Annotated in this window: 52 protein-coding genes and 1 riboswitch (1 of these 53 only partly in view); of the genes, 20 read left to right on the forward strand and 32 right to left on the reverse strand. The window is 69.8% G+C overall.

Annotated elements, in window-relative coordinates; translation table 11 throughout:
- Positions 1–4 precede the first annotated feature (4 nt).
- Complete coding sequence (locus ON27_RS12195) at positions 5–886, reverse strand: helix-turn-helix domain-containing protein (protein WP_043724676.1); 882 nt, start codon at positions 884–886, stop codon at positions 5–7.
- Between the two features lie 97 nt (positions 887–983).
- Between ON27_RS12195 and ON27_RS12200 the strand changes: the two genes are divergently transcribed.
- A complete protein-coding gene (locus ON27_RS12200; protein WP_043724680.1) occupies positions 984–1,775 on the forward strand; it encodes an SDR family oxidoreductase in 792 nt (263 codons plus the stop codon).
- Position 1,776: 1 nt separating this feature from the next.
- Positions 1,777–2,850 carry an NAD(P)H-dependent amine dehydrogenase family protein gene (locus ON27_RS12205; RefSeq protein ID WP_043724683.1) on the forward strand — a complete coding sequence of 358 codons (1,074 nt, stop codon included), beginning with the start codon at positions 1,777–1,779 and terminating at the stop codon, positions 2,848–2,850.
- A gap of 155 nt (positions 2,851–3,005) precedes the next feature.
- Here the strand turns inward: ON27_RS12205 and ON27_RS12210 are convergent, their stop codons facing one another.
- Together ON27_RS12210 and ON27_RS12215 are read right to left on the reverse strand one after the other, a co-directional pair.
- Positions 3,006–4,058, reverse strand: coding sequence for an aminotransferase class V-fold PLP-dependent enzyme (locus ON27_RS12210; RefSeq protein WP_043724844.1), 1,053 nt, complete (start codon positions 4,056–4,058; stop codon positions 3,006–3,008).
- A gap of 76 nt (positions 4,059–4,134) precedes the next feature.
- Positions 4,135–4,611: a nuclear transport factor 2 family protein gene (locus tag ON27_RS12215; RefSeq protein WP_043724686.1), complete on the reverse strand. Its 477-nt coding sequence runs from the start codon at positions 4,609–4,611 to the stop codon at positions 4,135–4,137.
- A gap of 160 nt (positions 4,612–4,771) precedes the next feature.
- Here ON27_RS12215 and ON27_RS12220 point away from each other — a divergent pair, with 160 nt between their 5' ends.
- The 3 genes from ON27_RS12220 to ON27_RS12230 all read left to right on the forward strand — a co-directional run bounded on the left by ON27_RS12220 (position 4,772) and on the right by ON27_RS12230 (position 7,119).
- Positions 4,772–5,032 carry a three-helix bundle dimerization domain-containing protein gene (locus ON27_RS12220; protein WP_051046469.1) on the forward strand — a complete coding sequence of 87 codons (261 nt, stop codon included), beginning with the start codon at positions 4,772–4,774 and terminating at the stop codon, positions 5,030–5,032.
- A 164-nt stretch (positions 5,033–5,196) separates the two neighbouring features.
- A complete protein-coding gene (locus tag ON27_RS12225) occupies positions 5,197–6,036 on the forward strand; it encodes an IclR family transcriptional regulator (RefSeq protein ID WP_043724689.1) in 840 nt (279 codons plus the stop codon).
- 213 nt (positions 6,037–6,249) lie between these two features.
- Positions 6,250–7,119, forward strand: coding sequence for an expansin EXLX1 family cellulose-binding protein (locus ON27_RS12230; protein ID WP_051046470.1), 870 nt, complete (start codon positions 6,250–6,252; stop codon positions 7,117–7,119).
- A gap of 3 nt (positions 7,120–7,122) precedes the next feature.
- Here the strand turns inward: ON27_RS12230 and ON27_RS12235 are convergent, their stop codons facing one another.
- Together ON27_RS12235 and ON27_RS12240 are read right to left on the reverse strand one after the other, a co-directional pair.
- A complete protein-coding gene (locus tag ON27_RS12235) occupies positions 7,123–8,814 on the reverse strand; it encodes an FAD-binding dehydrogenase (RefSeq protein WP_051046471.1) in 1,692 nt (563 codons plus the stop codon).
- On the reverse strand, positions 8,811–9,449 hold the full coding sequence (locus tag ON27_RS12240) for a TetR/AcrR family transcriptional regulator (protein ID WP_043724693.1): 639 nt from the start codon (positions 9,447–9,449) through the stop codon (positions 8,811–8,813). Before ON27_RS12240 ends, ON27_RS12235 begins: the two co-directional genes overlap by 4 nt.
- 211 nt (positions 9,450–9,660) lie before the next feature.
- Between ON27_RS12240 and ON27_RS12245 the strand changes: the two genes are divergently transcribed.
- Together ON27_RS12245 and ON27_RS12250 are read left to right on the forward strand one after the other, a co-directional pair.
- The gene (locus ON27_RS12245) at positions 9,661–10,665 is read left to right on the forward strand and encodes a zinc-binding alcohol dehydrogenase family protein (RefSeq protein ID WP_043724863.1); all 1,005 of its coding nucleotides are present in this window, start codon (positions 9,661–9,663) and stop codon (positions 10,663–10,665) included.
- Positions 10,666–10,822: 157 nt separating this feature from the next.
- A complete protein-coding gene (locus ON27_RS12250; protein ID WP_051046472.1) occupies positions 10,823–11,479 on the forward strand; it encodes a cutinase family protein in 657 nt (218 codons plus the stop codon).
- A gap of 58 nt (positions 11,480–11,537) precedes the next feature.
- On the opposite strand, the gene ON27_RS12255 is transcribed toward ON27_RS12250, so the two are convergent.
- The 4 genes from ON27_RS12255 to ON27_RS12270 form a co-directional block, all read right to left on the reverse strand.
- Entirely contained in the window at positions 11,538–13,565 is a 2,028-nt protein-coding gene (locus tag ON27_RS12255; protein WP_043724695.1) for an SDR family oxidoreductase, read from the reverse strand.
- Positions 13,566–13,860: 295 nt separating this feature from the next.
- The gene (locus ON27_RS12260; RefSeq protein ID WP_043724696.1) at positions 13,861–15,552 is read right to left on the reverse strand and encodes a bifunctional metallophosphatase/5'-nucleotidase; all 1,692 of its coding nucleotides are present in this window, start codon (positions 15,550–15,552) and stop codon (positions 13,861–13,863) included.
- Between the two features lie 85 nt (positions 15,553–15,637).
- Positions 15,638–16,294 carry a biliverdin-producing heme oxygenase gene (locus ON27_RS12265; RefSeq protein ID WP_043724698.1) on the reverse strand — a complete coding sequence of 219 codons (657 nt, stop codon included), beginning with the start codon at positions 16,292–16,294 and terminating at the stop codon, positions 15,638–15,640.
- Positions 16,295–16,400: 106 nt separating this feature from the next.
- The gene (locus ON27_RS12270; protein ID WP_083887526.1) at positions 16,401–17,921 is read right to left on the reverse strand and encodes a threonine/serine exporter family protein; all 1,521 of its coding nucleotides are present in this window, start codon (positions 17,919–17,921) and stop codon (positions 16,401–16,403) included.
- A 138-nt stretch (positions 17,922–18,059) separates the two neighbouring features.
- Between ON27_RS12270 and ON27_RS12275 the strand changes: the two genes are divergently transcribed.
- Entirely contained in the window at positions 18,060–18,914 is an 855-nt protein-coding gene (locus tag ON27_RS12275) for an LLM class F420-dependent oxidoreductase (RefSeq protein WP_043724873.1), read from the forward strand.
- A 46-nt stretch (positions 18,915–18,960) separates the two neighbouring features.
- On the opposite strand, the gene ON27_RS12280 is transcribed toward ON27_RS12275, so the two are convergent.
- From ON27_RS12280 to ON27_RS12295, 4 genes are all read right to left on the reverse strand, one after another.
- On the reverse strand, positions 18,961–20,850 hold the full coding sequence (locus ON27_RS12280) for a vWA domain-containing protein (protein ID WP_043724702.1): 1,890 nt from the start codon (positions 20,848–20,850) through the stop codon (positions 18,961–18,963).
- Positions 20,851–21,003: 153 nt separating this feature from the next.
- Positions 21,004–22,638 (reverse strand): ABC transporter permease, encoded by a 1,635-nt coding sequence (locus ON27_RS12285; protein WP_043724706.1) that lies wholly within the window; start codon positions 22,636–22,638, stop codon positions 21,004–21,006.
- Complete coding sequence (locus ON27_RS12290) at positions 22,635–23,567, reverse strand: ABC transporter ATP-binding protein (RefSeq protein WP_043724876.1); 933 nt, start codon at positions 23,565–23,567, stop codon at positions 22,635–22,637. Before ON27_RS12290 ends, ON27_RS12285 begins: the two co-directional genes overlap by 4 nt.
- Positions 23,567–24,220 (reverse strand): TetR/AcrR family transcriptional regulator, encoded by a 654-nt coding sequence (locus ON27_RS12295; protein ID WP_043724710.1) that lies wholly within the window; start codon positions 24,218–24,220, stop codon positions 23,567–23,569. Before ON27_RS12295 ends, ON27_RS12290 begins: the two co-directional genes overlap by 1 nt.
- A gap of 103 nt (positions 24,221–24,323) precedes the next feature.
- Between ON27_RS12295 and ON27_RS12300 the strand changes: the two genes are divergently transcribed.
- Positions 24,324–26,276: an acyl-CoA dehydrogenase family protein gene (locus tag ON27_RS12300; RefSeq protein WP_043724712.1), complete on the forward strand. Its 1,953-nt coding sequence runs from the start codon at positions 24,324–24,326 to the stop codon at positions 26,274–26,276.
- 19 nt (positions 26,277–26,295) lie between these two features.
- Here ON27_RS12300 and ON27_RS12305 read toward each other — a convergent pair whose 3' ends face one another.
- From ON27_RS12305 to ON27_RS12315, 3 genes are all read right to left on the reverse strand, one after another.
- On the reverse strand, positions 26,296–27,192 hold the full coding sequence (locus tag ON27_RS12305) for a nuclease-related domain-containing protein (protein ID WP_043724713.1): 897 nt from the start codon (positions 27,190–27,192) through the stop codon (positions 26,296–26,298).
- A gap of 113 nt (positions 27,193–27,305) precedes the next feature.
- The gene (locus tag ON27_RS12310) at positions 27,306–28,703 is read right to left on the reverse strand and encodes a DUF2252 domain-containing protein (protein ID WP_043724717.1); all 1,398 of its coding nucleotides are present in this window, start codon (positions 28,701–28,703) and stop codon (positions 27,306–27,308) included.
- Between the two features lie 32 nt (positions 28,704–28,735).
- Entirely contained in the window at positions 28,736–30,430 is a 1,695-nt protein-coding gene (locus tag ON27_RS12315) for a GMC family oxidoreductase (RefSeq protein ID WP_043724880.1), read from the reverse strand.
- A 164-nt stretch (positions 30,431–30,594) separates the two neighbouring features.
- On the opposite strand from ON27_RS12315, the gene ON27_RS12320 reads away from it, so the two are divergent.
- The 8 genes from ON27_RS12320 (at position 30,595) to gcvP (ending at position 39,272) form a co-directional block, all read left to right on the forward strand.
- On the forward strand, positions 30,595–31,242 hold the full coding sequence (locus ON27_RS12320; protein ID WP_043724883.1) for a CDP-alcohol phosphatidyltransferase family protein: 648 nt from the start codon (positions 30,595–30,597) through the stop codon (positions 31,240–31,242).
- 42 nt (positions 31,243–31,284) lie between these two features.
- Positions 31,285–31,683, forward strand: coding sequence for a glycine cleavage system protein GcvH (gene gcvH / locus ON27_RS12325; protein WP_043724720.1), 399 nt, complete (start codon positions 31,285–31,287; stop codon positions 31,681–31,683).
- Between the two features lie 168 nt (positions 31,684–31,851).
- Positions 31,852–32,337: an oxoglutarate dehydrogenase inhibitor Odhl gene (gene odhI, locus ON27_RS12330; protein ID WP_043690204.1), complete on the forward strand. Its 486-nt coding sequence runs from the start codon at positions 31,852–31,854 to the stop codon at positions 32,335–32,337.
- A gap of 94 nt (positions 32,338–32,431) precedes the next feature.
- Positions 32,432–33,235 (forward strand): transcriptional regulator FtsR, encoded by an 804-nt coding sequence (gene ftsR, locus ON27_RS12335; protein WP_051046473.1) that lies wholly within the window; start codon positions 32,432–32,434, stop codon positions 33,233–33,235.
- Positions 33,236–33,393: 158 nt separating this feature from the next.
- A complete protein-coding gene (locus ON27_RS12340) occupies positions 33,394–33,867 on the forward strand; it encodes a bifunctional nuclease family protein (protein WP_040866482.1) in 474 nt (157 codons plus the stop codon).
- A gap of 187 nt (positions 33,868–34,054) precedes the next feature.
- The gene (locus ON27_RS12345; protein ID WP_039797830.1) at positions 34,055–34,612 is read left to right on the forward strand and encodes a MerR family transcriptional regulator; all 558 of its coding nucleotides are present in this window, start codon (positions 34,055–34,057) and stop codon (positions 34,610–34,612) included.
- A 137-nt stretch (positions 34,613–34,749) separates the two neighbouring features.
- The gene (locus ON27_RS12350) at positions 34,750–36,102 is read left to right on the forward strand and encodes a M14 family zinc carboxypeptidase (protein ID WP_051046474.1); all 1,353 of its coding nucleotides are present in this window, start codon (positions 34,750–34,752) and stop codon (positions 36,100–36,102) included.
- Between the two features lie 101 nt (positions 36,103–36,203).
- A riboswitch (glycine riboswitch) is annotated at positions 36,204–36,304 on the forward strand.
- A 157-nt stretch (positions 36,305–36,461) separates the two neighbouring features.
- Positions 36,462–39,272: an aminomethyl-transferring glycine dehydrogenase gene (gene gcvP, locus ON27_RS12355; protein WP_051046475.1), complete on the forward strand. Its 2,811-nt coding sequence runs from the start codon at positions 36,462–36,464 to the stop codon at positions 39,270–39,272.
- A gap of 27 nt (positions 39,273–39,299) precedes the next feature.
- Here gcvP and ON27_RS12360 read toward each other — a convergent pair whose 3' ends face one another.
- The 6 genes from ON27_RS12360 to ON27_RS12385 all read right to left on the reverse strand — a co-directional run bounded on the left by ON27_RS12360 (position 39,300) and on the right by ON27_RS12385 (position 44,019).
- Positions 39,300–40,964 carry a VWA domain-containing protein gene (locus ON27_RS12360; RefSeq protein WP_043724733.1) on the reverse strand — a complete coding sequence of 555 codons (1,665 nt, stop codon included), beginning with the start codon at positions 40,962–40,964 and terminating at the stop codon, positions 39,300–39,302.
- Between the two features lie 103 nt (positions 40,965–41,067).
- Positions 41,068–41,340, reverse strand: a complete 273-nt coding sequence (locus ON27_RS12365) for a WhiB family transcriptional regulator (RefSeq protein WP_043724735.1) — start codon at positions 41,338–41,340, stop codon at positions 41,068–41,070.
- Between the two features lie 28 nt (positions 41,341–41,368).
- Complete coding sequence (locus ON27_RS12370) at positions 41,369–41,914, reverse strand: HNH endonuclease (RefSeq protein WP_043724739.1); 546 nt, start codon at positions 41,912–41,914, stop codon at positions 41,369–41,371.
- Positions 41,915–41,968: 54 nt separating this feature from the next.
- Entirely contained in the window at positions 41,969–42,163 is a 195-nt protein-coding gene (locus tag ON27_RS12375) for a hypothetical protein (RefSeq protein WP_043724742.1), read from the reverse strand.
- A gap of 64 nt (positions 42,164–42,227) precedes the next feature.
- The gene (locus tag ON27_RS12380; RefSeq protein ID WP_043724745.1) at positions 42,228–42,764 is read right to left on the reverse strand and encodes a DM13 domain-containing protein; all 537 of its coding nucleotides are present in this window, start codon (positions 42,762–42,764) and stop codon (positions 42,228–42,230) included.
- A 115-nt stretch (positions 42,765–42,879) separates the two neighbouring features.
- Positions 42,880–44,019: an acyl-CoA dehydrogenase family protein gene (locus ON27_RS12385; RefSeq protein WP_043724753.1), complete on the reverse strand. Its 1,140-nt coding sequence runs from the start codon at positions 44,017–44,019 to the stop codon at positions 42,880–42,882.
- Between the two features lie 89 nt (positions 44,020–44,108).
- Between ON27_RS12385 and ON27_RS12390 the strand changes: the two genes are divergently transcribed.
- On the forward strand, positions 44,109–44,807 hold the full coding sequence (locus ON27_RS12390; protein WP_051046477.1) for a winged helix-turn-helix transcriptional regulator: 699 nt from the start codon (positions 44,109–44,111) through the stop codon (positions 44,805–44,807).
- 31 nt (positions 44,808–44,838) lie between these two features.
- On the opposite strand, the gene ON27_RS12395 is transcribed toward ON27_RS12390, so the two are convergent.
- From ON27_RS12395 to ON27_RS12410, 4 genes are read right to left on the reverse strand one after another with little or no spacing between them, the layout of a single operon-like run.
- The gene (locus ON27_RS12395; protein WP_043724755.1) at positions 44,839–46,128 is read right to left on the reverse strand and encodes an acyl-CoA dehydrogenase family protein; all 1,290 of its coding nucleotides are present in this window, start codon (positions 46,126–46,128) and stop codon (positions 44,839–44,841) included.
- A 2-nt stretch (positions 46,129–46,130) separates the two neighbouring features.
- Entirely contained in the window at positions 46,131–46,769 is a 639-nt protein-coding gene (locus ON27_RS12400; RefSeq protein WP_043724761.1) for a TetR/AcrR family transcriptional regulator, read from the reverse strand.
- On the reverse strand, positions 46,766–47,815 hold the full coding sequence (locus ON27_RS12405) for an alcohol dehydrogenase catalytic domain-containing protein (protein ID WP_043724762.1): 1,050 nt from the start codon (positions 47,813–47,815) through the stop codon (positions 46,766–46,768). Before ON27_RS12405 ends, ON27_RS12400 begins: the two co-directional genes overlap by 4 nt.
- Positions 47,812–48,552: an SDR family NAD(P)-dependent oxidoreductase gene (locus ON27_RS12410; protein WP_043724763.1), complete on the reverse strand. Its 741-nt coding sequence runs from the start codon at positions 48,550–48,552 to the stop codon at positions 47,812–47,814. The genes ON27_RS12405 and ON27_RS12410 overlap by 4 nt, the downstream gene beginning before the upstream one ends.
- 243 nt (positions 48,553–48,795) lie before the next feature.
- Here ON27_RS12410 and ON27_RS12415 point away from each other — a divergent pair, with 243 nt between their 5' ends.
- On the forward strand, positions 48,796–50,976 hold the full coding sequence (locus ON27_RS12415) for a malate synthase G (RefSeq protein WP_043724766.1): 2,181 nt from the start codon (positions 48,796–48,798) through the stop codon (positions 50,974–50,976).
- Between the two features lie 634 nt (positions 50,977–51,610).
- Positions 51,611–52,126, forward strand: coding sequence for a hypothetical protein (locus ON27_RS12420; RefSeq protein WP_043724768.1), 516 nt, complete (start codon positions 51,611–51,613; stop codon positions 52,124–52,126).
- On the opposite strand, the gene ON27_RS12425 is transcribed toward ON27_RS12420, so the two are convergent.
- The 6 genes from ON27_RS12425 to ON27_RS12450 form a co-directional block, all read right to left on the reverse strand.
- Entirely contained in the window at positions 52,120–52,446 is a 327-nt protein-coding gene (locus ON27_RS12425) for a hypothetical protein (protein ID WP_051046478.1), read from the reverse strand. The two genes, ON27_RS12420 and ON27_RS12425, sit on opposite strands and share 7 nt — an antisense overlap.
- Before the next feature lie 22 nt (positions 52,447–52,468).
- Positions 52,469–53,203: a PaaI family thioesterase gene (locus ON27_RS12430; protein WP_043724771.1), complete on the reverse strand. Its 735-nt coding sequence runs from the start codon at positions 53,201–53,203 to the stop codon at positions 52,469–52,471.
- Positions 53,204–53,609: 406 nt separating this feature from the next.
- On the reverse strand, positions 53,610–54,248 hold the full coding sequence (locus ON27_RS12435; RefSeq protein WP_043724775.1) for a DUF305 domain-containing protein: 639 nt from the start codon (positions 54,246–54,248) through the stop codon (positions 53,610–53,612).
- Between the two features lie 2 nt (positions 54,249–54,250).
- Complete coding sequence (locus tag ON27_RS12440; protein WP_043724779.1) at positions 54,251–55,825, reverse strand: LVIVD repeat-containing protein; 1,575 nt, start codon at positions 55,823–55,825, stop codon at positions 54,251–54,253.
- 156 nt (positions 55,826–55,981) lie between these two features.
- Entirely contained in the window at positions 55,982–56,896 is a 915-nt protein-coding gene (locus tag ON27_RS12445; RefSeq protein WP_043724898.1) for a hypothetical protein, read from the reverse strand.
- A gap of 46 nt (positions 56,897–56,942) precedes the next feature.
- On the reverse strand, positions 56,943–57,120 hold the end of the coding sequence (locus tag ON27_RS12450; RefSeq protein WP_043724781.1) for a hemolysin family protein. 887 nt of this gene lie beyond the right edge of the window; the window shows 178 of its 1,065 coding nt (coding positions 888–1,065); its start codon lies beyond the right edge, outside the window — the gene reads right to left on this strand; it ends in the stop codon at positions 56,943–56,945.

Consider the following 57,120-nt stretch of genomic DNA (forward strand, 5'->3'; position numbering starts at 1 on the left):
TGTATCAATAGTTCTGCCCACCGGCGGCGAGCGCGCTCGTCAGTTCAGTCGCCGCATCGCGCGTCGCATCCACGAAATCCGCGCGTTCCGCACGGGTTGTCGCGGAGCGCAACGGTCCCAGCTGCACTTCGTAGGCCGCGGTGCCGCGAGCGTCGAAAACCGGCGCCGCGAGATAACTCAGCGGCAATACCTCCTCCGAATCCAGCTCCGCCCGGGTGAAGGGTCGCGAGGTGAGCGCGGCGAGCTGGCGAAGTGCCCGAGTGCGCAGATGTGGTCGCAGCAGTTCGGATCCCACCGCGCCGAGCAGATCGGCGAGCAGATCGACCATTCCCGCGTCGTCGGCGCGCGGCCGGAAGACGGCCACCCCACGGTCGCGTACCAGCGCCAGCAGCGCACCGGCCATCCGTTGGTCCGCTTCGGTGGCGGTGCGCAGCCAGGTGTTCTGTTCGTTCGCGGGCCGCCACGGCATCACGCTGGCCCCTGCCGGGAACTGGAGCGGAATGCGATGTCCCACCGGAATTCCGGGAACGACACGGTCGAGGCCGTGCCGCACGTCGAGCACGGTGAGCCGGTCGGGTTCGATCCGGCTGAACGTGGCCCCGTACCCGGTTCGTGCGGCGAGACCGGCGAGCAGATCGCCGATGCCGTGCGGGAGGGCGGCTCCGTGCAACCCGGCCAGCGCGGGCCCGATGCCGTAGCCGCGTGCCGGGTCGCGGACGACCCACCCGGCCGCGTCCAGTTCGGCCAGGATCGCGGTCGCTGTCGCGCGGGCGATGCCGAGACGCTCGGCGATGCCCGCGACGCTGATCGCCTCCGCGGAGGTGGCCAGTAGCGACACGATGTCGACGACGCGACGCGTCGGCGGAGAGGCGGATCGGTCCGGCATGACGGCAACCCCTTGTCCCGGCTCGGGCGGACGACTTACGATGACGAATATTGAATCACATACTGTCGAATATTCGTCACAGGCGTTGGGAGCGTGAATGATTCTGGATCGGTTCCGGATCGATGATCAGGTCGCCGTGGTCACCGGCGCGGGCCGTGGTCTGGGTGCGGCGATCGCGGTCGCGTTCGCGGAGGCGGGCGCGGACGTGGTGATCGCCGCGCGGACCGAAAGCCAGCTGCACGAGGTGGCCGACCGGGTCGCCGCCGCGGGACGGCAGGCCCACGTGGTGCCCGCGGACCTGAGCGACATCGATGCGACGGCGGCCCTCGCCGCCTCGGCTGTCGAACGCTTCGGGCGGTTGGACATCGTGGTCAACAACGTGGGCGGCGCGCTGCCGTGCCCGTTGCTGGACACGACGCCGGAGGCGTTGGCGCAGGCGTTCGACTTCAACGTCGTCAATGCGCATGCCCTGGTCAGGGCAGCGGTGCCGCGCATACTCGAAACCGCAGGGGGTGGTTCGATTCTGAATATCACCTCCACGATGGGGCGGCTGCCCGGGCGAGCGTTCGCGGCGTACGGCACCGCGAAGGCCGCCCTCGCTCACTACACCAAGCTCGCTGCCCTCGACCTCAACCCCCGCATCCGGGTGAACGCGATCGCGCCCGGCTCCATCCTGACCTCCGCGCTGGAGATCGTGGCGAGCAACGACGCCATGCGCACCGAGTTGGAGACCAAGACGCCGCTGCACCGCATCGGCGAACCCGAAGACATCGCCGCGGCCGCGCTCTACCTGGTCTCGCCCGCGGGGCAGTACCTCACGGGAAAGATCTTGGAGCCCGACGGCGGCTTGATCATCCCGAACCTCGACCTCCCGATCCCGGATCTGTGACATGACATATCGCGTAGTGCAATGGGGCACCGGCAATGTGGGCAGGCATGCCCTGGCCGGCGTCATCGCCCATCCCGAACTGGAACTGACCGGCGTGTGGGTGTCCGGCGCCAAGAGCGGCACGGACGCGGGAACGCTCGCCGGGCTCGACCACCCGGTCGGCGTCACCGCGACCACCGACGCCGAGGCCTTGCTCGCCTCGCGCCCGGACTGCGTGGTCTACTGCTCGATGACCGACAACCGGCTGATGGAGGCGGTGCAGGACCTGCAACGCATCCTGGCCGCCGGAATCAATGTCGTCGCTTGCGCACCGGTGTTCTTCCAATACCCCTACGGCGTGCTGCCCGATGAGCTGCTGAAGCCGGTGCAGGAGGCCGCCGCGCACGGCAACGCGTCACTGTGGGTGAACGGCATCGACCCCGGTTTCGCCAACGACCTGCTCCCGCTCGCGCTCGCGGGGACTTGTCTGCGCGTCGACCAGGTGCGCTGCCTGGAGATCGTGGACTACGCCAGCTACGACAACCGGGCGGTGATGTTCGACATCATGGGCTTCGGCAAGCCCCTCGACGAGATTCCCATGCTGTTGCAGCCCGGCGTGCTGTCGCTCGCGTGGGGCGGTACGGTCCGGCAGCTCGCGGCTGGGATCGGCGTCACCCTCGATGCCGTCACGCAGTCCTACGAACGTATTCCGGCGCCGGAGTCGTTCGACATCGCGACCGGGCACATCGCCGAAGGAACCGCGGCGGCGTTGCGTTTCGAAGTGCGGGGCATGGTCGGGGACGAGCCGGTCACGGTGCTCGAGCACGTTACTCGGCTGCGCCCCGACCTGTGCCCGGACTGGCCGCAGCCGGCCCATCCGGAAGGCTCCTACCGGGTCGAGATCACGGGCGAGCCCAATTACGCGATGGACCTGGTGACCTCGAGCGACAACGGAGACCACAACTACGCGACCGTCCTGGCGACGGGCCTGCGCATCGTCAACGCCGTTCCGGCCGTGGTCGCCGCCCCCGCAGGCATACGCACCGCACTCGATCTACCGCTGATCACGGCTCCGGCGCACCGCCCTGGTCGGTGATCGACCGAGCAGCTTCGGGGCGCGGGGATTTCGCTCGGTGCACGGGGCTGATTTTTGGGCTCCGGTTCGGGGCCTGATCGGTCGCGCGGCTTCGTGGCGCGTGGTCAGGGCCCGGACCTTGACTGATGTTCGGCCCATGCCCTCTGCGCGGGGATCTAACCGGCCCGCAGCGCGGACAGGGCCCGTTCCACGTCGTCGGCGCTGTTGTAGAGGTGGAAGGCGAACCGCAGGCCGCTCCCACGCGCCGAGGCGATCACCTCCGCCTGCGCGAGCCGGGGCGCCAGTTCCGCCGCGCCCGGGACGGAGACGATCGGTGAGCGCGCCGCCACGGGCTCGTAGCCGAGTTCCCGCAGGCCGGCGCGGAAGCTGTCGGCGAGTTCGAGGTCGTGCGCTCCGATCTTGTCGACGGTGAGCTCCTCGATCAGCGACAATCCGGCCAGCGCCGCCTCGACGCCGAGCCAATCGGGAGTGGTGTCGAACCGCCGTGCTGTCGCCGGCAGCGCGATCGGGCGGTAGAGCTCGGCCCAGCGGTCCTCGGCGGCGTACCAGCTGGAGCCGACCGGACGCAGCTGTGGGACCAGCTCGGGCGGGGTGGCGAGGAACGCGACGCTGCGCGCGCCGATCAGCCATTTGAAGGTGGCGCAGACCCAGTAGTCCGCGTCGGCGAAGCGCAGTGGCAGCCATCCCGCGGCCTGGGTGGCGTCCACGAGCAGGCGCGCGCCGTTGGCTCGGGTGACCGCGCGCAGCTCGGCCAGATCGGTGACGCGGCCGTCGGCGGACTGGACCACGCTCACGGCCACCAGCGCGGTCTCCGGCCGCACTTGCGCGGCCAGTTCCGGCAGGGGGACGAAGCGCACCACGAGGTCGTCCCGGTACACGAAAGGCATGGAGACGGACGCGAACTCGCCTTCCGGAAGCAGGACCTCCGCGCCGGACGGCAGTGCGGTGGCCACGGGCCCGATGAGGCCCGCGACCCCACTGCCGAGCGCGATGTCGTCGGCGGTCGCGCCCGCGAGCAGCCGGGCGAACCCGGCACGCAGGTCCGGCGCCAATCGATCCACCTCGGATGTCGGCGCACCGCGGCCGGACGCCCAGCTCGCGCTCGCGTCACGCACGGCGGCGAGCGCGCGAGCGGACGGCAGGCCGAAGGAGGCGGTGTTCAGATAGGTGGTAGAGGGAGCGAATTCGTCAGGCGCTAGCGAGGGCATGGTCGCAGCATCCGCCGCCCGGTCGGGGCCGTCCAGCGCCACCGAAGCGATAGTGGACCGATTTCGCGCCCGGCGGTCACTTCTCCGGCGCCCACATATTGGACAGCAACTGGAAGCTGGGCGTGTCCGCCAGCGATTGCATGGATTCGTAGATGCGGCGGTAGCTGGTGGAGGTGATGCGCCATTTGCCGTCGGCGTCGCGGCGGTAGGTGTCGGTGTAGTAACCGGCCCCCCGGATCAGCACGCCGTATTCGGTGGCGATCACAGTGTCCTCGAATGCCCAGGAACCCGTAGCCGTTTCACCTTCGATGCCGATCTCGGGGTGGTTGGCGATGTGGACCGAGACGACCGAGGGGCCGAGGTTCTCCCGCATGAACGCGGTGATGGCGTCGCGGCCGTCCAAGTGCAGCGGCTCGCCCATGGCGTGGGTGCCGTAGCGTCCTGTCGCCGTCACGGCGAGGGTGTCGGCGAACTCGTCCCAATCTTTGAGATCGAGGCTGCGGAAGTAGCGGTATTTCAGCTGGCGGACGGCTTCGATGGCGTCGAGATCCATCCGTCGAGCCTGTCACGCGCGGGCTCCCCGGACAAGAACGTGTTCTATTGCAGGCGCGGGGTGTCGAATCGCCGCGACCGGGTATCCGCAGAACAGGCGTTGTCGTGCGCTACGACAGCGCCATGGGTACCGATCTCGTCACGACCAGGGGAACCTTGCGATGACCGACCGTTCTGCCACGCACGACCCGAATCAGCAAATCCCCCTCGATCAGGAACTCGCCCTCGAAGCGGCCGCGCAGCGCTTGGAGGACGAATTCGACGGCGTCGCCAGTGCGGCCGCGATCGAGGATCACCTGCACACGTCGTACGACCGTTTCGCCGACCACGCCACCGTCGTGAACTACCTGCCGCTGCTGGCCGAGCGGTACACCCGCGAGTGGCTGTTCGCCCTCGCCGGTTCCGCGCCGGGCTCCGCCTGACGGCCGGACCGAGGCCGCCACCTGCGAACACGTCACTGCCGACGCGCGGGCCACGCACCGTCCCAGCGCGTACGGCGGTGGCGGCGCGTCTTGATGATCAGTGAACTACCCCTGTACGCGGAGATTGCTTCTAAGCTCTACGCGAGCATGCGTGGAGGTTGGCAATGACGGTCGAGGTGACGACCGATCCCGAGTCCGGGGAGTTGTGGACCGGTTCCGGATCGGCAGCACGGCCGGGCCAGCCGCCGGTGTCGATGATCGAGCGGATGACGCTGATCCTGGACGCCTTCGACGGCGTGACCCCGACGCTGACCCTCGTCGAACTCGCCGAGCGCACCGGGTTGCCACGGTCCACCGTGCACCGCATCCTCGACCAGCTGATCCGGCTGCGCTGGCTCGCGCACGCTCCGGGCGGATATCGGCTCGGTCTGCGCACGCTCGAGCTGGGCGGGCTCGCCGCCGAGCACAACGAGCTCCGGGACGCGGTGAGCCCGCTGCTGCACGACCTGTGCCAGCAGACCGGCATGGTCGGTCACCTCGGCGTGCTGGACGGGCGCGACGTGCTGTACCTGGACAAGATCGGCGGCCGGTGCGCGGCGACGGTGCCCACCCGGCTCGGCGGCCGGATGCCCGCCCACAGCACGGCACTCGGCAAGGCGCTGCTGGCCACGCTGGAACCGAGCGTCGTGGAGGCATCCTTCCGGGATCGGCTGCCGCAGTTGACTGCGCGGACTCTCGCCGACCGCGCCGAATTGCATCGTGAACTCGGTCGCATCCGCAATCGCCAGGGTGTCGCGGTCGACAACGAGGAGTCGGTGGTGGGCATCGCCTGTGTGGCCGTGCCGATCCGCGGTCGCGGCGCCGCGGTGGCCGCCGTGTCGCTGTCGAGCCGGCTCGGCGCGGATCGAGCGGTGCTGGACACGGCTCGACTGGCTCGCGCGCTGGCCGAGGTGGCGCAGGAGGCGGGCCGGAACCTTTTCCCTCGGCACGCGCGCAGGCATTGACGACGCCGGTCCGGCGGCAGGGCCGCGCCGAATCATTTCCGATCCGCGGGCGCCCGCGCGAGGCGGATCCGCCGAAAGTAGCCGGATGCTTGCTGAATTGCGGTTTTCACAGTGAAGAATTTTCGTTCGCGGTGCACACGAGCCGCGGGGCTGCTTTCCTGGTCGAGTCAGGATGGACAGTCCGCGAGCAGGCGAGCCGGAGTCGGGGAAGCGATGCACCGGGTACCGATCCAAGAGCGGCCATCTCGTTCCGAATGGCTGTGGTTCGCGGCGGGCGTGCTGGCCACCGTCGCGGTGGGCGTCTGGCTGGTGCGGCCGTCGGCGCCGAACTGCGGCGCCGCGACCGCGCTGAACGAGGCGTCCGCGCCGTCGCGATACCCGGTCAGCGCCAGAACTTTCGCGCCGCTCGGGCCGGAAAGATCCGCCGAGGCGCGCTACTACCGGTTCGGCCGGCAGGTGTCGTGTTCCTTCCGCGAGCTGCCGCCGGATGGCCACTATGCCGGGCTTTCCACGTCTGACTACGGTCGTGCCGACCTCTGCGGAGCGTATCTGGACATCCAGGGGCCACGGGGGTCGGTCCGGGCGCTGGTGGTCGACCACTGCCCGGCATGCGCCGGGGAAGAACTGAATCTGAGCGCGGCCGCGTTCGAGCTGATCGCCGATCCGGACGACGGGGTGGCGCCGGTGCGCTACCGCTTGGTCCGCGATCCGCAACCGGTGCGGGAGCTGACCTACGAGGTGAAGCCGGACTCGTCCACGTCCTGGTTCGGCATCCTGTTCGGCGACACCGGAAATCCGCTGCGGGAGGCGGCTGTCCGCCCCGCGGCGGGCGGGCCGTGGCAGCAGCTCACCCGGCGGGCCGACAACTATTGGACCGTGTCCGGCGCGGGGCCTGGCCCGTTCACGGCGCGGGTGACGGACGTCTTCGGCAACGAGGCCGAGATCGCCGAGGTGCTGGTGGAGCCGGGGCGGTACCCGGCGGATACCCGGCTCTACTCCGGCGCACCCTCTTTCGCCTCGTTGGCGCCGTCCCTGGCCACCTCGACGGAGCCCGGCACGGCCGCGTCGAGGTGCGAGCCATGACGCTCAGGCCGGTTTCGCGGCGAGCGCTCGCCCGGCGGCCCGGCCCGAGAAGATGCACCCGCCGAGGAAAGTGCCCTCCAGCGCGTTGTACCCGTGCACGCCACCGCCGCCGAATCCGGCCACCTCGCCCGCCGCGTACAGGCCGGGGAACGCCGTGCCGTCCGGCCGGATCACCTGGGAGTTCAGGTCGGTCTGCAACCCGCCCAGGGTCTTTCGGGTGAGGATGTTGAGCCGTACGGCGATCAGCGGACCGGCGGCCGGGTCGAGGATGCGGTGTGGTTTGGCGACCCGGCCGGCCTTGTCGCCGATGTACCGGCGCGCGTTGTCGATCGCCATCAGCTGGCTGTCCTTGCTGTATTTGTTCGCCAGTTCCCGGTCCCGGGCGACGATCTGGCGTTCCAGATCGTCGTAGTCCAGCTGGGGCCCGCGAGCGATCTTGTTCATGCCCTCGACCAGTTCACGCAGCGTCTCCGCGACGACGAAGTCGACACCGTGCTGTTTGAACGCCTCGACCGGGCCGGGAGCGCCCTTGGCGACGCGGCTTTTCAAAGTGAGCTTGAGATCCTTGCCGGTGATGTCCGGGTTCTGCTCCGAGCCCGACAGCGCGAATTCCTTCTCGATGATCGACTGGGTGAGCACGAACCAGGAGTAGTCGTAGCCGGTCTTCAGGATCGCCTTCATCGTCGTGTTGGTGTCGAATCCGGGGAAGCACGGCGCGGGCAGCCGTTTTCCGTTCGCGTCGAACCACAGCGAGGACGGGCCCGGGATGATCCGGATGGCGTGGTCGGGCCAGATCGGATCCCAGTTGACGATGCCCTCGGTGTAGTGCCACATGCGGTCCCGGTTGACGATCGCGCCGCCCGCGGTCTCGGTGATGCCGAGCATCCGGCCGTCGACGTGTGCAGGGACGCCGGAGATCAGCGTCTCCGGGCACGGGCCGAGCCGTTCGGTGGGCCAGTTGCGCCGGATCATCTCGTGGTTGTGGCCGATGCCGCCGGAGGCCACGATCACGGCCTCGGCGCGGAATTCGAACTCGCCGACGGCGGTACGGGATGAGGCGCGGCCGCGGTCGAGGTCGGTGTCCTCGAGCACGGTGCCGCGCACGCCGACCACCGCGTCGTCCTCCACGATCAATTCGTCCACCTGATGGCGGAAACCGAAGCGAACCAGTCCGCGCCGCTCGCCCTCCAGGACCGGCTCGGCGAAGACCCGGACCACCTCGGGGCCGGTGCCCCAGGTGAGGTGGAAACGCGGCACCGAATTGCCGTGCCCGTCGGCCCGGTCGCCGCCGCGTTCGGCCCACCCGACCAGCGGGGTCACCCGCAGGCCGAGCGCGCGCAGGTAGTCCCGCTTCTCGGTGGCCGCGAAGCGCACGTACGCCTGCGCCCACTGCCTGGCCCACTTGTCCTCGTCGTCGCGGTCGAATCCGGCCGAGCCGAGCCAGTCCTGCAGGGCGAGTTCGTAGGAGTCCTCGATACCGAGGCGCCGCTGCTCCGGGCTGTCGACGAAGAACAACCCGCCCAGCGACCAGAACGCCTGGCCGCCGAGGTTGTTGCGGTTCTCCTGGTCCAGCACGTGCACCGTGCGACCGGCCTTGACCAGCTCATGGGTGGCGACCAAGCCGGCCAGCCCGGCGCCGATGACGATGACGTCCGCCTCCGGCGAAACCTCGGGGCTGCTGTGGGACATGTTCATCCTTCGGTTGCGGTGCTGTAGGCCAGCACGACGTGGTGGAAGAGTTCGGTGCGCCGCTCGCGCACGGCGCGGCTGTCCGGCTCCATCAGGACCTGCACGCTGGTGCCGTCGTGCACGGCGATGAGCGCTTGGCCGAACGCCTCCGGGTCCGGCACGGCGCGGCCGCCGCGGGCGAGCGCGGCGACGATGGTGGGCATGAGCGCCGCCACGATGGCCTCTTCGCGGGCGGCCATCACCCGGCGCAGCGCGGGGGTGCGCAGGGCGTGCGCGGTGAATTCGGCGGTGATCCGGTACCAGCCCTCGTCGACCGGGACCGCGCGTTCCAGTCGCTCGACGGCCGTGCGCACGTCATCGGTGCCCTCGGCCGCGATCTCGTCGAGGATCGCGCTCGCCTGGGTGAGCATCGCCGTCGAGCGTTGCTCCCACATGGCCAGGAACAGCTCGTCGAGCGAGCTGAAATTCGAGTAGAACGCCCCGCGGGTGAAGCCGGCGCGTTCACACACCCGCTCCACGGTGGCGCGCCCGAAGCCCTCCTCGGCGAACGCCTCGTAGGCGGCCGTCAACAGCCGGTTCCTGGTTTCGGCGCGGCGGCGCGTGACCCGGGCGGGTGCGGCCTGCACGGCGTCGGACGCCATCGGGCACCTCCTCGGCTCGGCCTCGACCGGTCATCGGATACAGAAATGTACTGAATACAGAAACGTATCAGACGTCGTTCCCCGGCGCGGCCGAATGCGCCGAGTAGGGTGAATCGGGCACACTCGGCCGGGCCGGGCTGCCCGATCCATGTCGGTCCGATCGATGCGAGGTGATCCGGCGATGAGTGAGATCCCCGGCGGTGCGACTTCGATGCGGTGCTGGCGGGTACGCGCGCCGGGCCCGATCGAATCCGGCCCATTGCGCGCGGAGCGCGCGCCGCTGCCGGAACTCGGTCCCGGGGATCTGATGGTGCGTGTCCTCGCCTGCGGCGTGTGCCGGACCGACTTGCATGTGGCCGAGGGCGATCTTCCCGTCCATCGCGCCGGAGTGGTGCCCGGCCACGAGGTGGTCGGCGAGGTCGTCGCGTTCGGCCGTGACGCGGAGCGGGAGGGTTTCGCGGTCGGGGACCGGGTCGGCATCGCCTGGCTGCGGCACACCTGCGGGGAGTGCAAATTCTGTCTGCGGGGCGCGGAGAATCTCTGTCCGCGTTCGGCCTATACGGGCTGGGACGCCGATGGCGGATACGCCGAATTCGCCTGTGTGCCCGCGGCTTACGCGCTGCGCCTGCCCGCCGGTTACACCGATGCCGACACCGCTCCGCTGCTGTGCGCGGGCATCATCGGATACCGGGCGCTGCGGCGGGCCGCCGTGCCGCCGGGCGGGCGGCTCGGAATCTACGGCTTCGGCGGCAGCGCCCACATCGCCGCTCAGGTAGCCGCCGCACAGGGCGCGCAGGTCCATGTGATGACTCGGGACCCGGCCGCGCGGGAACTCGCGTCCGCGCTCGGGGCCGCGTCGGTGCAGGGTGCGGCGGACCCGCCTCCGGTGCCGCTGGATTCGGCGATCCTGTTCGCACCGGTCGGTGAACTGGTGCCGCCTGCCATGGCGGCGCTCGATCGAGGCGGCGTCCTCGCCGTCGCGGGCATCCATCTCAGCGACATTCCCGCGCTGAATTATCAGCGGCATCTGTTCCAGGAGCGGGAGATTCGCTCGGTGACCGCGAACACCCGCGCGGACGCGCGGGAATTCCTGGCTTTCGCGAGCGAACACCGGATACATCTGACCACGCACGGGTATTCCCTGGACATGGCAGATCGGGCGCTGGCCGATCTCGCACACGGACGATTCACCGGCGCAGCGGTTCTCGTGCCATAGGAACTCCGAGAACACGTTTCGGCGCTGACTCGGTATCGGTCGGATGGAGTTCCTTGACGGCCCCCGAAGCCGTCCTTACCTTCGCGGATATAGCCGAGCAATTGTCACTGACAAGTGTCGATCGGCTGTCTCACAACGGCGTGAGTAGGTGAGTACGATGGCCAACCGGAAGGTAATTCATTTCGAGAAGTGGCGTGTGGTAAGGGCGTTCGCCGTGCTACTGCTCGTCGCGGGATTCGGGGCGGCGACGGGATTGCAGGCATGGGCGACGTCCTGTGCGGCGGTCGACGTCGTCGTCGCGAGAGGCACCCACGAACCCGGGTATCTGGGTTCGGTGGTGGGCGACCCGCTCTATGACCAGCTGTGGCAAGCGCTTCCGATCGATTCGCAGGCTTACCGGGTGGACTACCCGGCCGATCTGCTCGATCCGTCCTCGATCAGCCGCGGCACCCACGACATGACCGCCCATCTGACGTGGCAAGCGGCACGGTGCCCGAACCAGCGGTTCATTCTGGTCGGCTTCTCCCAAGGGGCGATCGTCACCCACGGGGTGCTCGGCACGGGCATCGTGACCGCGTTCGGCGGCATTCGTTCGCTGCCCGCGAATCTGGAATCCCGGGTGGCCGCGGTGCTGCTGTTCGGCGATCCGATCCGGTTGATCGGCTGGACGGTGCCGGACCGATACGCCTGGCGAACCGGGAACTACTGTGCGAGCGGCGATCCGGTGTGCGAGGGCGGCATCCGTCCGGCCGCGCACACCGATTACCGGTGGGCCATGTGGCCGGCCGTCGAGTTCGCGATGTATCGGGTCTGACCTCGCGGAACGGCGCGGTGGGGCCGCCCTCGGGCCGGCCCCACCGTTTCGATGCCGGTTACCAGTGCAGGCCCGGAACGACGCGGGCGACGCGCGCCGCGGGAGCGGGCAGCGCCATGAGCGGCATGACGACCGGGGCCAGCGCGGACAGTGCGCTGCGGCGGGGTGCGGGCTCGGCGGCCGGCTCCCCGGCGGGACGGCGGTCGGAGTCGCCGCGCGCCGCGCGGGATTCCCCGAACAGGCGGAAGCCCTGGTGCATGATCTGGCGCTTGACCGAGGGCATCAGCAACTCGACCGCCTGGGCGAAGGTGCCGACCGGCGTGTCGATGCGGTCCGGGCGGTCCTCCAGCGCGCGGACCACGATGGCGGCGGCCTGCTCCGGATCCGGGACGGGAAGGGCGCGGTACAGATCGGTCGGCGCGATCATCGGGGTACGCACCAGCGGCATCCGCACCGAGGTGAACGTGATTCCGGCATCCCGGTTCTCCACCGCCGCGATCTCGCTGAAGTTGTCCAGCGCCGACTTGCTCGCCACATAGGCGGCGAATCGGGGCACCTTGGTCTGCACCGCGATCGAGGAGATGTTGACCACGTGCCCGAACCGGCGCGCTCGCATCGACGGCAGCAGTCCGAGGATGAGCCGGACCGCGCCGAAGTAATTCACCGCCATGGTGCGCTCGAAATCGTGCATGCGATCGGTGGAGTTGAGCACGGAGCGGCGGATCGAGCGGCCCGCGTTGTTCACCAGGTAGTCGACATGGCCATGGTCGTCCAGGACGCACTGCACGAGTTTCTCGACGGCTTCGGAGTCGGTGATGTCGCACGGATAGGTGTGCGCCACACCGCCTTCGGCGCGCACGGCTTCGGCCGCGGCCGCCAAGTCGTCGTGCCCGCGGGCCACCATCAGCACCGTGGCGCCGCGCCGCGCGACGGCGTGCGCGGTGGCCAGGCCGATCCCGGAGGAGGCGCCCGTGATCAGCACGACCCGGCCGGCCAGCGGGTCACCGGTGACCGTCACGCGTCCGCGCTGCGGGTCCAGGTGGTCGCGCCAGTACTGCCACAGCTTCTCGGCGTAGCTGTCGAACGACGGCACGGTCAGACCGCTGCTGCGCAGTTGTGCGCGGGTGGAGTCGCTGATGAACTCCGCGGAGAACGAGGTGTGCGGAGCGACTTCGGCCGGGATGCCCAGCTGTTCGAGCAGGAAATCACGCACGGTGGCGACGCCGGGGAGATGCGCGAGGCCGCTGAGCGCCAGCCCGCTGCCCGGCAGCGTACCCACGCCGGTCGGCGCGCCGGCCGCCGCGGCGAGCGCGCCGTACACCTCGCCGAACGGCTGCGGCTCGGGGTTGACCAGGTGGAAGGTGCGTCCGTCCAAGCCTGGGCGGCGGATCAGTTCCGCCATGGCGGCCGAGACGTAGTCGACCGGAACGATATTCGTCGCGCCGAGATCCGGCAGCGGCAACGGCAGATCCGACGGCAGTGTGCCGAGCTTGGCGATCGCGCTGAAGAAGTAGTAGGGGCCGTCGATCTTGTCCATCTCGCCGGTGCGGGAATCGCCCACGATGATCGCAGGCCGATAGACCCGCCAGCGCACGCCGCGCGATTCGCGAACGAGCTTCTCGGCGGCGAACTTGGTGCGGTGATACGGCGAGGTCAGCTGCTGTCCGAGGTCGAAATCCTCCTCGAAGAACTTGCCTTTGTGGTCGCCGGCTACCGCCACCGAGGAGACGTGGTGCAACACCGCGCCCAGCTCGCGAGCCAAGGCCAGCACCGAGCGCGTGCCGGTGACGTTCGCCGCGTGCGCGGTGTCCTCGTCGGCGGTCATGTCGTAGACGGCGCCGAGGTGGACGACGTGGTCGGCCCGCGGAGCCTCGCAGGCCAGTCCGAGGCCCTCGGCGGTGAGATCGCCGATCAGCGCGAAGACCCGTTCGGCGCCGCGCCAGCCCGCCGCGATCTCGGTGAACTTCGCCAGCGACGTCTCGCGCACCAGCACGTGGACAATTGCCTCGGCGTCGCGATCCAGGAGGTCCTGCACGACCCGCCTGCCCAAGAACCCGGTTCCGCCCGTCACGATGTAAGTGGCCATCGCACTCTCCTGCTGTTCACTCGAACCATGTTGTCGCACAAGTCATCCGGCATGCGGCGATGGATGCGGACAGCGTGATTCGGCCCCCAGCGACATACGTCGGGCCGAAAGTAGGAACTCCTTCGTCCTGACTTATTACTGAACAGTAATCGAGGGCTCGCGGTCCCGGCAAGCGATCATGGTCCGTTCGGCCTGTGGGGCTGGTCACCCATCTGCGCAGGTCAAACGGTATGTGTTACAAACATTTCCAGTTACCCGAATTCTGGTCGAGTGTCCAGCAACTTGGCAGCTTCCGCTATTTCTTCTCGACGCGGGCGGGTGGCGCCTGCAACGGCGGCTTGTCGCGCAGGAACGTTTCGAACGCGTCCAGATCCATCGGGCCCGCCGCGGTCTCGGTGCCCTCGGTGAAGACGGTGAAGCCGTCGCCCCCGGACGCGAGGAAGCTGTTGGTCGTGACCCGATAGGTCGCGACGGGATTGAGCGGTGCGCCCGCGACACGGACGCTGTCGGCGATCACTTTCGCGCCGGTGGGGGCGGTTTCGGAGTACGCATAGGTGATGCCGGCCGGGGACAGTATCGTCGCTTTGCCGGGGGTGCCCCACTGCTGTTCCAGCAGACGCAGGATCTGGCTGCCGGTGAGCGTGAGCGTGACGACCTGGTTGCCGAACGGCTGGACGGTGAAGAGGTCGCCGTAGGTGATCGGCCCCTGCTTCAGGTCCGCGCGCACACCGCCGGGATTCATGAAGGCGGCTACGGCGGCGGACGGGCCCGCGGTGACCGAAAGCATGGAATCGGCGATCACGTCGCCCAGCGGCGAGGTGCCCGCCGGGCCCGGATTGTGCGGCAGGACGTTCGCCGTCGCGCCGACCACGCGGCCCGCGCGGGGGCGGGCCTGCTCGGCGAAGAAATCGATCAGCGCGGTCGTCGGCGCATCGGGGGTCACCTCGCGGGTGACGACTCGGTTGACCGCCGATGCCTGCACGCCGTCGCCGCCGAAACGCAGCGTGACGTCGGTGATGAGCCGCCCGTACGAGGCTGCCTGGGTGATCACCTTGCCGCCGACGGTGCACACGTAGGGCTGGTGACTGTGCGCGGTGAACACCGCCCGGACAGCGGGATCGAGCCGCTCGGCCAGCCCCGTCACGTTCGGGGTGACGTTCGCGCATCCGTTGTAGTCCAGCGGCGCGTCCCGCTCGGGCCGCTGGGCGCCCCCGTCGTGCACCAGCGCCACGATCGCCTCCGCGCCCGCCGCCTTCATCTCCGGCGCGTAACGGTTGACGGCGGCGGCTTGGTCGCCGAAGTGATAGCCCCGGATACCCTCGGGCAGCACGATATTCGCGGTGTCCGGCGTGACCGTGCCGATCACGCCGATCCGGTGCCCGCCCACCTCCAACAGGGTCCACGGGCGCAGCGCGGGCGGAAGGTTGCCCTGCGCGTCGGCGACGTTCGCGGCCAGATACGGGAATTTCGCGCCGGTGAACGGGGCGCCGGGAGAACATCCGTCGTAAGCGCATCCGCCTTGCTGCAGGCGCGTCAATTCGCGGACACCCTGGTCGAATTCGTGGTTGCCGACCGCCGACGCGGTGACCGCGACGTTGTTCAGGAAGGTGATCGTCGGCTCGTCGTGGAACAATCCGGAGATCAAGGGGCTGGCCCCGATGTTGTCGCCGGCGGCGACAACGGCGCTGGCCGGATACGCGGCCTTCAAGCGGGCCAGATGGGTGGCGAGGTAGGCGGCGCCGCCCGCGTCGTGTCCGGCGATCTTCCCGGTGGACCCGCTCGGCGGCTGCAGATTCCCGTGCAAGTCGTTGAAGCCGAACAGGTGCACCTCGTCGGACTGGGCCGGACGGAGGTCGTTCGTCGAGATCAACGGGACGATCTGGGCCGCCGTGGACGAGCCGGGATCGGACGTGGTGCCACAACCCCCGACAAGACCGACAGCGGACAGACCGGCAAGAACCACGGCGATGCGACGGCGCGCTCTCATGCCATGACTGTCCCATGTCCCCGGCGATCGCGCACGACAGCCGAAATGCCGCGCGCGCCAACCCGATGCGCGGTGCGTGCCGCGGTTACTGAGCGGCCGGGAATTCCTCGGCGAGTTCTTCGAAGACCGCGGTGTTCATCGCGAACGCGCGCCGGCCCTCGTCGAGCACGCGGCGGCGCTGGAGATCGTCGAGCGGCAGCCGATCGAGCAGGCTGCGGTACTCGCGCTTGAACGCCGCGGGATTGCCGACGCCGTCGAAGACGTAGAAGCGGACGCCGTCGCCGCGATGCGGTAGGTTCCACAGCTTTTCCGCGGTGCCGCGGATGACCTGGCCGCCGGAGAGGTCGCCGAGGTAGCGGGTGTAGTGGTGGGCGATGTACCCGGCGGGCCAGTCGCGCGCGCACTCATCGATGCGTTCGGCGTAGGCCGCGGTCGCGGGCAGCGGTTCCAGACCGGTCCGCCAGTCGGAGCCGATGAGGTGCGCGAGATCGCGTTCCAGCTCCGCGGTCCGGGCGAGTTCGGGGCGGATGAACGGCCCGGCGACCGGGTCGTCGGCCAGTGTCTCCCAGCGGCCCTCCAGCGCGCGGTAGATGAACCAGAGCTGACCGGTGTAGCGGTGGTAGGAATCCACGCCGAGCGAGCCGCCGAGCATATCGCTCATGAAGCGGGAGTTCTCCGCCTCCGCATGCTGGTGCGCGGTGGCGGTACGGATCTGCGTCGAGAACGGTATTGCCTCCGACATGTCCGAACCACCTCACCTCAACCGGGGCCGCCGCCGAATCGGGCCGCCCTGACCAGTTCGATAAGAGGGTACCGGTCGGGCGATCGGCGCGCATTCACCTCGTGGTTCAGGCGGCGGGCGCCGAGCGGCGCCGCCGCCGCACGATCGGGCGGCGCAGCGAGCCGAACCGGCGCAGGATCCGCGGCCTGCGCACGGTGCGGTCGCACCACTCGCCGAGGGTGACGCCGGCCGCCAGCGCGCAGCCGATGCCGACGGCCGACAGCAGCTGGTTGCTCCCGATCAGCAGTTCGTCGTTGAGCAGGGCATAGAGGCCCCGATAGACCTTGAGGCCGGGGAGCAGCGGTGTGATGCCCGCTACGGCGACGACCAGCGGGGGTGTCAGCGCGCGACGGGCCATGAGGCCACCGGCCAGGCCGACCAGCGTCGCGGCGACGCCGGAGGAGATCACCGGGCCGAACCCGGCCTGCTGGATGAGCAGGAAGCAGATGGTGCCCGCGGCGCCGCTGCCCGCGGCCGCGGCGAGGGCTCGGCGTTCGGCGTAGCAGGCCAGCGCGAACGCCAGGGCGGCGACCGCGCCGGCGAGGATCTTCACCGGCAGGTCGGTGATGTCGCGGGCGGAGGTCAGATAGACCGGCGGCACGGTGGCGTCGAGGAGATCGGCGATGCGCAGCGTGAGCGCGATGCCCGCGATGATGCCGCCGGTCATCATCATCACCTCGAGCATGCGGGCCGTGGCGGTGATGGGCGCGCCGGTTATCGCGTCCTGCACCGCACCGACCAGCTGTAATCCGCTGAGCAGCACGGTGATTCCGGCCGCGATGATCAGGGTCGGGTCGACGTCGATCCGCAGCCGCGCGGCCAGGCTCGCCAGCACGATGGCCGGCATCGCCGCGATGGCCCCGCCCACCATGTGCTGGAAGAAGAACGGCAGCCCGTAGCGGTTGAGGACGCGATTGGTGCGGTCGATCGCCGCGGTGGTCGCGAAACTGACCGCGGCGACCAGGGCGCCCGCGCCGAGCAGCGCGGCGATCGCCGCCGCCATCAGCGACCACGCGGCGGTGGCGGTCCACCGGTGGTACGGATGCGGCGCCGAGGTGATCGCGTCGAGTGCGGCGCGGGCCTGTCCCGGGGGGACCACCTCGTTGCGGATCCGGCGGGTCAGCCGGTCCACCGCGGCCAGCCGGGTGAAGTCGAGCGCGCGGTAGTGCACGATCCGCATGGTGCTGGCCGGCGGCAGTGCGGGCCCGCGGTCGGCCCAGATGCGGATGGCGTCGTAGGTGACGTCGATGCTGCAGCGCGAGAGCCCGTAGGTCGCGGCGATGAACCGCACCGTCGTGGTGGTGTCGACCACGCCGGTGCCGGAGGCCAGCACCACCTCGCCGACCCGGACCGCGAGATCGAGGACTTCGGCGACCCGGGCGTCGTCGGTGAGATCGATCGGCTGCAACGGCGTCGGCGCGGTGACGATGGTGTCCGCGGTCGCCTGCCGGTCCGCGACCAGCAGGCCGACGGCCTGGCTGACCACGGGAATCGGCCGGGCGCGGCGCAGGCGAAGCCCGCGACGCCAGCCGAGGTGATCCACCCGTGCGGTGGTGACATCGCCTACCGAGGTTGCGTCAGGACTCATGGACGCGAACCTAGTCATCCGATGTCTTCTCGGCATCCGCGCCGGTCGCCGCGGGCCCGCCGGTCGGGCTCCGCCCCTTGGTCGGACCGGCGAACCGTGGTAGAACTTGTTCTAATTTCGGCGATGGGAGCGGGTACGGTGCGGTACGGAATCGTGTTGTTCACCAGCGATCGGGGCATCACCCCCTCGGATGCGGCGGTGGCCGCCGAACGTGCCGGTTTCGACACGTTCTACGTGCCCGAGCACACCCACATCCCGGTGGTCCGCGCGGCGGCGCACCCGCGTACCGGGGACGCCAGCCTGCCCGACGACCGCTACCTGCGCACCCTCGATCCCTGGGTCGCGCTCGCCACCGCGGCGTCGGTGACCGAGCGCATCGGATTGTCCACCGCGGTGGCGCTGCCCGCCGAACACCATCCCATCACGCTGGCCAAGACCATCGCCTCGCTGGACCATCTTTCCGGCGGCCGGGTCAGCCTCGGCGTCGGATTCGGCTGGAACACCGACGAGTTGGCGCATCACGGCGTGCCCGCGGGCAAGCGCAGGACCGTGCTGCGCGAGCATCTCGAGGCCATGCGCGTGCTCTGGACCGAGGAGGAGGCCGGCTTCGACGGCGAGTTCGTCCGATTCGGCGCGAGCTGGTCGTGGCCGAAGCCGGTGCAGAAGCGCATTCCGGTCCTGCTAGGGGCGGCGGGCACGGAGAAGAACTTCACCTGGCTGGCGAAGTACGCCGACGGATGGATCACCACGCCGACCGAAGACGGCTTGGACCAGAAGATCGACCTGCTGCGCCGGGTGTGGCGCGAGCACGAGCGCGCGGACGCCCCCGAGGTCGTCGCGCTCGCCGGTCGGCACGACGCCGAGCAGCTGGCCCGCTGGGCCGAAGCAGGCGTGACCGAAGCGGTTTTCGGGCTTCCGGACCGCCCGGCGCAGGACGTGCGGGCCTACCTCACCCGGTTGGCCGGGAAGCTCGGTATCGAGCACACCGGGTGACGCGCTGAACGCGTCACCCGGAGCGATCTGCCGGGCTCACCGGTCGTCAGCCGCGCCCGCGCAGCACCAGAGCGCCCGCGATGACGCCGACCACGACGACGGCGACCGCGCCGAGACCGGCGAAAAGCAGCCATCGGTTCCGTGACTCGGTCGCCGCGCCCGCGGCGGTCACCGCGTCCGTGCGCTGCGTGACCCGTGGCGCGTCGGCCTTCTCCCCGAAGACGCCGTCGGCGGCGCCGGAGGAGTACGTCGGCCCCGCTTCCCGATCGCCGGTGAGAGTCAGCTCCAGCCGGATCGGCACCGGCGCGGCGTCGCCCTGCTCGAAGGTCGAGCCGACTTTCACCGCGATGTAATACCAGCCCGGCACCGATTGCCCACGGGTCCGCACCTCGTCGGCGGTTCTATTGGCGTAGCGGATCGGGACCGTCGCCATCGCGTCCTTCGACGGCAGCACCGTGTCGGTGCCGGTGTAGGCGGCGAAGTCGGAGGCGATCTCCTGGCGGATCGGGCCGTAGAGCGTGGTGCGGATGTTGGACAGATTGTCCAGGCCGCGACCGCCGTTGCCGCCGAAGTGCACGCGGTAGGCCAGGCCCTGTCCCCAGTCCAGCCGGACCCGGTAGAACACGAATTCGCCTTGGCGCAAGGTATCGGTGTAGTGGCCGCCGCCGGGCAGCGGGGCGGCCACGTTGAACGATCCGCCGCCGGTCACCGGTGTGCCGGGACCGGCTGGCGCGGTGAAGGCCGTCGGGGTAGTCGCGGCCCCCGGTCCCGGATCGGTCACCGCGGGCTCGATGCCGACCAGCAGCTCGACCGGCAGCCGTTCCGGGACGCCCGCCGAGACTTTGTCCCAGGTCAACGCGAACGAGTAGCGGCCGCCGCCGCGGCAGGTGTCACCGTCGGCGGTGCGCTCCTCGGCCGCGCCGTCCCAACTCTTGGCGACGGTGAGCGCCGCACCGTCGCTGGACTTGGTGCTCAGCTCGGATTCGAAGACGTGGCAGTCCTGACCGTCCGCGCCGTACACGCGCAGTTGCAGCGCATTGAGGTCGTCGGTCACGGAGACGTCCCGGACGCGTGGAAACGCCACGGTAGCGCTGAAATACGCGGTCGCGCCCGCGGGCACGTCGACAGACCAATACCGCTTCTCCTGCCGGCCGATGGTGTCGAGATACTGGCCGGGCGCGGCGACCGGCGCGGTGTCGTGGCTGCCGGTACCGGTGATCGGCATTCCCGCGGCCCGGTAGTTGCGCAGGGCCGCTGCGCTCACCCGTGGCAGCACCCGTTCCAGCGCGCGACCGTCGGCGGCGTCGGTGTAGGTGCCGCCGGTGGCCTGCGCCATGCAGGTCAGCTGGGCGCGGGCGGCGGCGTCCACCGCGAAGCCGATGGCGTGCATCACCAGCTCGATGCCGCGCTGCTTCACCTCCCGCGCGATCTCGCACGCGTCAGGGGGAGCGCAGGTGTCCTCGCCGTCGGAGATCAGCACGATCGAGCGGGGACCCGAGCCGGGCAGGCTGTCGGCGGCTTGACGCAGCGCGGGACCCATGGGCGTCCAGCCGCGCGCCTGGATGCCGTCGACGGCGGCGGTCAGCGCGGCCTGGTCGAGCGGGTCGGCGCGCCGCAGCAGGTGCACGTCCCGGCATCCGGCGGACTTGTCCGCCTCGGTGTTTCCGGTCTCGGTGCCGTATGCCATCAGCCCGACCTTCGATTCGGCGGGGGCGGCCGCGACGAACGCGCGAACCGCGTTCTTCGCCGCGTCCATCATGGTGCCCGCCGAGTCCGGTCGCCGCATCGATCCGGAGGCGTCCAGGATCAGCATGGTCGGTGCGTAGCGCGGTGGCTGCTCGGTGTGATCGGGCGGTGCGGCCGCCCCGGGCGCGGCCGGTGCCGCACCGATCAGGCAGGCGGTGAGCACGGCGATGAGCTGGGTGATTCTGGGCATGATCCTCGTCGATGGTTCGCCTGCGATGTCGCATCGCGGGGCAATTCGGTCCGAGTGACCGTATTGGCCGATCGCTTCGCGGCGCGACTCGAACTGCCCCAGGACGGGAAGCGGCCCGCGCGAGCGGTTTCGCGCGGGCCGGCCGGGCCATCGTCAGCGTAGGTCGCGCCTGCGGAACGCGGCTGTGCCCACACCGAGCAGCAGTGCCGCGCTCGCCAGTAGCCACAGCACCGGCTCCGCCTGGAATTCGGCGCCGGGCAGCTTCGGCGGATGGACGAACGGCACCAGATCCACCATCCACTGCGGCAGGCCGTCCAGCGAACCGACGAAGAAGATCACCACCATGGCGCTGAGCACACCCCAGGCGACCGGGGCGAACCGCGGTGCGACCCCGTAGAGCGCCACCGCGATCCCGGTGACGACCCAGACCGCCGGGACCTGCACGGCGGCCGCGCCGATCGATTGCGTGAGCTTCGCACCGAGGTCGCCGTCCGAGGCGCCGTAGACGATGCCGATCGCCACACCGGCGACCAGCAGTGCGGCCGCCGGGCCGAGCAGCGCGAAGCCGATGTGGCTGAGCGCGTAGCGGACCCGGCCGACGGCGCCGGAGAGGGTGGCCTCGACCCGCGCGCTGGATTCCTCGTCGTGCAGCCGCAGCGCGGCCGAGATCGAGTAGGCGGACGCGGCCGCGGCGAGCATGGTGATCGCGTAGGTGAGGAAGGACTCCTGCAGTTGTTGGGAGCCGCCCATCCGGGTGACCATGTCCCGGACGGACGCGCTGCCGTCGAGCATGTCCCCGACGCTGTTGATCGCGCCGCCGATCAGCAGCCCGTAGAGGCCGAAACCCACCGTCCACGCCAGCAGGGTGCCGCGCTGCAACCGCCAGGCCAGGCCGAGCGGGCCGGACAAGGCCGGGGCCGCGGCGCGCGGTCCGGGGCGCTCGGCGATCAGCCCCGAACCGACGTCGCGGTTGCCCAGCAGCGCGTACGCGACAGCGGTGCCCAGCACCGCGACGGCGGCGAACGCGAGCAGCACCCACCAGCGTTCGCCGGCGTACGGGCGGATCTGCAAGGACCATCCGATCGGCGAGAACCAGGACAGCACGCCGTTTCCGGCGTCGCCGACCGCGCGCAGGGCGAACGCCGCGCCGAGGGCGCTGAACGCGACGCCGCGCGCCACCCGAGCACCGGCGCTCACCTGGGCGGCGACCGCCGCCACGGCCGCCCAGACGATGCCGGAGGCCGCCAGGGCGGCGCCGAAGGCCACCGATCCCGCGCCGGGCAGGTCGGCGGCGCGCAGCGACAGCGCGCAGACGATCCCGGCCAGCAGCGCCCCCGAGTAGGTCATGACCAGGGTGGCGGTGAGACCTGCGTAGCGTCCGATGCTGGTGGCGCCCACCAGTTCCGCGCGGCCGGTCTCCTCCTCGACCCTGGTGTGCCGGATCACCGTGAGCACGGTGGCGATGGCGATCATGGTGTACATCGCGCCGGCTTTCCAGGTGCCGATGGACCCGAGCGCGGAGCTGAACACCGGACCGTACATGGCGATCAGCGCGGGGCTGTCGGCGGTGGTGCGCGCGAAGCTGTCCAGGGACGCCTGGTTGTCGTACAGATCTCGCACGCTGACGACCTGGAACGCGGGCATCACGCCGATGAGCAGCGTCCACAGCGGCAGCACGATCCGGTCGCGCCGCAGGTACAGCCGCAGCAGTTGCCCGGTGCCCGCGAAGTCGCCGGACGCGCCGAATGCCGGTGCCGCGGCGGCGCGGCCGGCGGTGGCGGTGGTCATGCTCGCACCTTCTCCCCGGTGGCCGCGGCGGACTCGGCGCCGTCGCCGTCGACGTGGTAGTGCCGCAGGAACAGCTCCTCGAGCGTCGGCGGCGTGCTGGTCAGGCTGCGCACGCCGGCGTCGCCGAGCACCCGGATGAGTTCGCCCAGGTGCTCGTTGTCGACCTGGCAGCGCAGCGTGTGGTTGTCGAGTTCGATGTCGTCCACGCCCGGGATGCGGCTCAGATCGCCCGCGTCCCCGATCAGTTCGGCGGTGATCGAGGTCCGTGACAGGTGCCGCAGGTCCGCCAGCGAGCCGCTCTCCACCGTGCGTCCCGCTCGGATGATGGTCACCCGCTCACACAACACCTCCACCTCGGACAGGATGTGACTCGACAGCAGCACCGTGGCGCCGCGCTGCTGCGCCTCGTGCACGCTTTCGCGGAACACCTGCTCCATCAGCGGGTCCAGTCCCGAGGTCGGCTCGTCCAGCAGCAGCAGCCGCGCGTCCGAGGCGAGCGCGGCGACCAGCGCGACCTTCTGGCGGTTGCCCTTGGAGTAGGTGCGCGCCTTCTTGCGCGGGTCCAGGTCGAAGCGTTCGATCAGCTCGTCCCGCCGTCGCTCGTCGATGCCGCCGCGCATCCGGCCGAGCAGGTCGATGGTCTCGCCGCCGGACAGCGACGGCCAGAGCGTGACATCGCCCGGAACATAGGCCAAGTCGCGATGCAGGGCGACCGCGTCGGCCCACGGGTCGCGGCCGAACAGTCGCGCCTGTCCTGCCGTGGCGCGCAGGATGCCGAGCAGCACCCTGATGGTGGTGGACTTGCCCGCGCCGTTGGGGCCGAGGAAGCCGTGGATCTCGCCCTCGGCGACCGTGAGGTCGAGGCCGTCCAGCGCGGTGACGTGACCGAAAGTCTTGCGGAGGCCGCGGACTTCGATGATGTCGGACATCACTTCTCCTTGGTGAATGTGTCCAAGATCGTGGAATCGGTGAGAAGTCCCTGGGTGTAGAACTCCAGGGCCGGTGGGGTGAGTTCTTCGGTGAGCTCGCGAATCGCCTTGCGGTAGTCGATCTTCTCGTCGCGGTGCTGGCGCATCTGCATGTACAGCATGGTGGCGCCGACGTTCAGCATCATCAGATATCGGGCGCGTGCCGCCGGGTCGCGACTGGGCTTGATCGTGCCCGCCTCGACCGCCTTCTCCAGATACCCTTCGGCATCGGCGGCCATGTGCTCGAACAGCGACTCCGCCATCGGTCCGCCCGCTTGCAGGCTGCGCACCATGTAGGCGACCAGTGGCGCGTAGGACTCGATCTCGGCGAGGGCGTCGAGCATGCCCGCTTTCACCGACGACGCGGTGATCGCTTTGACCTTCTCGTCGCGGATCAACTGCAGCACCCGGTCGTCGCAGGCGGCGCGTAGGCCGTCCTTGGAACCGAAGTGATGGTTGACCAACCCGGGGGAGACGCCGGCGGCGGCGGCGATCTTGCGGACCCCCACCTGGAATCCGTGCTCGCCGAACACCTCGATCGCGGTATCGCGAATGCGCGCCGCGGTGGTCAGATCCTCGGGGGATCCTTGCGGAACGGGCTGTCGGTTAAACACATGTTCAGTATATTAAACAGTCGTTCAACGGTCTAGCAAGACCCCGGCGCGGACTTGTCGTGCGTCACGGTTTGCCGCCGGTGTACCGGGCTATCGTCGAGACATGACTAGCGGCACGGCAACGACGGCGGACCACCTACGCGCGGCACTCGACGGGCCCTGGGCGGCCGTCCGGGAGGAAGCCCGGACGCTGCTGGCGGGCGCGGAGTTCACCGCCGATCCCCACCTGGACTACAAGGCAGCGCGGGCTCGGGTGCTCGAACAGATGAAGGCAATCGCCACCATGGGGTTCGCCGAGCGCGGCTTCCGCAGGGAGAACGGCGGCACCAGCGAGCCAGGGGCGGCGGTCGTGAGCCTGGAGATGCTGGCGTACGCGGATCTGTCGCTGTGGGTGAAATCGGGCGTGCAGTGGGGACTGTTCGGCGGTGCGGTGGAGAACCTCGGCACCGAGCGCCACCGGGAGTACATCGAGCGGTTGATCTCCCTGGATCTGCTCGGCTGCTTCGCCATGACCGAGTCCGGCCACGGCAGCGACGTCGCGAACCTCGAGACCACCGCGACCTACGATCCGCGGACTCGGGAATTCGTCGTGCACTCGCCGACGCCCTCGGCGCGCAAGGACTACATCGGCGGCGCGGCCGAGCACGCGCGGATGGCCGCGGTTTTCGCCCAGCTGATCACCGGCGGCGAGAACCGGGGCGTGCACTGCCTGCTGGTGCCGATCCGCGACGAGAACGGCGCCGACCTGCCCGGCGTGACCACCTATGACGACGGTCTCAAAGGCGGCCTGCCCGGCGTGGACAACGGGCGCATCGTCTTCGACCACGTGCGCGTGCCCCGGGAGAACCTGCTCAACCGCTACGCCGACGTCGCCCCGGACGGCACCTACAGCTCCGAGATCGAGAATCCCAGCCGCCGGTTCTTCACCACGCTCGGCACTTTGGTGCGCGGCCGGGTCAGCGTCGGCGGCGCCGCTGCGGCCGGTGCGCGGGTGGCGTTGAGCATCGCGGTTCGTTACGCGCTGAAGCGCCGCCAGTTCTCCGACCCGGACACCGGCGTGGAGACCGTCCTACTGGACTACCGCAGCCATCAGCGCCGGTTGCTGCCGCTGGTCGCGAAGTCCTACGCGCTCGCTTTCGCGCAGAACGACCTGGTGCGCCGGATGCATCTGGTGCAGACCGGCCAGAACCTGGAGGCGGGCGCGCAGCGCGCGCTGGAGAAGCGGGCCGCGGGACTGAAGGTAGCGCAGACCAGGCACGCCACCCGCGCCATCCAGGAATGCCGCGAAGCATGCGGCGGCGCGGGCTATCTCACCGAGAACCGGCTGGTCACATTGAAGGCCGACACCGACGTGTTCACCACCTTCGAGGGCGACAACGTCGTGCTCACCCAGCTGGTGGCCAAGGAACTGCTCACCGCCTACGCCGACGAGGTGCGCGATCTGGACGCGCTGGGCTGGGTGCGCTTCGCCGCGACCATGGCCGGTGACGTGGTGCGCAAGCGGTCCGGGGTGCGTCAGCTGATCCAGAACCTGAAGGACCGGGGGGACGACCCCATCGAGGAGGGCGACCTCTCGCGCCGAGCCGTGCAGCTGCAGTTGTTCGCCGATCGGGAGGACTACCTGGTCCGCACCGCGGCGCACCGGTTGCGCGCGCGGGCCGAGGACACCGGGCCGTTCGAGGCGTTCAACAACGCCCAGGACCACATCCTGGCCGCCGGGTCGGCGCATATCGACCGCCTCGTGCTCGAGGCGTTCATCGAGGGCATCGCCGACATCGAGGATCCGGAGGCGCGGGAACTGGCCGACTGGATGTGCGACCTGTTCGTCTACACCACCATCGAGGAGAACCAGGCCTGGTACATCATGCACCGGTTCATGTCGGTGGAGCGGGCCAAGGCCATCCGCCGCGGTGTGAACGAGCTGGTCGACCGCCTGCGCCCGCACGCGCTGACCCTCGTCGAGGCCATGGGCGTACCGGAGTCGATGCTGCGCGCGGCCATGCTCGACGACGCGAGCGTCTTCGACCGGGCCCAGCCGATCTCGGTGCCGTCCTAGCGGCGCTCGCTCGCCCCGGTCAGCTCGGCCCGTACGTCGTGAGCGCGGTGACCAGGAACCACACCACCCACACGAAGGCGATGACCATCCCGATCGCCAGGACGGTGCGCATCACCGCGCGGCCGAAATCGAGGTCGCCGCGCTCGCGCGGATACAGCTTCCACGGGCTGTACCAGGGCGCGCGGATGGCGAAGGCGTTGGCCTGTGCGTCCCGCTCGGCCTGCGCCAGCTCCTCCGCGTAGGCCTCGGCCTGCGCCTGGTTCGGGCCGCCGTGCCACAGCGTGATGTCGATCGGGCCCAGGAAGCCCTCGTTGAGCAGGTCCTGCGGCGCGGGAAGATAGGGCAGGATGCCCAGACCGCGGAACGCGATGGCGACGTCGTTGGCCGTCCAGAGGAACTTCTCCTGCGCGGCGAGCGCGTCGAAGTAGTGCTGGAGCCGGCCGGGTCCCTCGCCGATGATCACGTCGAAACTCGGATCGGCCCAGCGCTGTTCGAGCTGGAGCTGGGCGCCCGGCAGCGCGACGAGCAGTGCGACGCCGTGCACGACGCGCTGCCCGAGACCACGAGCCGCCAGCCATTCCTGCAATGCGAAGGTGTGCTCACGCGACTTGTCCACCGGAGTGCGGCGGTCACGGCTCTCGGTCGCGACCGGTTCGCCGTTGATCGTCCACTCGCCGTTCAGCGGGACCTCCAGCACGCCGTCCTGACGGGCGACGAGCGCGTCGGCCTCGATCACCACGCAGCTGGTCGGCGTCCAGATCACGGCGTCGAACTGGTGCAGCCGATCCTTGTGGAACAGGCTGCAGGTGATCGTCGCCACACCATGGGGACTGTCGGGGTCCTTCCAGGTGCGCAGCCAATCGATCAGCGTGCGCTCGGCATTCGTGCCTGCGGCGTTCTGGACTCGCACGAGCATTGGCGACCACCCTTCACGTCGACAATCGACAGGGGACAGGATACGAGGTGCCGCAACGGATTCGCCGCGCCCGCGCCGACCGGCGGCGTGTCGGTGCCACGGCGCCGCGGCCGCTACTCCGGTTCCGCGGCCTCGATCCGCCCCGCCCGCACGGCCGCCGCCAGCTCGGCGTGGTCGGCCTCGGTCCGGTCGGCGTAACGCACCGCGAAAGCGGCCACCGCCTCCTCGAAGCGCTCGTCGCCGTCCAGATATCCGGACAGCAGACGCGGATCGAGGGAACGGGAATGGGCGCGGGCCAGCAACGCGCCCGCCAGCCGCCCGTAGTCGTCGAGATCGCTCGCGGGCAGCTCGGCGGGATCGATGCTGCCCTTCAGATTGCGGAATTGCCTGACGACGAACGGCAATTCGGCGCCGTCGCCGACCGGATCGAGGGAGGTCCAGCCGAGCAGGATGTCCGATTCGGCCTGGACGAGCCTGGCTCCCTCGACGATTCGCTCACCCTCGTGCGGCACGGAGCGCGTCGGCAGGAACGGCGCCAGCGCCGCGGATGCGGCCTGCTTCACCTGCAGGACCAGTGCCTCGCCGTCGTTGCCGTGCAGCAATGCCAAGTAGCTGTGCAGGCCGACGCTACCGGTCCCGACGATCCGGAACGCGACGTCGGACACCGCGAATCGGGCCAGCAGGTTGCACCGCGACGCGTGCAGGGTGTCGGCGTAGCGCTCCAGCCCGCCGATCACCGCCGCCGCGACGTGTTCGTCCACGGCGGTGAGAATCGGGGGATCGCTGACGAATCGGTGCCTGCGGATGCCGGTCTGGTGGTCTTCGAGGTGTTCGGTCCATTTGGCCACTACCTTGGCGCTGGTGTTCTTGCGCGCCTTCTTGGCCGCTTTCGCGAAGTCGTCGAGCAGGGCGTCGGCCTTGGCCTGGGTGATCACCGACTCGTCCGGCAGCGCGCTCCAGGACGCCATGAACGGCATCGCCGCCAGCGCGCCGACGGCCGAGCGGTAGGAGCGGGCGGCGTCCCGCGCCGCGGTGCGGCACTCGTCCTCGGTGGCGCCCGCCTCGCGTCCCGCTAAGACGAGGCCGGCCGCGAGGCGCTCCAGATCCCACTCCCACGGGCCTGCCACGGTCTCGTCGAAATCGTTGATGTCCATGATGATCTCGCCGCGCGCGGTGCCGTACAGACCGAAGTTCGCCGGGTGCGCGTCACCGCACAGCTGGGCGGTGAGCCCACTGTCCGGGCCACCTGCCAGGTCGGCCGCCATCAAGCCCGCCGCGCCCCGGTAGAACGTGAACGGCGAGGCGATCATCCGGCCGATCCGCAGCGGTATCAGACGCGGTAGCCGGCCCGTGTTGCTCGCGGCGACGTAGTCGAGCACGCCCGGACGCCGCACGCTGGTCGCCTCCCGGTCCCTCGCGATGACGGGAGTCCGCTGACGCAGCGCGCGGCCCGCTGCTCGGACCTGCTCCGCGGGCACGTAGGAACGCAGGTCGATACCACTGTCTGACACAACGGCTCACGCTAGCCGGTGTGGCGCGGAGTTCACTCCACCGGGACGCGGGGCGGCGCCGGTTCGATCGGCAGGCGCAGCGCGCCGGGCGCCGCCGCGGGCACCACCGGATGCGCCGGGGCGACCGGGGCGATGCGCCGGTAGGCCGACCCCGGCTCCGGCCGGGTGTCCGGATCGTCGCGGTTGGGCCAGAACGCCATCGCGCGCTCGGCCTGGGCGGTGATGGTCAGCGACGGGTTCACGCCGAGGTTGGCGCTCACCGCCGAGCCGTCCGCCACGTGCAGGCCGGGATGCCCGTAGACCCGCTGGTAGGGGTCGACCACGCCGCTGTGCGGGCTGTCGCCGATCACGCATCCGCCGATGTAGTGGGCCGTGGCCGGAATGTCGAACACGTCCATGATCAACCCGTGGGTGTCGCCGTCGACCTTGGCGCCGAACCGCCGGCCGATCTCGTGCGCCAGCGGGATCCAGGTCGGGTTCGGCTCGCCGGTGCCCTGCCGGGTGCGCAGGCGGCCGCGGCGGCGGAAGGAGGTCAGCGAGTTGTCCAGCGACTGCATGATCAGCAGGATCACCGACTTCTCCGACGCGTGCCGCGCGTTCAGGCTGCGCAGGAACACCAGCGGGTGCACCACCATGGCCAGGAGGAAGCGCAGGAAACGGAACGCGCCGCCGTCCACGATCGGCACCGACATCGGGAACAGCGCGTTCTGCCCCTTGCCGTAGTGACACACCTCGACGTGGGTGTCGGCCTCGGGGTGGATCGAGGAGGTGATGGCGATGCCCTCGGCGAAATCGCGGCGCGCGCGGCTGACGACGTTGAGGATGGCCTCGGAGTTGCTCCGGGTCAATTCGCCCAGCCGGGGGGACAGGTGCGGCAGCACGCCCTCGTCGCGCATCTTGTGCAGCAGTTTCTGGGTGCCGAGCGCGGCGCCGGCGAACACCACCTGCTCGGCGGTGAAGATTCTGCGCTGCTTACGGATCCAGCGGTCCGATCGCTGGGTGTCGACGGCGTACCCGCCGCCGGGCAGCGGCCGCACGGCGGTGGCCGTGGTGAGCGGGTGGACCTGCGCGCCCGCCTGCTCGGCCAGATAGAGATAGTTCGTGGTGGTGGTGTTCTTGGCGTTGTGCGGGCAGCCGGTGAAACAGCGCGCGCAGTGCACGCAGCCGGTGCGCCGCGGGCCGACTCCGCCGAAGTACGGGTCGTCGACCTCCGTGCCCGGGGCGCTCTCGTTGAAGAACACGCCGACGTCGGTGGGGTGGTAGGTGTCGGCCACGCCGAGGTCCTCGGCGATCTCCCGGATCACCTCGTCGGCCGGTGTGGTGCGCGGGTTGGGCGCGACCCCGAGCATGCGCTTGGCCTGGTCGTAATAGGGCGCCAGTTCCGCGCGCCAGTCGGTGATGTGCGCCCACTGGCGATCGGTGTAGAAGTTCGGCAGTGGCTCGTAGAGGGTGTTCCCGTAGATGAGCGAGCCGCCGCCCACGCCGGCCCCGGAGAACACGGCGCACTTGCCGAGCAAGCTGATCCGCTGCGGTCCGGTCAGACCCAGGCGGGGAGCCCAGATCGACTTGCGCACATTCCAATTCGTGCGGGGGATGTCCTCTGCGTTCCATCGGCGGCCTGCTTCGAGGACGCCGACCCGGTAGCCCTTCTCGGTGAGCCGCAGGGCGCTGACGCTGCCGCCGAAGCCGGAGCCGATCACCACCACGTCGTAGTCGAATGCGGACATGACTTCCTCTCGCTCACCGGCCATACGGTGAGAAATATTTTCAATCATTCTTTCACCGCCGCGTTGTGGCGGCCACCATCCTCGCACGGGCGTGCCGCGCCGATATCCGGAAAATCGGCGCGTGTGGATGGCGAGGACCGGGGTCAATGGGGTATGCACGGGTCGTGACAACCGAATCGGGCACAGCGCAACCCGAGGAACGCGCCACCGACGGCGGAGTACGCGGCGTCTTCGCCGACCGCGTGCTGACCGTGCCGAACGCGCTGAGCGTGTTGCGCCTGCTGGGCGTTCCGCTCTTCTTGTGGTTGCTGCTGATCGAGCGGGCCGATGGCTGGGCGTTCGCGCTGCTGGTCGCCAGCGGCGTCACCGACTTCCTGGACGGCAAGCTCGCGCGGCTGCTGGATCAGTCCTCGCGGCTGGGGGCGCTGCTGGACCCGTTCGTCGACCGGCTCTATCTCGTCACGACGCTGGCTGCCTTCGTGATCCGCGGCCTGATCCCGTGGTGGGTGGCGGCGATCCTGGTCGGGCGCGACCTCGTGCTCACCGCGACCCTGTCGGTGTACAAACGCCGCGAGCTTCCCCCACCGGAGGTGATCTACCTGGGCAAGGCGGCCACCTTCGCGCTGATGTCCGCGCTGCCCTGGCTGCTGGCCGGGCAGATGGACTGGGCTGCCGCCGGTTTCGGGCGTGCCTTCGGCGGGGCACTGCTGATCTGGGGCACGGTGGTCTACGTGTGGACCGGCGTGCTCTATACCGGCAGAGCCATCGCGGTCGCAAGAGCGATACCGGCTGTGGGGCACCGGACGGCGTAGCCGATAGAGTTTGCGTGCAACGTTCAAACGAAAGGACGGCCTGTGACCCAGACCCCCGAGGATCTGCGCTACACCGAGGAGCACGAGTGGGTACGCCGGATCGCACCGACCCGGGTGCGGGTGGGCATCACCGACTATGCCCAGTCTCAACTCGGTGACGTTGTGTTCGTGCAGCTGCCCGAGGCGGACGCGGAGGTGGCCGCCGCGGCCAGCATCGCGGAGGTCGAGTCGACCAAGAGCGTGTCCGACATCTACGCGCCGCTGAGTGCGAAAGTCGTTGCGGTGAACGACTTGCTGAACTCGGAGCCGGAGATGTTGAACACCGATCCCTACGGTGACGGGTGGCTGTTCGAGTTGGAGGTGGGTGACGCGGCGAGTCTCGACGTGACACTCGGTGAACTGCTGGATGCCGCAGGTTATCAAGGAGTTATCGGGGGCTGAAGCAGCCTTCCCAGTTCTACCTGCACGGGTGCGGCCCGGCAGGGTACGGTCAATGCCAACAGATGCACCCGGCGGTCGTGCCGGGAATCTAGAGACTCGACGGCAGGTCGTGGTACCAGAGGTATCACCTGCTTGCAGGGATAATCAGGTTCGAGGAGGAGAGAAACGGTGAGCGAGAACAAAGACCCGGGTTACGGGGAGACCGCGGCCGAGACGACGTCGGTCTTCCGCGCGGATTTCCTGAACGAGGTCGACGCGTCGCGCTCCGGAGAGCCGACCGGCGAGCAGCCGGTCCAAGGGGTCGAGGGTCTGCCCGTTGGCGCGGCCCTCCTGGTGGTCAAGCGCGGCCCGAACGCGGGTTCGCGGTTCCTGCTGGATCAGCCGACGACGTCGGCGGGGCGGCACCCCGACAGTGACATCTTTCTCGACGACGTCACCGTCAGCCGTCGGCACGCCGAGTTCCGTCAGGACGACGACTCGTTCCAGGTCGTCGATGTGGGCAGCCTGAACGGCACGTACGTGAACCGGGAGCCGGTGGACTCCTCGGAACTGCAGAACGGCGACGAGGTGCAGATCGGCAAGTTCCGGCTGGTGTTCCTCACCGGACCGCGCGCCCAGGTGACCGACTCGTCGGCGGGCGCGGGGAGTCTATGACAGCGTCGGCGCTGGGTTGTACCCCTCATGAGAGGCTCTGAGTCATGAAGGACCTGGCGCTGTGACCGGTGCGGCGCAGTGGGCACGCGGAGGGATGTCGATCGGATCCGTGCTCGACCTGCTGCGCCCCGACTTTCCCGACGTCACCATCTCCAAGATCCGCTTCCTGGAAGCGGAGGGCCTGATCCGGCCGGAGCGGACCCCTTCGGGTTACCGCAGATTCTCCGTGGCGGATGTGGAACGGCTCCGGTTCGTACTGACCGCGCAACGCGACCAGTACCTGCCACTGAAGGTGATCAAGGAACAGCTCGAGGCAATCGACAGCGGTGCGGCGACGCTAGGCGTGCGGGAAGCCCGCGCCCGAGCGCACTCCGCCCGATCCGGGGCGCCGGAGTCCGGGTCGGGCGCGCCGGACGCCGAGCGGGCCGTGCCGGGTTCCGAACGTGGCGTGCGCCCGGTCGCCGCGCCGCGCAGGCTCGGCGTCGTGCCGAGCGAGGTCTCGCCGGACGATCTGCGGTTCGACCACGAAATCCGGGTCACCCGGGCTGATCTGCTCGATCAGGCGGGGATCGAGGATCAGTTCCTCAACGACCTCATCAGGGCGAACCTGATCACGCCCGGCCCGGCGGGGTATTTCGACGCCGACGCGGTGACGCTGGCCAAGACCGCGCGGGCGATGGCCGAATTCGGTTTGGAGGCACGGCATCTGCGCGCCTTCAAGCTCGCCGCCGACCGGGAGGCCGCGCTCGTGGCGCAGATCGTCGCCCCGATCGCGAAGAGCCGCGACGCGGACGCGCGCGCCCGCGCGGAGGAAACGGTGCGCGAGCTGGCCGCGCTGTCGCTGACCCTGCACACCTGTCTGGTGAAGTCCTCGGTCCGGGGCTCGCTGGGGGGTTGACTCCCCGGCGGCCTCCGGTCCGGAGGCTCGCCGAGCCGACACCGCGATCTCGCCTGTGCAGACGGATCGCTGGACCGGTGCGGGTTCGCCTAGACTCGTGGTACGGCGAGCTCTGCGGCGGTCATGCCGGGCCGGCGGCGAGTATGGGAGGCAGTGCGATGAGCGAAATGCGCGTGATCGGCATCCGTGTCGAGCAGCCACAGAATCAGCCCGTGCTGTTGCTCCGCGAAGTGGCGGGCGACCGGTATCTGCCGATCTGGATCGGGCAAGCCGAGGCGACCGCGATCGTCCTCGAGCAGGAGGGGGTGACTCCCATCCGCCCGCTGACGCACGACCTCATCAAGATCTTGATCACCGAGCTGGGGCACACCCTCAAAGAGGTCAGGATCGTGGATCTGCAAGAGGGCACCTTCTACGCGGACCTGGTCTTCGAGAACGATCTGCGGATCTCCGCGCGGCCGTCGGATTCGGTTGCGATCGCCTTGCGGGTCGGTTGCCCGATCCATGCCGAGGAGTCCGTGCTCGAGGAAGCCGGCCTGGTGATGCCGGACGAGCGCGAGGACGAGGTGGAGAAGTTCAAGGAGTTCCTCGAGTCGGTGTCCCCGGACGACTTCAAGGCGACCGATAGCTGAAGTAGAGGTCGAGACTTTTACCGCGCGTCGCGTTTGGCTCGATGACGTCGCTCCCTGGACAATCGTGGGGAGTAATCTCGACAGTTGGGCCACGTCCGTTTCGGCCGAATCCGCACCGATTCGGTCGGTGACGGAGCCGGGTCATCGATTTGGCTGGGAATGCGTCGGCGAAGCAAGGGAGTGGTCAGTGGCAGAGCAATCGCAGGATGTGGTACAGCCAGGCCTGTTCCCCGACGACTCGGTACCGGACGATCTGGTCGGCTATCGCGTTCCCAGTGCGTGCCAGGTGGCCGGAATCACCTACCGGCAGCTCGACTATTGGGCGCGCACCGGTTTGGTGGTGCCCTCCATTCGAAGCGCGGCGGGTTCGGGAAGTCAGCGGCTGTACTCGTTCAAGGACATCCTGGTCCTGAAGATCGTCAAGCGGCTGCTGGACGCGGGCATCTCGCTGCAGAACATCCGGATCGCCGTCGATCACCTGCGCAGCCGCGGCGTGCAGGACCTGGCGGGGATCACCCTCTTCTCCGACGGCACCTCGGTCTACGAGTGCACCTCGGCCGAGGAGGTCGTCGATTTACTGCAGGGCGGACAGGGCGTCTTCGGAATCGCGGTCAGCGGCGCGATGCGCGAACTGACCGGCGCCATCGCGAATTTCCCCGCCGAACGCGCGTCGGCGATCACCGAACGCCCGGAGGACGAGCTGTCGTTCCGTCGTAAGGCGCGGATGAACCGTAAGACGGGCTAGCAGAGTCGCCCGTTCGCGTGCGAACACAATGGAAAATCGCTTTCACGGCCGGGTAAGGCGTGCTGCCTCCCCGGCCGTGGTGCGTGACAGCGCCGTCGGCGGTGGGTGAAGGGCCGGCGGTAGCGAGAGGGGGCGGCGTGCAAACAGACGACATCACCGGGCTGGTCGGGTCGATCGACCGGATCGACGCGTTCCCGACGGTCGATGAACTCAACGCCTTCGCCGACGCGCTCGCCGAACGGCATCCGGATCGGGTATCGATCACCGAGCTCGGCCGGTCGCGCGGCGGCGACCCGATTCGCGAGGTGACGGTCGGCTTCGGCGAACGGCACATCCTGGTGTTCGGCAATCCGCATCCGAACGAGCCCATCGGCATGGCCACGATCCGCCACCTGCTCTGCCGGATGGTCGCCGACGACACCGCGACCGTGGGCGCTACCTGGCATTTCCTGCTCTGCGTCGACCCGGACGGCACCCGGTTGAACGAAGGCTGGTTCGCCGGTCCGCACACCAGGACGAGCGTCGCGCGCGGCTTCTACCGGCCACCCGCGGCCGAGCAACCGGAGTGGTGCTTCCCGACCATGTGGCGCGGCAGGAAGGTCGGCGTCCCGCTCCCGGAGACGAAGGCGATGATGTCGCTGATCGACCGCACCCGGCCCGCGCTGATCGCCTCACTGCACAACGCGGAATTCGGCGGCGGGTTCTTCTACACCTCCGGCGGCGACCCGCAGTACTGGTCGGCGCTGACCGCTCGCTTGGCCGCCGCCGACGTGCCGATCTACCACGGCGAACCCGACGCCCCCGGCGCCCGCGCACTGGCGCCGGGGGTCTTCGAACTGCCGCTGTTCGAGGCGATGGCCGATCTGCTCGCCGCGCAAGGCTTGGATTCGGTCGCCGCGCTGGGCGGGGGCGGCTGCCGGGACTACGCGGCGCGCTACGGCACGGCGATCCTCGTCTGCGAATTGCCGCTCTGGGTCGACTCGCGGATCGGCGACGGCTCGGCGGGCGACCGCGTACTCGGCGACCTGCTCGACGCCACCGCCGCCGACTATCACGCCATGGCCGAGGTGGCCGCCGGGGTGCTCGCCCGCGTCGACGGCCGATTGAGCGGCCGCAGCCCGTTCGAGCGGTCGGTGCGCGCGCTGGTCGCGGGGCTGCCCGGTCTCGCGGCGAGCAGGCAGGCGGTGCCGGAGCGGCACCGGATCGCCACCCGGGGCGAGATCTTCTTCCAGCAGTACGACTGGACCGCGATGCTGCGCCTGCGGCTTGGTGGCATGCTGCTGCGGCTGCTGGAGGACGAATACCGGCGCGGCGGCGAGCCGGTGCTGGCCGCCGAACGCGACCGTTTCGCCGAGGTCTTCGAACGGTGGTGCGCCGACGTGGAGCAGAACGCGCCGGGCGTCGCGGTGCCGCTGGCGCGTCTGGTCGGCATCCAAGCGGAGTCGATGATGCTCGCCGCGACGAGGTTGCGCGCCGGGCTGGCCGTCTGACGGTGATTGCCGGCCCGGTCCCGGAGTGACCAGAACGACAGGGCTCACCCGGGGTCCGATGGCGCGCCGCGGCGCGGCGTCGGCATAAACTGGCGGTGCGTCGCCGCCGTGCGGGAGAGTCTCGGTCTCGAAACGAGTCCGAGCGCCGAAGGAGCAGCACCTCCCCGTCAATCTCTCAGGCAACCAGGACCGTGCGGGCTTCGGCGCCTCTGGAAAGCGGTGGCTTCGGGCCGCCCGCCCATGGGGAAAGGGTCTCGGCCACCGGTCGCGGCACCCGAATCTCTCAGGCGCCACGACAGAGGGGGAGGGCCGGTACCCGTCGACCGCGCGGTCGACCCCGCCCGACCTTGGGAGCTGTTGTGACTCGCTCATTCGCCGACCGCCATATCGGACCCGACCGGGAAGAGATCGCCCGGATCCTGGACGTCGTCGGCGTGCCGTCGCTGGACGAGCTGGCTGCCCGGGCGCTTCCCGAGAGCATCATCGACGGTGACGGCCTGGCCGGGCTGCCCGCGGCGGGCACCGAGCACGAGGTGCTCGCCGAACTCGCCGCGCTGGCGGCGTCCGACACCGTGGCCACCTCGATGATCGGCCTCGGCTACTACGACACGCTGACCCCGCCCGTGCTGGTGCGCAACCTGCTCGAGAATCCGGCCTGGTACACCGCCTACACGCCCTACCAGCCCGAGATCAGCCAGGGCAGGCTGGAGGCCCTGCTCAACTTCCAGACCATGGTGTCGGAACTGACCGGCATGGACGTCGCCAACGCCTCCATGCTGGACGAGGCCACCGCGGCCGCCGAGGCGATGACGCTGCTGCGGCGCGCGGGCAAGAGCAAGTCCGCCCGGCTGGTCATCGACAGCGACCTGTTCCCGCAGACCAAGACGGTGCTGCAGACCCGAGCCGAGCCGCTGGGCCTGGAGATCGTCGAGGCCGACCTGGCCACCGGCGAGCTGCCCGACGGCGAGTTCTTCGGCGTGCTGGCGCAGACCCCCGGAGCTTCCGGCCGCGTCGTGGACCTGACCGAGACGATCGCCGCGGCACACGAACGGGGAGCGTTGGTCGCGGTCGGCGCCGACTTGCTGGCGATGACGCTCCGCACGCCGCCCGGCGAGCAGGGCGCCGACGTGTGCTTCGGCACCACCCAGCGCTTCGGCGTCCCGCTCGGCTTCGGTGGCCCGCACGCCGGGTATCTCGCGGTGCGTCAGGCGCAGGCCCGCCAGCTACCGGGCCGCTTGGTCGGGGTCTCGGTGGACGCGGACGGCGCGGTCGCCTACCGGCTCGCCTTGCAGACCCGCGAGCAGCACATCCGTCGCGAGAAGGCGACCTCGAACATCTGCACCGCGCAGGTGCTGCTGGCCGTCGTCGCCGCGATGTACGCCTCCTACCACGGCGCCGAAGGGCTGCGAGCGATCGCCCGCCGGGTGCACGGGCACGCCGCGGCGATCGCGGCCGGGCTCGACGGCGCGGTCGTGCACGACAGCTTCTTCGACACGGTGCTCGCACACGTGCCGGGCGGCGCGGAAGCCGTTGTGGCGAAAGCGAAGTCGCGCGGCATCAATCTGCGCCTGGTCGACGCCGACCATGTCGGCATCGCCTGCGACGAGGCGACCACCGGCGCGCACGTCGCGGCCGTGCTCGAATCCTTCGGCACCGCGGTGTCGCCCGAGCCGGGAACCCGGGCGCCCATCGTGGCGATCGAGAACCGCACCTCGCAGTACCTGAACCATCCCGCGTTCACGAAGTACCACACCGAGACCGCGATGCTGCGGTATCTGCGCTCGTTGTCCGACAAGGACATCGCGCTGGACCGCAGCATGATCCCGCTCGGCTCCTGCACCATGAAGCTCAACGCCACCGCCGAGATGGAGGCCATCACCTGGCCCGGGTTCGCTCGCGTGCATCCCTACGCGCCGGTCGAGGACGCGCCCGGCCTGCTGAAGGTGATCGCGGACCTGGAACGCTGGCTGTCGGACATCACCGGCTACGACTCGGTGAGCCTGCAGCCGAACGCGGGCAGTCAGGGCGAGTACGCCGGGCTGCTGGCCATCCGCCGGTATCACCTCGACCGCGGTGACACCCATCGCGACACCTGCCTCATCCCCTCCAGCGCGCACGGCACCAACGCGGCCTCGGCCGCCATGGCCGGGCTGCGGGTGGAGGTGGTGAAGTGCCGCGGCAACGGCGACGTCGACCTGGACGACCTGCGCGCCAAGATCGCCGATCACGCCGACCGCCTGGCCTGCATCATGATCACCTATCCCTCCACGCACGGCGTCTACGAGCACGAGATCGCCGAGCTGTGCGCGCTGGTGCACGACGCGGGCGGTCAGGTCTACGTGGACGGCGCGAATCTGAACGCGCTGGTCGGCCTCGCCCGGCCGGGCCGGTTCGGCGGCGACGTGAGCCACTTGAACCTGCACAAGACGTTCTGCATCCCGCACGGCGGTGGCGGTCCCGGCGTCGGGCCGGTCGCGGTGCGCGCGCACCTGGCGCGGTACCTTCCCGGCGATCCGCTGGAAGCCGGGTCGCACGCGGTGTCGGCCGCGAAGTACGGTTCGGCGTCGATCCTGCCGATCACCTGGGCCTATATCCGGATGATGGGCGCCGACGGACTGCGGCGGGCCACGCTGTCGGCGATCGCTTCGGCGAACTACATCGCGCGGCGGCTGGACGAGTACTTCCCGGTGCTCTACACCGGCGAGCACGGCATGGTGGCGCACGAGTGCATCCTGGACCTGCGCGAGATCACCAAACAGACCGGCGTCACCGTCGACGACGTGGCAAAGCGACTGGCGGACTACGGATTCCACGCGCCGACGATGAGCTTCCCGGTGGCGGGCACGTTGATGGTGGAGCCCACCGAGAGCGAAAACCTCGCCGAACTCGACGATTTCATCGAGGCCATGATCGCGATCCGCGCGGAGATCGACCAGGTCGCCGCGGGCGTGTGGCCGGTGACCGACAACCCGCTGCGCGGCGCGCCGCACACCGCCGCGTCGCTGGTCGGGGACTGGAACCACCCTTACACCCGGGAAGTCGCGGTCTATCCGCGTGGGCTCGGGCATGCCAGGGCGAAGGTGTGGCCGCCGGTGCGCCGGATCGACGGCGCCTACGGCGACCGGAACCTGGTTTGCGCTTGCCCTCCGCTGGAGGCATACGCGGACTGAACGCCGCGCGCACCCATGGCGGCGCGCCTACGGCGTGGTGAGCGCTTCGACGACCGCGGAGCCGAAGCTGATGTCGTCGGAGGTGGCCAGGCGGGTATAGCTTCCGCCGGTCTGCTGGGCCAGCGCCTGCAGCGTCTGGGTGCCGCTGCCGCCGAGCACGATCACGTCGACGCGCACCGGGCGGGTGCGGTCGGTCGCCGCGGTGATGTCGGCGGCCAGCTGCGTGCCGGTGATCGTGGAATCGTCGTCGGGGCCGTCGGTGATCAGCAGGACCGAGTTGGTTCGCCCCGGCGTGTATCCGCTGACGGCGCTCTTGTAGGCCGCGATCAGGGACGGGTAGGCCTGATCGGACCGGCTCTCACCCGGGCGGACGGAACTCAGCGCGGTGGTGATCTTCGTCCGCTGGTCGGTGGTGAGCGGGGCGGTCGCGGCCGCCACCCGGTACGGCGTGGTGCCGTCGAGGTTCTTGCCGAAGGTCCAGACACCCAGGCCGAAGTCGGGCGGCATGACCGTCATCGTGGAGTTCAGCGCGGCGAGGACGTTCGCCAGCCGCGTCGTCGCGCCCTCGGCCGTGCCCATCGAGGCCGACACGTCGATCAGGACCGTCGACCGGACGCCGAGAACGGGATTCGCCAGCGTGTCCCGTACTTTGTCGAGCGCGGCACGCGAGGGGACGGCGGCCGGGGTCTGGGGCGCGCTGCCGAAGCCCGCCGCGGCGAAGACCTGAGCCTGCTCGGGCTTGCGCAGGAAGTCGGTGAACCGCCCGGCGATGAGGTTCTGGGTCTTGTCCACCCAGGCGCCGGACATCAACGCGGCCGGGTAGTCGGCCACCGGCGCCGAACCGGCGGGCCGGTACCCGACGACGCCGGGCAGTCCCTTGAGTTGCTGCTCGGTAGCAGCGATCGCGTGCATGGGCGCGTCCTGGGCCGTGATCTCCGCGAGCGCCGTCGTCTCGACGGACGACTCAGGGGCATCGCTGGCGAGTCCGGAGATCGCCGCGACCACCTGGCCGGACTGCGCCGCCTGCTCGGTGAGCGGCTCCGCGCCCGAGACGGCGGACCCGACCGCCACGGCCGCGGCCAGCGTGGCGTCGCCCGCGGGCAGGGCCATCCGCAGCCCGCCCCAGCCGCTGAGCCCGACCTCGTCCAGCGAACCCTGCTGCAACCGCGGCAGATCCGCCCACGAGACCTCGGCCTGCTCCAGCGCGCGGTGCAGTTCCTCCGGCACCGCGAGCACGATCGGGCTCGCGGCGACGGGCACCGGCGTGCCCTCGATCAGGCCGGGCACCCGCATGAACTCGATCGAGCGGGTCGAATCGGCGATCCACAGCGCAGGCTGCTGGCCGAGTGCCTGGTCCCAGGGCTCGCCGCTGGTGAACGCGGCGACGATCGCCGAGGAGGGCTGCGCGGTCACCGCGACCCGAGCGCAGTGGTCACGCACTTTGGGCTGGGTGGCGTTGTAGCTGTCCGCGGCGGTCCGCACCTGCGCGGCGATGCTCGGATCGGCCGTCACGTAGAGCGTGGCGGGGCCTTCGACGCATTCGGCCGCTGCCGCACTGTCTTGATCGGCCGCCCGGTCACGCAATTGGAACCAGCCGACGACCATCGCCGCCAGTAACGCAATGGCAACCACCGCGATAACCGGACCTTTGCTGACGCCCCGGGACCTGGTTCCGCTGCGATGAGTGCCCACGCGCCCCAGTGTATGGTCACCGGCTCCGGGCAGCCTCGGCGAGGTTCCTCCTGGCCAGGGGAAGGAAGTGCGCCGCCGCGCCCGAAGGCGCGACGGCGGTGCCTCAGTGGCGGATCACTCGTCCGCGGTCGAATTCGTGCCCGCCCCAGACGCCGGACTGCCCGGTGCGCGCGGCGAAATCGCCACACGCCTTCCGAATCGGGCAGCCGCCGCAGACTTCTCGCGCGTAGTCGAAGTCCTGCGACGGGTACGGGAACCAGGCTTCGTGGTTCGGGTCACCGCGGCAGGCCGCCCGGTGCCACCCTCGGGAGTCCGAGAGCGGGAGCAGGTCGGCCAGGGTCAACTCCGCCACGGCGGTGGTGTCGGTGCGCGTCATCGCGATCTTCTCCTTTCTCGGGTGGTGGTCAGGTCGTGGCGAGTCGCTTCCAGATCCGCCGCTGCTGCCTGGCCTGATGGGTGGGGGCCCTCGGCTCCCAGAGCAGACGCATACCCGCCTCCTGCGGGGTGCGGTCCGCCTTGGCCGAGTTGCACGGCGCGCAGCAGGCGACGAGGTTGCTCCAGGTGTTCGGCCCGCCCCGAGACCGCGGCCGGATGTGGTCCACGGTGCGTGCCCACCCCGCGCAGTAGCCGCACCGGTTGCGGTCGCGGCGCAGGACGCCCGCCAGCGTGGCCCTGCTCTCGTCGTCGACCAGCGCGGTGTGCTCCAGGTAGACGTAGCGCAGCAGCCGAATCGTCTCCGGCAGAGCCAGTTCCATGTGCCGCGACCGGATCGGGAAGTGCGGCTCGCGGTCGGCGACCGACTCGGCGGCTCCGGCGACCAGCAGCACCACGGCACGGTCGGCCTTGATCTCGTCGAGCGCCTCGTAGGAGGCGTTCAGGACGAGCACACCGGTGTGTATCCAGTTGTCGGCGGTCAACGCCGCCGGATCGGCGGCACGGCGGAACGTCATGGGGGTCACCACGTTTCGTGCGGAATCGAGCGAAGGAGGACAGGAGTGCGGCGATCAGCCGTCGGCCTGGAGGCGGCTGACGTCCGGTTCGCCGTACGGTGCGCGCATCGGCCTGCCCGACACACAGCCCGCGATCGACGAACGCGCCGTCTCGGCCTGCGTTCGTTTCGTCGTCTCCGGAATCACTGCCGCCCCTCCTCTCCACTGCCCGGTGACCACCTCGATGCGGTGGTCGGTGTCGAAACACATGGTGGCACAGCGCACCCGCCGTTGTCGGGTGATTTTCCGGCGGTGCTCGGCGGGGGTTCCCGGATCAGACCGGGCGCAGTTCGGCGGCGCCGAAGGAGACGTTGAACCGGTCGCACCAGATCGCGACGCTGGTCAGCTGGGCCAGGTCCGCGTCGGCGGGCACCGCGTAGTTCTGGTTGCCCTGGTTGCCCTTGAGCTTGCCCAGGTCGGTGTGCGCTCCGTCGTCGAAGACGAACCACCCGTCGCGGCCCTCGCGCACCGGCGCGTCGGTGAGCCAGACGTGCAGGTCGGGGCCGTCGGAGGTGTCGAGGTCCCGCAATCGCAGGACGGTGCTGCCGTCGGGCATGCGCAGGAGCACGACGGTGCCGGTGGTGGCGTGCTCGTGCGAGACGAAGGTGCCCTCGGCGATGGCGCGTGGCTGTTGTGCCGTATCGCCCGGGCCGGGCGCCGGGGCGGCCGACGGCGCCGCCTCCTGCACGGTGGTGTCGGTGAACAGCCGCCAGGGTTGGAATGCGGCCAGTCCGGCGCCGAGTGCCACCATCAGCAGCACCGCGACGGTCCAAGTGATCGGCGATCGGGCGATCCGGCGTGCGGACACCATGGCATCTCCTCGGAGCGTCGTCGGGTGCCCGGTGCCGGTTCGGTGCACCGCGCAGAGCTTCTCGCCCCCACTTCATTATGGGGGCGGGCGGCGGCGTTAACGGAACGTCGGTGTGTCATTCGATCGGGGAGTGCCCGAGTTGCACGCGACCGGTGAAGTGGGTCTGCGCGGCCCGCGGCAACGGGTGGAAAAGGCAGCCGTGCACGTCGCGGTAGCGCATCTCCAGTTCACCGGTGCGGGAGTAGCCGAATCCGCCGACGGTTTCCACGGCCAGGCGCACGGTGTGCACGAGCGCGTCCGCCGCGGCCGTCTTCCGGCTGAGCGCCCGGCCGGCGTACCGGTCGGTGTTGGCGAAATGCAGGTTCTCCGATGCGCTGAACATGGCGTCGACGAGATCGCCCGCGGTGGTGTGCGCGGTGACCATCTCACCGGCCAGTTGGACGGTCGGCGCGTCGGCCCGGCCCGCGGCGGCGGTGGTGGCGAGCTCGACCGCGCCGTCGGCGATACCGAGGTAAGCCGCCATGATCAACGGCATCGCCGCGCCGAGCACGGCGTTCAGCAGCGGTGGCCACACGGTCGCCGGGCGGATCAGCGACACGGCGGCGTCGGGTACGAACACGTCCTCGAGCACGACGGTGTGGGATCCGCTGGCCCGCAGACCCATCGTGTCCCAGGTCTTTTCGATGTGCACGCCGGCGGCGGCGAACGGAACCGCGCAGTGCAGTACCTGCGGGCCCTCCGGTGCGTCGTCCCAGCGCACGCTGGTCACCAGGACGGTGCCCGCCTCGCAGCCGCTGGCGGGCGCTTTGCGCGCATGCACCCGGTAACCGCCCGCCACCCGCTCGGCGCGGCCGTTGGAGCCGACCCAGTCGGAGGCGCCGGTACTGACCAGGATCGCGCCCGCGACCACCTTGGCGAACAGCGGTGCGGCGTCGATGCCGTGGTTGTGCCGCCATACCTGGGCGGCCACCAAGTGGGTGTGCATCGCGAAGGCGACGGCGGTGGAGGCGTCGTGGCGGCCGAGTTCGCGCAGGATCGCGCCCATCTCGCGGTGGGTCACCCCGCCGCCGCCGAACTCGGCGGGGACGAGCGCCGCGGACAGTCCGCTCTCGCGCAGCAGGTCGAAGGCGGCGAGCGAGAACTCGCCGGACACGTCCCGGGCCGCGACGTCGGGGCGCAGGGCTTCGCCGACGCGGCGCGCGCGGGCGATCCAATCGGTGGTGGTGGCGGTGACGGCAGGAGCTGTAGTGGTCATGTTTCGAAGTTAGGAACGACCGCGATAACCGGATAGTGCAGAAAGTAGACCTGCCCGGTCCAGAAACGAGACTCCGTCCGCGAGGTGCCATGACGACTTCGATGCCCGGCTACGGCCAGTACTGCCCGATCTCCCGCGCGCTCGACGTGGTGGGCGAGCGCTGGTCGCTGCTGATCCTGCGCGACCTGCTGCTGGGCGCCACGCGGTTCAACGACCTCGCCCGTGGCTTGCCCGGTCTGTCGCGCAGCCTGCTCGCCAAACGTCTGCGGCAATTCGAGCGGGCCGGCCTGGTGGACAAGGCGGCCGGTGAATATCTGCTCACCGACGCGGGCCGGGAGCTGGAGCCGATCCTGTTCGGCCTCGGCGAATGGGGCGCGCGCCGAACCTTCGGCGCGCCACGCGACGACGAGCGCGACCCCGCCCTGCTGGTGTGGTGGATGCACACCCGGGTGGACACCTCGTCGTTCCCGGGCCGGCGTCACGTGCTGCTGGTGCGGTTCACCGACGACCTGCGCCGCTTCTGGATCGTGCTCGAGGCCGGCGTGCCCTCGGTGTGCGACTCCGATCCCGGGTATCCCGTGGACGTCACGATCAGCTCCGACGTCGCCTCGCTGTATCAGGTGTGGCTGGGGCGGCTTCCGCTGGCGCACGCGCTGCGGACGGGCCGCGTGGCGTTCGCCGGCCCGCCCGCGCTCACCCGCCGGATGCAGTCGGTGCTGCGGCTCAGTCCCGTCGCCGGATACGCGGACACCTCGCACATCGGGGACGCCGCCAAGCGCGCGTCCTGAGCGCCGACGACATCCCCCGCGTGCGATCCGCTCAAAGGTTTCCGACGATGTGCTCGAGGCGCCGGGCGACCAGTTCACGCGCCTTCTCCCGGAGCGCGGGCCGGTATCCGCTCGGATACACCGGGTCGGCGGGGGCGTAATCCTTCAGCACCTCCTTGGCCAGGGTGATCTTGTGCACCTCGGTGGGCCCGTCGGCGAGGGCCATCACCTCGGCGTAGGTGAGCATGTCGACGAACGGCAGGTCCTGGCTGACGCCGATCGCGCCGTGCAGGTGCAGCGCGCGCTGGGCGACGTCGTGCATCACCCTTGGCATGGCGACCTTGATGGCGGCGATGTCCTTGCGCACCTTCTTGTAGTCCTGCTCCTTGTCGATGCGCCAGGCCGTGCGCAGCACCAGCAGCCGGAACTGCTCCATCTCGATCCAGCTGTCGGCGATGCGTTCCTGGGTCATCTGCAGCCCGGCCAGCGTGCCGCCGCGCATCGGGCGCGACACCGCCCGCTCGGCCATCATGTCGAACGCTCTGCGGACCATGGCGACCGTGCGCATCGCGTGGTGCACGCGGCCGCCGCCCAGCCGCGTCTGCGCGACCACGAAACCCGACCCCTCGGCCCCGAGCAGATGGTCCGCGGGGACGCGGACGTCGGTGAACCGCAGATGGCCCTCGTGCTCGCTGAACCCGGCGACGTGGAAGTTCTTCACGATCTCCAGGCCGGGAGCGTCGGCGGGCACGATGAACATCGACATGCCCTGATATGGACTCACGTCCGGGTCGGTCATCACCATGACGATGTGGAAGGCGGCGAACTGCGCGTTGGAGTTGAACCACTTCTCGCCGTTGATCACCCAGTGGTCGCCGTCGCGCACGGCGCGGGTCCGGAACAGCGTCGGGTCGGCGCCGCCGGTCGGCTCGGTCATGACGTAGCACGAGCCGATCTCCCCGGCCAGCAGCGGTTCGAGGTAGGTCCGCTTCTGCTCCGGGGTGCCGTAGTGGGCGAGGATCTCCGCGTTGCCGGAATCCGGTGCCTGGCAACCGAATACCGACGGCGCCCACACCGACGTGCCCAGCACCTCGTTGAGCAGCGCGAGCTTCATCTGCCCGTAGCCGCGGCCGCCGAGTTCCGGCCCCAGGTGGCAGGCCCACAGGTCCTGCTCCTTGACCTGCTCCTGCAGCGGCCGCACCAGCGCCATCGCCTCGGGGTCGGTGCGGTCGTACGGATTGGGGTAGAGCAGATCGAGCGGCTCCACCTCGGTCCGGACGAACTCCGCCGCCCAGTCCAGCTTCCGCTGGTACTCCGGGTCGGTCTCGAAATCCCAAGCCATGATCAGCCTTTCGTGTCCCGCGCGGTGTCGTTCACCACGCCGTCGAGCAAAGTGGTCGTGAGGATGTCGGCGATCTCGGCAGGCGAGCGGTCGCCGTGCGGGCGGTACCAGAACGACACCGTGTTCAGCATGCCGAGCACGCTGTTGGTCACGACGTGGTCGTCGGTGCGCAGCGCCCCCTCGGCATGACCGGCGTCGACGACCCGCTGCCAGCAGTGCTGGACCCGGTCGCGCAGGTCCTGCAGTTGGGCGGCGCGCTCGCCGGTGAGCGCGCCGACGTCGCGCAGCTGGATGGCCACCTCACGCTGGTGCCGGATGATCAGCCGCACGTGACTGTGGATCAGCCCGCGCAGCTTGGTGACCGGATCGCCGGGTCCGTCGGCGATCTGTTCGGCGTCGGCCAGCATCCGCTGGATGTAGTCACGCAGGATCTGCCACAGCAGGTCCTCCTTGGAACCGATGTGGTAGTACAGCGCGCCGCGCTGCACGTCGGCGCGCTCGCCGATCTCGGCCACGCCGGTGCCGTGGAATCCCTTCTCCGCGAACAGGTCGATCGCCGCCCGCACGATCCGCTCCCTGGTGTCGCTCGCCGTGGATTCCGCGGCGGGGGGCCGCCCGCGGCGGCGGGAGGGGGCGGTCATCTCGACGGGTCCAAGACGACTTTGCCGACCCCGTCGGCCCGTTCGGCGAACATCCGGTACGCGGCGGGCCCTTCGGACATCGGGAGGTGGTGGGTGACCACGGCCTCGGGCCGCAGCCTGCCGCCCGCGGTGAGCTTCAGCAACGCGGGCAGTTCGTACTGGATCGCGCACAGTCCGATGTGGAATTCGAGATCCTTCACCTGCGCGGCCATCAGATGGAACGGATAGGCGCGGTTGTGGCTCACCCCGATCACGCTGACCCGGCCGCCGTGCCCGACCGCGCTGATCGCCAGCTTGACGGTCTCGTCGGCGCCGACCGCTTCGATCGCGACATCCGCTCCTCCGCACAACGTTTCGCGGATCGCCTGCTTCGGGTCGCCGGACTCGACCGGCTCGGCGCCCAGGGCGGCGGCGCGCTCGCGGCGTTCGGCGAGCAGATCGACGCCCAGCACCCGCGCCGCGCCCATCGCGAAGGCGGACTGCACCGCCATGAGTCCCACCGGGCCCAGGCCGATCACCACCACGGTGTCGCCCGGCGCGACCCGGGCGCGCCGCGCCCCGTACCACGCGGTGGGCCCGTTGTCGGTGAGCACGACGGCGGCGGTGTCGCTCACCTCGTCGGGCAGCTTCGCCAGGTTCCCCGCGGCGTGCGGTACGGCGAGCAGCTGGGCTTGGCATCCCGCCAGCGAGCCGCCGAGGCCGTAGCAGGCGTCGACCGGGAGCGGGTGGCGCGCGCAGGCGGTGACGATCCCGGCTCGGCACTGCGGGCAGCTGTCACAGCCCGCCGACGCGGCGACCAGCACGCGGTCGCCGACCGAGAACCCGCGGGTGTGCGGCCCCAGTTCGACGATCTCGCCGACCGCCTCGTGCCCGACGCCGTAACCGGCGCCCGGCACGAATCCGTGCCCGGCGTAGATGTGCAGATCGCTGCCGCAGATGCCGGCCGCGGTGACCCGGACGATCGCGCCGTCGGGACCGGGTAGCACCGGGTCGGGCTGTTCGTTGTACGAGATCTGCTGTGGGCCTTCGTAGGTCAGGGCCTTCATCGCCAGCCTCCGTCGACCGCGAGGGTGGCGCCGGTGCAGAACGCGGAAGCGTCGGTGGCGAAGAACAGCGCCGCCCCGACCACCTCGCCGGGTTCGCCGACGCGGCGCAACGCGTTGTGCTCGGTCAGTTCGGTGCGCAGCTCGTCGGGCCACGCCGTGGCGATATCGGTCTCGAACGGGCCGCACTGGATCGTATTGACCCGCACGTTCGGCGCGAACGTCTGCGCCAGGCCGCCGGTGAGGGCGTTGAGCCCGGCCTTGGCCGCGGAGTAGGGGACCGCGAACGGCTCCGGCCGCGCCGCCTCGATCGAGGAGATATTGATGATCGAGCCGCCGCCCTCGGCCGCCATGCGGCTGCCGATCAGGGCCGACAGCCGGAACGGGCCTTTCAGGTTGACGCCGATGACCTTGTCGAACAGCGCCTCGCTGACCTGGTCCAGGCTCGGGTACAGCGGCGAGAGGCCCGCGTTGTTCACCAGCACGTCCACCCGGCCGAACGCGGCGTAGACGGTCTCCACCAGAGCGTCGCACTGCGACCAGTCGCTGACGTTGCAGGCCACCGGCAGCGCCCGGCGGCCGAACCGCCGCGTCACCTCCTCGGCGAGCGCGGCGCACCCTTCCAGCTTGCGGCTGGCGATCACCACGTCCGCACCCGCTTCGGCGAACGCGAGCACCATCTGCTTGCCCAGACCGCGGCTCCCGCCGGTGACGACGGCGACCTTGTCGGTGAGTGACACCTGAACTCCTGCGTGGGTCGAGAAATGTTCCGATCAGTACATTAAATCGGCCGCGGGTTACGATCAAGGGGCTGTCCGGCCGACCGCCGACGGCTCGACGACCCGCCGGATGAAGACCTGCTCAGATCGGCGTGGCGGACAGATTCGGGCACAGGGCCGGACGACCCGGCGTGCGGTGGCACCACTACCCGCGGGTAACATGGCCTTGTTTTCCCACCCGGTTTCGCGGAAGTGAGGCAGTAGATGACAGAGCGGATTCAGGTCGGCGGGCTCCAGGTGGCACGCGTTCTCCACGAGTTCGTCGAGAACGAGGCGCTCCCCGGGACCGGCGTGGATTCCGCCGCGTTCTGGGCCGGGGCCGAGCAGGTCGTCAACGACCTCGCCCCGCGCAACCGCGCCCTGCTGGCCGAACGCGACGAGATCCAGGGCAAGGTCGACGCCTGGCACGCCGAGCACCCCGGCGCGAACTACGACAGGGCCGCCTACAAGAACTTCCTGACCGAGATCGGCTACCTGCGCCCCGAGCCCGCCGATTTCCGGATCACCACCCAGAACGTGGACGACGAGATCGCCGTCACCGCGGGCCCGCAGCTCGTGGTGCCGGTGATGAACGCCCGCTTCGCCATCAATGCCGCCAACGCGCGCTGGGGCTCGCTCTACGACGCGCTCTACGGCACCGATGCCATCCCGGAGAGCAACGGCGCGGAGAAGGGCGCCGGCTACAACAAGGTGCGCGGCGACAAGGTCATCGAGTGGGCGCGCAACTTCCTCGACGACTCGGTCACCCTGATCACCGGTTCGCACATCGGCTCGACGTCCTACAAGATCGTCGACGGCGAGCTGGAGGTCGGCCTGGAGGACGGCACCAGCATCGGTCTGGCCGACGCCTCGCAACTGGTCGGCTACCTCGGCGACCCGGAGTCGCCGAGTTCGGTGCTGCTGAAGCACAACGGACTGCACATCGAGATCCAGATCGACCCGCAGTCGCCGATCGGCAGCACCGACACCGCGGGCGTCAAGGACGTCGTGCTGGAGTCCGCGGTCACCACGATCATGGACTTCGAGGACTCGGTCGCCGCGGTCGACGCCGAGGACAAGGTGCTGTGCTACCACAACTGGCTCGGCCTGATGAAGGGCGACCTCGCGGAGAAGGTCAGCAAGGGCGAGAAGACCTTCACCCGCACCATGAACCCCGACCGCGTGTACACCGCGCTGGACGGAGGTGAACTGGTGCTGCACGGCCGTTCGCTGTTGTTCGTGCGCAACGTCGGCCACCTGATGACCTCCGACGCGATCCTCGACGCCGAGGGCAACGAGGTGCCCGAGGGCATCATGGACGGGCTGATCACGTCGCTGATCGCCAAGCACAGCCTGGCCGACGACGCGAAGCTGAAGAACAGCCGCACCGGCTCGGTCTACATCGTGAAGCCGAAGATGCACGGGCCGGACGAGGTCGCGTTCACCAACGAGCTGTTCGGCCGGATCGAGGACGTGCTCGGGCTGGAGCGCAACACCCTCAAGGTCGGCATCATGGACGAGGAGCGTCGCACCACGGTGAACCTGAAGGCTTGCATCCAGGCCGCCGCCGAGCGGGTGGTGTTCATCAACACCGGCTTCCTGGACCGCACCGGCGACGAGATCCACACGTCCATGGAGGCCGGGCCGATGGTCCGCAAGGCCGACATGAAGTCCCAGCAGTGGATCCTGTCCTACGAGGACTGGAACGTCGACACCGGTCTGGCGGCGGGGCTGCCGGGCAAGGCGCAGATCGGCAAGGGGATGTGGGCCATGCCGGACCTGATGGCCGACATGCTCACCCAGAAGACCGGTCACCCGCGTGCGGGCGCCAACACCGCGTGGGTGCCCTCGCCGACCGCCGCCACCCTGCACGCGACGCACTACCACCTGGTCGACGTGTTCAAGCGGCAGCAGGAGATCGCCAAGGGCGGACGCCGCGCCACCGTCGACGAGATCCTCGAGATCCCGCTGGCCGCCGCGCCGGACTGGACCGACGAGGAGAAGCGCCAGGAACTGGACAACAACTCCCAGTCGATTCTCGGCTACGTGGTGCGCTGGATCGATCAGGGCGTCGGCTGCTCCAAGGTGCCCGACATCAAGGACGTCGCGCTCATGGAAGACCGTGCGACCCTGCGCATCTCCAGCCAGCTGATGGCCAACTGGCTGCGTCACGGCATCGTCACCGCCGACGAGGTGGTGGCCAGCCTGGAGCGGATGGCCCCGATCGTGGACCGCCAGAACGCCGGTGACCCGAACTATCGGCCGATGGCTCCGGATTTCGCGGGCAGCATCGCCTTCCAGGCGGCAAAGGAGCTGATCCTGGAGGGCACCAAGCAGCCCAACGGCTACACCGAGCCCATCCTGCACCGTCGTCGCCGTGAGGCGAAGGCGCTGGCCTGCGTCTAGTCCGTACACATCGCGAATCCCCCGGCTCGTCGGCGGGGGATTCGCGCTTTCGCGGCAGCGGGAGTTTCGATTCCTGTTTGTCGGTCCGTTACCCTGGGGCCGCACGAGATCGTTCGATTTGTGAGGAAGATTCATGGGAAGCGTTGTGCTCGACATCGTGGCATTGCTCGCCAATCGCGCGGCGATGTTCTGGAATTGGATGGCCACCGGATCGGCGGGCTTCCCGCCGCTGTGAGCGTGCGGTACACGAGCTACTTCGAGTAGTGGGCAATCCCCTGGTCAGGTGTCCTGGCCGGGGGATTTTCGGTTTCCGGCCGGAATCGGAAAACGTTCCGGATCGTTTGTTTTCACACTGGTGGGCTCGACAGTTCACCGAGCACAAGTGAACGTCGAATCACCGGAATTGATGCGCGGCGCCGTGCGCGATCGCACCAGGTGAGGCTTTCGGAATTGACCCTGCGTGGCTTCGCGCGTTATCCGTCACTAGTGTGGTGGCCCGCCGGATCGCCACCGAGCGCGGCGATCTCGCCACCGATCCCGCGCGCGAATCGCCCGCCCCTCGTATCTTGATCATGTGAACTCCGCAGGGCCCGTGCGCACACGGTCGCGTATTCCTCGTTGGTTCGTGCTGTGGATGGGGCTCCTGACCGCCCTGGTCACACTCTGCTGTGCGGCGCTGTTCTGGCAACTCGCCGCGGAGGGCACTTTTCCGACCCTTGTCGTGCTGTGGGCCGTCCTCGGTGTGCTCGGTGGGGTCGCCATCCTGTTCGGGTTGCTCGGCCTGCTGCGCTACCGGGCCCTGTTCCACAGCCTCGCCTCGCCCGTGTTGATCGGCGTCTTGGTGGCCTTGACGCTCTACGACGTCCCGGAGGACACCGGCTGGCGGCTCTCCCGCGGGATCCTCGAGGACCAAGCCGTCGACTGCGCCCACTCCGGCCACCGCACCCGCCTGGGCGTCTACACCATCACCTTCATCACGCCCCGGGACGGCGGCTGCCTGTTCTACACGCAGCGAGGCGACTCGAATACCGAAGGCTTCGCCTTCTTCCGCGACCCGGCCACCCCACCCCACCTCGGCCCACCAGCCACCAACGGCATCGAATACTCCGCCTTCGACGGCCAGTGGTACCGCTTCGTCGAGACTCACTGAGCGAGGTCGCCGAAGACCTCCTCCAGGGTGCTCGCCGTCGCCGCCCGGGTGATCCATTCGGTCAGGCGGGCGTGATCGGTGCAGGCCTCGATCTCGGTGGTGAGCGCCGCGGGGATGTCGAAACCGCGGGCACGCAGGATGGTGAGTAACGCTGCGGCTTCCCCTCTCGCCGCACCCTTGGCTTCGCCTTCGGCCATGCCGTCGGCGTAGAGCTGCTTGAAGAACTGGCTGTAGTACGGGGACGTGTCGGTCGTCATCAGCATCTCCAGGAAGTGCCGGGCCGCTGCTTTCGGCAGTGCGGCGACGGTACCGATCGTCACCGACAGATCCGGGTGGGGTGGGTCACCACTCGAACGGGAGTGGTTGGCGGGGCTCGATCCAGAGGGCTTCGGCGAGGGCGCAGAGGGCGCCGTCGGTGCGGGCCAGCGCGACGCCGACGGTGTGTTTCCGGCCGTTCGCGGCGATCGGCCAGCCGTAGGAGACGTAGGAGTCACCGGCGCGGACCGGTTCGAACTGGGTGGCGGTGAGGGCGGCCGTGACCGCGCCGGGGCGCAGATCGCGCAGGGCCATCGCGGCCCACCCGCCGGGGCAATCCAGAGCCGCCCAGACGTTTTCGGTGGAGAGGAAGCCGTCGGGCCCGCCGAGCAGGGGATGGGGAGTCCACGCGGCGACGACCATGTCGTGGGTGGACATGGCCCAGGGCGACAGGCGCAAGCCACGGCCGGGTGCGCAGGCCGCTCCGCAGCCGTAGCAGTGGCTCATCTTGCGCAGCGCGTCGGCGGTCGCACTCGCCGCCCGAGCCTGCGCCCAAGTCGGCGCGGGCCGCGGCGTGACCGCGACCGTCGAGGCGGCCGCTTCGGCGAGCACCGTGCCGTCCTGATCGGTGAGCGTCGCGCCGCCCGCGCCGTCGGCGGCCAGCAGCACGGGGGTGTCCACCGAGACTCTGCGCCGGAAGTCGACGCGCACCTGCGCCGAACCGCTCGCGGCGGCGAGCATGCCCGCCACGTACCCGCCGAACGCCACTCCCGGATAACCGCGCACGTGTCCCGGCACCGTGAACGCATCCGTCCGAATCATCTGCTGCCCAACCTCTCCCGGCCGACGATCATGACCCGGCTCAGCCGACCATACCGCCGCGCCGCCGCCGTGCCGTCACCGGGCGACCTGTCACGCCGCCGACCTGCGTGGACGAGGAAGATCTCGCCGGTCGCCCACGATCCGGCCGGTCTGCCCGCCGTGGCGCGTCCATGGACGTGCCGCCGCCGTTCCTGGTGCACGACACCATCGGGCCGGGCTCGGCACGCTTCGCCGAGGTCGCCGACGACCTGCGGCGGCGGACGACGGAACTGGCGGAACTCGCGCCGATTCCGTACCGCCCCGCAAGCCGGAGGCGACTCCGACCGCAGCCTGCGTCTCGAGCCGGGGCGCGACACGCGCGGGGCGAGCGGATTCCAATTGCATGTCGCGTCGTGACCGTGATGGGTCACGGCCGCGGGGTCGCCCCACGCTGGGTGAGCAGCATCCCCATCGTTCCCGCCTCCTGGCCTTGGCCGTGGATCATGGCGCGGGCGATCTCCTTGACCGGTCCGGAGGCCAGCAGACCGTCGGCGGCCTCGGCCATCGCGATTCCGCCCTGGTGATGCCGGAACATCAACTGCAGGAAAAGCACTTCCGCGTCGCGGCCGCGGGCCGTTGCCAAGGCGTCCAGCTCCGCGGCGCTCGCCATCCCGGGCATGAGGGAAGCGTGGGCGGTCTGCGCGCCCGCTGCCGGATGCCGGTGCGATGCGGCGCGCATCCACGCCATCGGATGGGCGGCGCTCGGGGCCGCCTCCGCCAGGCGCAGCCAGCCGAGCATGGTGCCGATCTCCAGGCGCTGGGTGCGGTCGATCTGCTCGGCCAACCGGGCGATCGCCGGGTCCACCGAGCGATCGAGCCGCTGCACCATGAGCAGCGCTTGCTGGTGGTGGGTGGTCATGTCCTGCACGAAGCCGATCTCCACCGCGGTGAGAATCGGTGCGGGGGAGTGGTTCTCCGGGAACACCAGGGGCCGCAGCGCGGCGCCGAGCACGAGCAGCGCGAAGGCCGCCGAAGCCAGAGCCGCGGTTCGCGTCCAGTGCCGCATCGCTACGATCCGACGATCGACTGCTGATCCGCCGGAGGCGAGTACACCTCGTCGTCCAAGCGCAGCACCATGAATCCGTTGTCCGAGCACGAGACGTAGAGCTGCGAGCCGCGCCATTCCGGCGGCGAGAGACACCAATCGGTGGACACGTCGCCGAAGGCGAGGCGGCCCGTGCGCGGGGTGGTGGCATCCAGCGGGTCGAACTGTCCCTCCAGCACGGCGCGCAGCGCGGAGGGCGTGGTCATCAGCGGGATGCCGATGAGGGAGGCGAGTGCGTGCGGCGAGTTCCACAGACTCAGGTTCTGCCCGGTCCGAGCGGGCGGGTTGTAGTAGGCGATCTCGCGGATGGCGAAAGGATCGCGGATGTCGAACACCCGGATGCCCGAGGAGATCCACCCGCACGCCAGCGCCGTCGGGTTCACCCTGCGGTCCGCCGCGCAGTAGTGCGATTCGTAGGCGAAGGCGGAACCGCCCATGGACGAGCCGATATTGCTGTCGAGGTGCTGGGGCAGGTTGATCTCGAGCTTGATCTTGTTGACCACCTCGGGTGCGGTCTCGTCGGAGATGTCGACGAGTTTGACGCCGCCGGAGCCGCCTTCGTCGACGGTGTAGAGGTAGGGCTTGCCGTCGTAGCTGACCGGGACGCTGTGCTGGGTGGCCCAGCCGTCCGTCCAGAACACCCGGCCGATGTGGTGCACCTGCGGGTTCGGATCGCGGCGCTGTACCGCGCTGATATCGAGGACGGTGAATCCGCCCAGCGCGGAGATGTACATCCGGTTGCCGTCGGGGCTGATGCCGAAGCCGTGCGCCTCGATGCCGGTCAGCCCCTGCCACACCACGCGCGGGTGGGCAGGGTCGGTGAGGTCGACCGCGCTGACGAATCCGGGTGCGATCCCCGACGCCCAGTACGTGTTGCCGTCCGGGGAGAAGCCGCCCTCGTGTGTGGTGATCGGCAGCGGCATCAGCAGATTCGTTCCGGCGCCCGGATTGAGCAGCCGCGGATGCGCGCAATCGGAGATGTCGTAGACCGACAGGTAGCCCACGCCCTCGCCGACCGGGACGCCGGTGCCGACCAGCAGTTTGCGCGCGGTGTTGACCTTGAGGCTCTCCCAGGTGCCCGCGAGCATGGCGGGCTCGGTCAGCGTCACCGTCGGGCGTGGCTGCGCCGGATCGGACACGTCGAGCACCTGCACGCCGCGCCCCTCGCCGAGGAGGTTTCCGGGGAAGAACGAGCCCAGGTAGGCGCAGTGCTCGAAGCTGGTGGAGGTGATGCCCGCCCCGCGCCCGGCGTAGCCGCCGACGAAGGACATATTGCACCGGTAGCCCTGGGTGCTGCGCCCGCTGTCGCGGTCGGCGGCGGTGACATCACCCTGCAGACCGTTCTCGGGCGCGGCGCCCGGTCCGCAGTCGGCGCGGGGGACCGAGGTACGCCCGACGTCGAGGAACTCTCGGACGACGTCGCGGGTCTCCGATCGCGGATCGGCGGAGGCGCCGGCGGGCAGTAGCACGGCGGTGACAATGCCGATGGTGAGCAGCGCCAGCGGCTTGGCACGGCGCAGTCCGGTCACTGGGCGCATCGTCGCGTCCCCCAACTTCGTCTTCGACTTCATCTGGTCAGGGTGACTGGGACAGTCGCCGCTGAACTGACTGAATAGTAGTAAGCCTCGGTAACTTCGGGGGACGTTTCCTCGAATCCCGCAGGGATTCGCGAACTTTTCCGTTCAGCCGCGGCGTCAGCGTGGGCGGACGGATTCCGCGTCGTCGGCTGCCGCCAGCAGTTCCTCGCAGACGAGCAGCAAGGTCCGGCGCAGTTCGGCCGCGCGCTGCGCCAGCGCGACCTGGGCGCGGACGTACTCCGCGCGCCCAGCGGGCGTCTCGATGCGCACCGGCGCGTAGCCGAACTCGGACAGGTCATAGGGGCTGGCGCGCATGTCGAGTTCGCGTGCGGCGCAGGCCGACTCGAAACAGTCCAGCAGCAACTCCGACGGGATCAGCGGAACCAGCTTGAAGCCCCACTTGTACAAGTCCATGTTCGCGTGCAGGCAGCCCGGCTGTTCGCGGCGCAGCTGGTCGGCTCGGGTGAGCGGCTCGGCATTGCGGCCGACAGCCTCCGGCGTGAAGAAGCGGTAGGCGTCGAAATGTGTGCAGCGCAACGACATCGAGTCGACCACCGCGTCGGTGCCCGCCCGTCCGAGGCGCAACGGAACCTTTTGGTGCCGGATGTCGTCGGTGCGATACACCATCGCCCATTCGTGCAGCCCGAAGCAGGACAACTGGGCGGGCCGGGACGCGGTCGCACGCAGCAAACTCGCGACGAACGCGACGGTGTCGCGGCGTTTGGCCAGGTAGGCGGGATCCGCCGAGTAGATGTCCGCCGCGGGCGGCTCGGCATCCGAACCGGCCGCGGCGACCAGGTGATACCCCCGCGCGCCGTGGTACTCGGCGGCATCCGCGAGCGCGATGCCGTACCCCGGGTGCCAGCGGCGCAACTGGGCGGGTTTGTGCCCGTAGTAGGTGAACAAGAAGTCGATCACCGGATGCGACGACCCGCGCGCCCGCCGCTCGAGGTAGGGCCCGACCAACTCGTCCAGCCGGGCCCGGTGGGCGGTGGCACGGGCCCGCCACTGCGCACCGGACAGCACGCGCATGGTCATCGCGCCCCGACCTGCCCGGCGACGCTCGCTGCTCCGGTCGTCATTCGCCCACTCGATGCGTGCCGTCTCGGACGGTGCCGACGAACTCCTCCACCAGATCCTCCAAGGCGACGATGCCGGTGGTGTTGCCCCGCTCGTCCACCACCCGGCCCAGATGGCTGTTCGTGCGGCGCAGCCGCGCCAGCGCCTCGTACAGCGTGGTTCTCATGCCGACCGTG

It is taken from the genome of Nocardia asiatica NBRC 100129 (assembly GCF_000308415.1).
Classification (GTDB): Bacteria; Actinomycetota; Actinomycetes; order Mycobacteriales; family Mycobacteriaceae; genus Nocardia; species Nocardia asiatica.

Coding starts and splice junctions, on each gene's coding strand:
- ON27_RS12260 (WP_043724696.1), bottom strand. CDS start 15,552: ATGAGAGCGCGCCGTCGCATCGCCGTGGTTCTTGCCGGTCTGTCCGCT.
- ON27_RS12315 (WP_043724880.1), bottom strand. CDS start 30,430: ATGTCCGCATTCGACTACGACGTGGTGGTGATCGGCTCCGGCTTCGGC.
- ON27_RS12380 (WP_043724745.1), bottom strand. CDS start 42,764: ATGGTGTCCGCACGCCGGATCGCCCGATCGCCGATCACTTGGACCGTC.
- ON27_RS12405 (WP_043724762.1), bottom strand. CDS start 47,815: ATGAAGGCCCTGACCTACGAAGGCCCACAGCAGATCTCGTACAACGAA.
- ON27_RS12400 (WP_043724761.1), bottom strand. CDS start 46,769: ATGACCGCCCCCTCCCGCCGCCGCGGGCGGCCCCCCGCCGCGGAATCC.
- ON27_RS12230 (WP_051046470.1), top strand. CDS start 6,250: ATGCACCGGGTACCGATCCAAGAGCGGCCATCTCGTTCCGAATGGCTG.
- ON27_RS12270 (WP_083887526.1), bottom strand. CDS start 17,921: ATGAGTCCTGACGCAACCTCGGTAGGCGATGTCACCACCGCACGGGTG.
- ON27_RS12265 (WP_043724698.1), bottom strand. CDS start 16,294: ATGTCGGAGGCAATACCGTTCTCGACGCAGATCCGTACCGCCACCGCG.
- ON27_RS12440 (WP_043724779.1), bottom strand. CDS start 55,825: ATGCGCCCAGTGACCGGACTGCGCCGTGCCAAGCCGCTGGCGCTGCTC.
- ON27_RS12205 (WP_043724683.1), top strand. CDS start 1,777: ATGACATATCGCGTAGTGCAATGGGGCACCGGCAATGTGGGCAGGCAT.
- ON27_RS12415 (WP_043724766.1), top strand. CDS start 48,796: ATGACAGAGCGGATTCAGGTCGGCGGGCTCCAGGTGGCACGCGTTCTC.
- ON27_RS12420 (WP_043724768.1), top strand. CDS start 51,611: ATGGGGCTCCTGACCGCCCTGGTCACACTCTGCTGTGCGGCGCTGTTC.
- ON27_RS12290 (WP_043724876.1), bottom strand. CDS start 23,567: ATGTCCGACATCATCGAAGTCCGCGGCCTCCGCAAGACTTTCGGTCAC.
- ON27_RS12395 (WP_043724755.1), bottom strand. CDS start 46,128: ATGGCTTGGGATTTCGAGACCGACCCGGAGTACCAGCGGAAGCTGGAC.
- ON27_RS12365 (WP_043724735.1), bottom strand. CDS start 41,340: ATGACGCGCACCGACACCACCGCCGTGGCGGAGTTGACCCTGGCCGAC.
- ON27_RS12340 (WP_040866482.1), top strand. CDS start 33,394: ATGAGCGAAATGCGCGTGATCGGCATCCGTGTCGAGCAGCCACAGAAT.
- ON27_RS12245 (WP_043724863.1), top strand. CDS start 9,661: ATGCGGTGCTGGCGGGTACGCGCGCCGGGCCCGATCGAATCCGGCCCA.
- ON27_RS12370 (WP_043724739.1), bottom strand. CDS start 41,914: ATGACGTTCCGCCGTGCCGCCGATCCGGCGGCGTTGACCGCCGACAAC.
- ON27_RS12445 (WP_043724898.1), bottom strand. CDS start 56,896: ATGCGCGTGCTGTCCGGTGCGCAGTGGCGGGCCCGTGCCACCGCCCAC.
- ON27_RS12385 (WP_043724753.1), bottom strand. CDS start 44,019: ATGACCACTACAGCTCCTGCCGTCACCGCCACCACCACCGATTGGATC.
- ON27_RS12305 (WP_043724713.1), bottom strand. CDS start 27,192: ATGCTCGTGCGAGTCCAGAACGCCGCAGGCACGAATGCCGAGCGCACG.
- ON27_RS12430 (WP_043724771.1), bottom strand. CDS start 53,203: ATGATTCGGACGGATGCGTTCACGGTGCCGGGACACGTGCGCGGTTAT.
- ON27_RS12435 (WP_043724775.1), bottom strand. CDS start 54,248: ATGCGGCACTGGACGCGAACCGCGGCTCTGGCTTCGGCGGCCTTCGCG.
- ON27_RS12240 (WP_043724693.1), bottom strand. CDS start 9,449: ATGGCGTCCGACGCCGTGCAGGCCGCACCCGCCCGGGTCACGCGCCGC.
- ftsR (WP_051046473.1), top strand. CDS start 32,432: ATGTCGATCGGATCCGTGCTCGACCTGCTGCGCCCCGACTTTCCCGAC.
- ON27_RS12255 (WP_043724695.1), bottom strand. CDS start 13,565: ATGGCCACTTACATCGTGACGGGCGGAACCGGGTTCTTGGGCAGGCGG.
- ON27_RS12375 (WP_043724742.1), bottom strand. CDS start 42,163: ATGTGTTTCGACACCGACCACCGCATCGAGGTGGTCACCGGGCAGTGG.
- ON27_RS12195 (WP_043724676.1), bottom strand. CDS start 886: ATGCCGGACCGATCCGCCTCTCCGCCGACGCGTCGCGTCGTCGACATC.
- ON27_RS12390 (WP_051046477.1), top strand. CDS start 44,109: ATGACGACTTCGATGCCCGGCTACGGCCAGTACTGCCCGATCTCCCGC.
- ON27_RS12250 (WP_051046472.1), top strand. CDS start 10,823: ATGGCCAACCGGAAGGTAATTCATTTCGAGAAGTGGCGTGTGGTAAGG.
- ON27_RS12285 (WP_043724706.1), bottom strand. CDS start 22,638: ATGACCACCGCCACCGCCGGCCGCGCCGCCGCGGCACCGGCATTCGGC.
- ON27_RS12200 (WP_043724680.1), top strand. CDS start 984: ATGATTCTGGATCGGTTCCGGATCGATGATCAGGTCGCCGTGGTCACC.
- ON27_RS12280 (WP_043724702.1), bottom strand. CDS start 20,850: ATGCCCAGAATCACCCAGCTCATCGCCGTGCTCACCGCCTGCCTGATC.
- ON27_RS12300 (WP_043724712.1), top strand. CDS start 24,324: ATGACTAGCGGCACGGCAACGACGGCGGACCACCTACGCGCGGCACTC.
- ON27_RS12215 (WP_043724686.1), bottom strand. CDS start 4,611: ATGGATCTCGACGCCATCGAAGCCGTCCGCCAGCTGAAATACCGCTAC.
- ON27_RS12220 (WP_051046469.1), top strand. CDS start 4,772: ATGACCGACCGTTCTGCCACGCACGACCCGAATCAGCAAATCCCCCTC.
- ON27_RS12225 (WP_043724689.1), top strand. CDS start 5,197: ATGACGGTCGAGGTGACGACCGATCCCGAGTCCGGGGAGTTGTGGACC.
- ON27_RS12235 (WP_051046471.1), bottom strand. CDS start 8,814: ATGAACATGTCCCACAGCAGCCCCGAGGTTTCGCCGGAGGCGGACGTC.
- ON27_RS12210 (WP_043724844.1), bottom strand. CDS start 4,058: ATGCCCTCGCTAGCGCCTGACGAATTCGCTCCCTCTACCACCTATCTG.